Source organism: Rhodospirillales bacterium (assembly GCA_023898765.1).
In the GTDB taxonomy this organism is placed as follows: Bacteria; Pseudomonadota; Alphaproteobacteria; order Micavibrionales; family Micavibrionaceae.
The window spans coordinates 399,382-455,540 of record CP060238.1 but is presented as its reverse complement, the minus strand read 5'-3'; the positions used below and the strand labels follow the sequence as shown (position 1 = coordinate 455,540).

Genomic DNA, 56,159 nt, shown 5'->3' with positions numbered 1-56,159 from the left:
TTACCGGCATGCAGGGCACATGCAGCTCATTGCACACCCTCTCCAGTTTCTTACGCAAAGGCCGCTCCACCAGCGTATAAAGAACGGGACCGGGATTTTCACGGATATCTTCAATAGCGCGGTCAAGCTGCGCCATCGAGCGGATCATCGGCCAAAAGCGCTCTGTCGGATAAATGCCCTCAAATTGGGAAAGAGCCGCCCGCGCCAGGCCTTGCAGCGTCGTCCCCGTTGCATCCGAAATCAGGTAAATCGAAAAAGCGCGGATCGGGTCTTTTTTCTTATAAGAATTCATGGCCTTATCCTATCAGCGGATGCGGCTTTGCAAAGCAAAAAGGAGTAAAAACTTTAAGGAAAGATCTTTCTGGCCAAAGAGGAATCCCGAAACGGGACGCCGCCGCTCATGGTGACGTTCGTATCATAGACGATCTGGAATAAATGCGCCTGATTGATCGGGTCATCCAGCCCTGCAAAAGCGGGAGCCTTTAAAACAGAGCTTCCCATGCCGCGCAGGTATAAGGTTCCATCCGGCAACAAGGAAAGGTCTTCGATCGTGCGCGCTTTCAGTGGCTCTTTCCCTGCCGCGCCGCTACAGGATTCGAGGGCCATATCAAGCCGCTCCAGCGCAGCATGATCGCTGCTATTCACCCGCAAGTCATCTTCATACCATTGAATAAAAGCCTCTTTCAGCGCCTTTCCGTTATAAAGGGAAGAAGGGTTCCGCTCCAGGGCGCAACCAAAAACCAGCGCCATATCTCCGTCGTCCGAGCCTAAAATCTGCCGCCAGCATTCCGGAAAGCCGCCGCCACGCAACTCCCACCCCACAAGAACAGTCAGTGTATCCGCATCGGCAGCGCGGGTGCGCTCCAGCGCCAGAAAAGCATCCGGTGTATATTTATATTCAGGCTCTTCCAGCCGGTTTTCATGCCAGATGGTGCGCAAACCCTTGATAAAAGAAATAAGGAGAGCGTTGCGAAAATGAGCGCTGCGTCCGATCACGGCAGGTGAAAACCCGGCATGATCCAGTTCCAGTAAGCATGCCTGCGTGTCAAGATGAAACCCGCCCTCCGGTAAATCGGCCAACCGGACGCGCCATCCCGACTTCTGCGCTTCCTTTAAAAAGGAAAGCGCCGAAGGACTCTCATGCAAAAGGGCACAGGCCCAGTCTAAAACATCGCGGGTGGTTTCGAAGGCATAAGGCAGGGCGTCAATATTGCTGAACGCCTTGATATTTGCGCCGTCGATATTGGAGAGGAAGACGCCGTTTTCTTCTTCAACAAGATCAAAATCCTGCGTTACCGGCGCAGGCAAAATCGTAACGTCTCCTTCCGGAAACAATGATTTTCCACTTACGTTCCTGAGACCGGATTTGCGTGATAAGCGCTCTGATTTCACGTCGAAAAACTCCTCACCAGACGATTCATTCTGCTCTGAATCGGTGCAATTATAATACCTCGTCCCTTTTTGCAGGCAGGGCGCCGAAGGACACGTAGACGATATTTGAGTTTGAGCCTGCCGAAGAAGCGGGCGAAACGGAGTTGGAGTCATGATTGCGGTCCTCAAGAGTATTCATTATGTGCCCCTCAAGATCTTCAGGGGCGGTTTTGATATCGGAGGATTGCAAATGCCGTTCCGTTTCCCGAAAAGACTGCTCGAACTTGATAAACCACAGGAAATTAGCGTTGGACCGATCGCGTATCTCGGTAAAAACAGGGTCCGACAGGATCATTTGTGCATGGGTGGAAAGGTAATTTTTGCCGAAGGGCTGCTCTCCCAGGGAACATATAAGATCTATGGAAATATTGCGCGAAGCCTGCTGACTGCCAAAAACATGCCCCTGATAATCCGCCAGCATAATCTGAATCAGTTTTTTATCATGGTAGCGGCAGCGCTCGGACAAAAACCACGCTTCGAAAACAGCCGCACATGCTGCGCCGTTATTCAGGCTGCGAAAATCGACAAACGCTTCCCGGGCAAAGGCCCGGCCCAGATCTGCCAGCGAAGAATTTTCGATGCGTTTCCAGGTTTCTTTATATTCGGCCAGTTGCAGTTCCCAGGCAATACGGATCATCGAAATAGACAAATCCGCATGCTGCGCCCGGTTAATCAAAATAGCCTGATCCGGATGAAAACTGAGCGGGTGAAGCAAAACGCCCTGACGGTACTGCCAATGACGCCGCAGTTCCCTGGCCGCCAATAAAATCTGGTCTTCATGTATTAAATCCGGATTGATAAGAATTTTTCCGGATTTTCTGTCATAGGCGGCTTCTTTTGTATGGTTGCTGCAAATAATTTCAACGCCGTGATCTTCTGCGCATCCCATCAAAGCCTGCGCCATCCGGCTGTGCCTCAACGCAGCGGTGATTTCTTCCGCTTTGGCTTTTGGATCCACATGCGTATTAGACGCACCGCAAATTCGGTTCGAGTCAGCCAGAAAATCCTCAAAAGACTGGTCGGAGGGCTGTGTAAATTCTGAAGACAGGCGTTCGTAAGCTTCAATCTTATGTTTGAGATCCGCAATATCGCCTTCCAGCTCGTTAAAACATTCGCTCATAAAGCCGTCGTTAAAGAGGCTCTCATCATCGTCAAAAATATCTTCTTCTATATAAAAATAGGGCTGGTCGCTCACGAGCGTACAAAGCACGGGCTGCCGATTATTCAGCGTATACGCCATGCGAACCGGTGAAGATGGATTGAATCTTCGCATAGGTTTATCCGTTTCTTTTCCCATTTGTCCCTAATGCCCCCTGAAAGCCATATAAGAAAAATTTATAAGAAATTTCCTCATAAAGAGTCGCGCCGTGAACGCGCCTATTCCCTAATTATGGGCGGAAAAGATTAATGATTTCCTAGCGGGAAAAATAAAAAGATTCTTCTCTGCGATAAATTTTTCCAGGTTTAAGAAAGGCTTAACGGGTATTTACATTATGAAAAATGGAAAGGTTTTGGGACAATGTTGGTTAATTTCCACTCGAATTTTATTTATTGTCCCAACGTATCATCTATAACGGGCATATCTTCCACCAGTAATTCTTCATCCATCAGGCTCACGCTTCCGTCAGGTTTAACAACAATCGTGCTTTGAAAAAGCGAATTTTTGAACATCATGTGTGCATTTAAGTGAAAAGTTCCGTCTTCGTCACGGGCACTTATTCTAATGTCGTCCAGCATCTTTCCGATGGCTTTTCTGGCCGCCGGTGCCGGATCTTCTTTCCATTCGATATCGTCCACCGTTTCGGCGATTAAAAACCGTCCGTGGCGACCGCGCACATAGGTAAAGAAAAACTTCACATATTTGGCAACATTATCTTCATTCAAATGAATGGGCACTTTGGCATTTAGAGTATAAAAGGGCTCATTGCTCCAGTTCAGAATATGAATATCTTCATCCTTGTAAATTGCCATGGCCTGAACCGGTGGAGATATGCTGTGATCGGTCATTTCGACAAATTTATATCCGGGATAGAATGACAGGTCATAAGTCATGACCTGCGTTGTCTTTGGATCAAAAGGCGAAATGTCCAGCTTCGGATTGATCTTTTTTAAAAGATCTTCTGCCGCTTTTTCGTCCAGTTTTTTATAAGCATCCTGAAACATGGTTCTGAGTGTGACGCAGGTTGGGGGTCGTTCGCAAGCAAAGAATCGATTCGGGTCAAATTAGAATTATTCGAGAAAAAATGAAATCCGTTCCAGATGTTCTCTGTATGGTCCTGTGTGAATCTTTTCACTAAATCTGTTGAAAGGAACGGGAGAAACTTTATCCGGAATTTTGAATTTTTTTTTGATGTTTTATCCTTTGTGCATAAGAGACATCTATGAAAATTGTAGTGTGTGAATTCATGAAAGATGAAGAAAAGCGAATCGCGGGAATGTCTGCACGTTTTGTTTTTTTCTCTTGTGTATAAAATTTTGCAAAGATTCTAATCCCCGATCTTCACAGCCTCTACTTCTTCTAAAACCTCTTTTTATTTCTTTTTAAATATTAATAGATCTGCTTTGATGCCTGCCATGAAAGACAAACAGAAACAAATTTTAAAAGCGTTGAAAGGAGAAAAAACGCAAAGCATTCCTTTCTGGCTTATGCGGCAGGCAGGCCGTTATTTGCCTGAATACAGAAAGGTTCGCGAAGAAGCAGGCAGTTTTCTCGATCTGGTTTATGACAGTGAAAAAGCGGCGGAAGTGACCCTTCAGCCTTTGCGGCGATTTGGCATGGATGCTGCTATTTTGTTCTCGGATATTCTGGTTATTCCGGATGCGCTGGGACAACCGGTTCGTTTTGTGGAGGGCGAAGGTCCAAGACTGGAACCTGTTTCGAATGCGGAAGATCTTAAAAAGCTGGATGTTGGCCGGATAGATGAAACGCTTTTCCCTGTTTATGAAACGGTTTCGAAAACCAGAGAAAAATTGTCAAAAGAAGGATTTGATAATGCCGCTCTTATCGGTTTTTCGGGCTCTCCCTGGACGCTTGCCTGTTACATGGCGGAAGGAAAAGGCAGCCGCGATTTCCTGTTGGCAAAATCCTGGGCGGCGCGGGATCCGCAAGGTTTTATGAATTTGATCGACATCATTTCCAGCGCCAGCCTGCATTACCTGTCCCGCCAGATTGAAGCCGGCGCGGAAGCCGTCCAGCTTTTCGACAGCTGGGCAGGTGTTCTGGATGAGGAGATGTTCCGGGCCTATGTTATCGGTCCGACGAAATCTCTCGTAGCATCCCTGAAAGAACGCCATCCGGATATTCCCGTTATCGGGTTTCCGCGTGGCGGCGGCGTCCTTTGCAAAGACTATCTTCAACAAACGGGGGTGGATGCCATCGGGGTGGATTATGCCCTTCCAGCGCAATGGGCGCGGGATCATCTGCAACCCTATGGTTGTGTGCAGGGAAACATGGACCCGGTTTATCTGATGAGTGGCGGAAACGAAATGCGGCGCGCGGCGGAAAAAATTCTTGAAGATTTATCCGGCGGTCCTTTCGTTTTCAATCTGGGCCATGGCGTTATCAAAGAAACGCCGGCAGAACATATTACGCAGCTTGCCGACATTATCAGGAATTTTAGGCTCCGATGAAAACAGCCGTTATTTTATTTAATCTTGGCGGGCCGGATTCAACAGATTCGATCAGGCCTTTTTTGATGAATTTTTTTTTAGATAAAAATATCATCCGTCTTCCTTTTCCGTTCCGCTGGGTCATTGCAAAGTTAATCTCGGTCCGGCGCAGCAAGGGGGATGCTTTGAAAGCCTACGGATTTTTGGGCGGAAAATCCCCGCTTTTGGAAAACACAAAGGCGCAGGCCGCGGCGCTGGAAAAAAACCTGAATGAAAAAGGGGGAAACGGTTTTTTCAAAGTTTTTCCCTGTATGCGCTATTGGCACCCCATGGCGGAAGAAGTCACCCGGCAGGTTCAGGCATGGGAACCTGACGGGATAATTCTTTTGCCGCTTTATCCGCAATATTCGACGACGACGACGAAATCTTCTTTTGAAAGCTGGGAAAAAGCGTGTCTTGACGCCGGGTTAACCCTTCCGACGCGAAAAATTACCCATTACCATACGGAGGAGGGTTTTGTAGGCGCTGCGGCAGAAAATATTGCGGATGTTTATGTTCGCGCCAAAAAAGAAACGCGGCAAAATCCCCGCCTTCTGTTTTCGGCCCATGGTTTGCCGGAATCTATTATCAAAGGAGGGGACCCCTATCAAAGGCAATGCGAAGAAAGCGCCCTGGCAATCGCAAAAAAAACAGGTATTGAAAATCCGGACTGGCAGATTTGTTATCAAAGCCGTGTGGGCCCTAAAAAATGGATCGGGCCGTCTATAGAAGACGCCCTTCGAAAGGCTGCTGCTGACAGGGTTCCGGTTGTGGTTTACCCGCTTTCTTTCACGCAGGAACATGTGGAAACGCTGGTAGAGCTGGATATTGAATATAAGGAACTGGCCCGGAAAATCGGGTTGCCTGCTTTTTACCGCGTGCCGGCCGTTTCGGTTCATCCGGCCTTTATAAGCGGCCTTGCCGGAATGGTTTTGGGTTTAAACAAAACGTAAAAGAGATTAAAAACACTTTATGCAATCTTTTCTTCTCGAACATTATCTCTGGATCAAGGCGCTCCATATAATTTCCGTAATGGCGTGGATGGCGGGTATGCTCTATTTGCCGCGGCTTTTTGTCTATCATGCGCAGGCTGTGGCAGGCTCGGAACTGTCCGAAACGCTCAAAATTATGGAACGGCGCCTGCTGCGCTTTATTATCAATCCCGCAATGATTGCGGCGTTCCTCTTTGGCGGTTTGATGTTCTGGGGGAATCCGGACCTGTTGCAAGCTCCGTGGATGCATATCAAATTAACGGCCATTGTTTTGATGACGGGGGTTCACGGACTGTATGCGCGCTGGCGCAAAACGTTCGAGCGTGATGAAAATACAAGAAATCCGCGTTTTTACCGGATCTGGAATGAAATCCCGACAATTTTAATGATCGTGATTGTGTTAATGGCCGTTGCAAAGCCGTTTTAGGCTGTTTGTCCGGCGTTCCGGAACGGCAAAAGACCTTCAAAACGCTACGTGAGGGACGGAGGGCCTGTCTTTTAGTGCTTTTTGGCATTTACCCCCTTGACTCTATGGTAAGAGGTAGCTATAACGAGCCTGTCTTTACAAGGATTTCACGACATTTAGTATGATTTCAGCGCCGGAAAACCGCGCTATTCCAAAGAGGGTTTAGCCCTTTAAGAAAAATAAAGAAAGACACCACATTTAAAAAAACAGGCGGAAAAACGAAGGTAATTCGCCGATAACTTGAGAATAATTTTTATCCTATAATCTAAAAAATCTAAAAATCATGAATTTACAGGAACTTAAAAACAGATCCCCTGCCGAGCTTCTGGCCTTTGCCGAGGAACTGGATATTGAAAATTGTGCCTCCATGCGCAAGCAGGACATGATGTTTTCAATTCTCAAAAAGCTGGCGGATCAGGGGGTACCGATTGCGGGCGGCGGCGTTCTGGAAGTCCTGCAGGATGGTTTTGGATTTTTGCGTGCGCCGGAAGAAAACTACTTGCCCGGACCCGACGATATTTACGTTTCGCCCTCGCAGGTACGCCGTTTTGGCTTGCGTACGGGGGATATCGTGGAAGGGGGCATTCGTGCGCCCAAGGATTCGGAGCGTTATTTTGCGCTCCTGAGGGTAAATTCCATTAACGGGGATTCCCCGGACAAGGTGCGCCACCGCATCAATTTCGATAACCTGACGCCCCTGTATCCCGAGCGTAAAATCGATCTGGAAATAGACGATCCCAAAGCGATGACCCAGCGCGTTATCGAGCTGGTCTCTCCGATCGGGTTTGGCCAGCGTGCCTTGCTTGTGGCGCCGCCACGTACGGGTAAAACGGTGATGCTGCAAAATATTGCGCATTCCATTGCGGCCAACCATCCCGATGCCTATCTGCTTGTCCTTTTGATTGACGAGCGGCCTGAAGAGGTGACGGATATGGCGCGAAGCGTACGCGGGGAGGTTATTTCCTCTACATTTGACGAACCTGCCACACGTCACGTTCAGGTGGCGGAAATGGTGCTTGAAAAAGCCAAGCGCCTTGTCGAGCATAAGCGCGATGTTGTCATTTTGCTCGATTCCATTACCCGCCTGGCGCGGGCTTATAATACGGTTGTACCGTCTTCCGGTAAGGTTTTAACCGGCGGGGTGGATGCCAATGCCCTGCAGCGCCCGAAACGGTTCTTTGGCGCCGCCCGTAACATCGAACAGGGCGGTTCGCTGACCATTATCTCCACGGCCCTGATTGAAACGGGCAGCCGGATGGACGAGGTGATCTTTGAAGAATTCAAGGGGACGGGTAACTGCGAGATTGTCATGGACCGCAAAATTGCCGATAAGCGTATTTTCCCTGCCATTGACATTCAAAAATCCGGCACACGGAAAGAAGAGCTTCTGGTTGACAAGGTTACGTTGCAAAAAATGTGGATTTTGCGCCGCATCCTCAATCCGATGGGAACCGTCGATGCCGCCGAGTTTCTGCTTGGAAAGCTCAAAACGTCCAAGACAAACGATGAGTTCTTCACATCCATGAATCAGTAAAACCGCTTGCGGGTGGCGAATATCGCCACAGCCTGCTTCTTTTGTCTAAAATTTTCCTTTTATTTGAAATAGATACGCTGAAATTTCGAAACGATATTATTTGCCATAATGCATCTATTCGTGCTCTAATAACAAAAGGACGAAAGACAATCAAAAACGCCGGCAAGGAAATAAAAATATAAGGCGTTTGTCTAAACAGACGATTAAATGGTGAGAAAATGTCAGGGTTTCGTAGAAAACCGGATTTGTGTTGCAGCAAGTCCCTCCGCGGCTTTTGCAAAGAAAAAGGGCGCGCTTTTGTATGGAGCGCGGCCCTTTTTTCAGCTGCTCCTTTGAATTTTAATTCCGGTTTTAGATGTTTTTTCTCCCCGGTTCAGGCGGATTTTTACCTTCCCCTTCTCAAAAAAGAAGATCCTGCACTGAACCAAAACCAGCGCCCTGCTGGAATGCAAGGCGGCTTTTGAGCGTGGCTTGGGTCTTGTCTGGCTTTTCCGTTTTGCCCCCGGAGATCCGAAAAGACCTTTAAAAAGGCTGCAGATAAAAAGTCGCGTGCGTTATAGGCGCAATGTCCCTCGCGTCGCTTAAGACCGCTCCGGTTGGCTTGAACCCGCCGGAGCGGTTTTTTTATAGCCCCAGCATGTTGCGCAAGGCGCCGTACCAGACAGGCGGCGCGGCGCCCTCGACATGTGCGGCCACTTCGATGACGATAAAATAAAGCGCGACAGATCCTGCATATCCGATCCAGCGGCTGGAATGTGTTCTGGGGACGAGTTTTTTTCTTTGAGGGTCCGGAACAAGGTGCCCGATCGCATCGCGCAGGGCTTTGCGGGCGCTCATCTGGATCGAAAAGGTGGTCAAAACACAGCCGATAACAACAAGCATTCCGTCCATCGCCGCTGAGAGGTTTTTATTCGGAATATATGGCGCGAGAAGTCCTTGTACCGGGCCCAGGTAATAAAGCGCGTATAAAAGGCCCGTTAAAACAAGACCCGCCGCCAGCCCGTAATAACGGGGCTTGCGGGTGATGTGGGCGGTGGCGCGTGCGGCATCGTCCGTAATTTTTGTCAGGGTGCCCTTTTTCAGGCCGATGGGATATTTTTGACGCAGGATGTTTGTCGTTTTGCGTGTAGAGCTTTGGGCGGCATTGACAAGGGCCAGTCCCAGAAGGCGGTAACGGCTTGCTTTTTTTATTTTTCCAGCCACATTCCCCTGTCCGACGGCGGCGGCTTCGAGTTCCCTGAGACCCGGCGCGATAAGGCTGTTCAAGAAAGGCGGCAGGTCGAGAAGCCGTGCTTTGTATCCGAATAAATGGGCTTTAAGTCTTTTTTTGCGCAGGCTGAATATAATTTCACCGTAAGGAAAAAGCATTTCGTAACTTAGCCCCAGCGCTCCGTTTTTTGCATCGGCCGCTTCGCTTGAAACCTGGATATGGCCGTTTACGACAAGGGCGGGCGCTTCTTTATCTACGAGATTTGCCACGGCGGGCGGGAGCGGGGAACGGTCGAATTCAAAATAAGTCAATCCCTGCGCGGAAAGATGGGTAATATGGCTGAAAACCCCCGTGCCGTTGCAGGAAGGACAGTTCATATACCCGCTGGCGCGGCATTGCCGGCAGGGAATTTTTCCGGCCCGGCGGCAAAGCGGGCAGATCATCCGGCGCTGCCCCTGGCACTTTGTGCAGATTTTCTGCTGTCCGTCCGGTCCCTGCACATGTCCGGTATTGCGGCAGATGTTGCACGGGATCATCATGCGGCCCTGACACTGCGAACACTGTTCCATTTTTTGCCCGTGACATCGGGGACAGGCGGATTTTCCCTGCCCGTTGCAATGGTTACAGTTTTCGTGCCACGTAAAATCCTGGCTTAAAAAATCGAGATTGATTGTCGTGCCGTTTAATCCAAAACCCTTGTCCGGTCTTTGTTGTAATTGCGCAAGGATTTGTTGACGTGCACCGGCATCCCGGACGGCCCCGCCGATCATTCCGTCAATGGCTTTCATGGCGTCGGCTTTACTGTGGACGAGCGTGCCGCTTACCTGTTTTCCGGCACTTTTTCTTTCCTGAAGCTGCGGTTTTATTTCTAAAAACGTGCTGGCGGAATTGGTCAGCGTTTTTATATCCAGGGAAGAAAGGGTAATTGATTCGGCTTTGAGGCCGTTTCCGCTGCATAAGCTCCGTATGGTCTTGAGAGCACTGGCCGCAAGTTGCTGGTCTTCGGTGTTTAAATGACTCACGTCGTTTTTTCTTTCCTAAAGGCCCAGATTGCGTTTCAGGAAATCCAGCGTGCGTTTGTCCGCAAGCTGCGCTCCTGCTTCGTCATAGTTTTGTCCTTTATAACGCGTAAAGGCGTGCTTTAGTCCCGGATAGGAATGAATGGTTACAAAATCGTTTCCGGCCAGGGCGTTTTTAATTTTTTGCTGCGCGTCTTCGGGAACATATTCGTCTTCTTCGGGCATTTGGAGCATCATCGGGTGCTTTAAATTATCAGCCTGTGCCAGCAGGTTTTCGAGCCCGACGCCGTGATAGGCGACGCAGGCGTCGATATCGCTTTGACAGCCAAGAAGGTAAACCAGTTTGCCGCCAAGACAATAACCGATCGCGCCAACCCGTCCGGTGGAATCGGCATGACCGCGAAAGGCGTGCCTGGTTGCGCGCAAATCTTCAACGGCCATTTCCATATCCAGCCTGTTCATTAGATCGAGCGCCTTCTCCCATTCTTCCGGCGTTTGGTCCGTTAGCTGGATATCCGGTTCGATACGCCAGTAAATATCCGGCGCGACAGCAATAAATCCCTCGCTGGCAAGCCAGTCGCATTTTTTCCGGATACCTTCATTGACCCCGAAAATTTCCTGAATGACGATTACGGTCGGCGCGGGGGTTTTTGCGGGCATCGCGATATAGGCGTTAAAGGCGCCGCCGTCTCTTGCGGCCAAAGTGATATTTGACATGGTTAAAGCCTTTGTTTCTTGAGTCTCCCAGTGAAATCATTTACCACAGACTCCATAAAAGGCAAAACAGGAGACGGACTGTCATGAAGTTTAATTTTGATATTGATTGTACGCCGGAAGAGGCCCGTCGTTTTTTAGGGCTGCCGGATGTTCTGCCGATGCAGGAAAAAATGATGGAGACGCTGGAAGAGCGTATGGCAGAAAATATTCGTTCTCTCGACCCTGAAACATTGATGAAAACGTGGTTTCCATCCGGATTTCAAGGGATGCAGGATATGCAGAAAATGTTCTGGCAGCAGATGGGAATTGGCATGCCGCCGTCTTCGGAAGAGGCGCCGGCCTCTAAATCCAAGAAAAAGGCATGATTGATACGGTCTATGCGCTGTCTTCCGCACCGGGAAAAGGGGGCGTTGCCGTTATACGTGTGTCCGGTCCGGAAAGCTGGAACTCCCTTAAGTCTTTGATTTGTAATAATAAAGTGCCGTCCGTGCGTCAGGCGGATTTGCGCAGGCTTGTTGATCCTGTTTCACGTGAAACATTGGATGAAGCGGTTGTGATTGGCTTCAGGGCGCCGGCCAGTTTTACCGGTGAAGATATCGTGGAATATCACTGCCATGGTTCTCCGGCTGTTATAGAGGGCGTTTTATCGGCCTTGTCACAGATGAGCGGCCATCGCCCCGCCGAGCCGGGCGAATTTACGCGCCGGGCCTTCGAAAACGGTAAAATGGATTTAACGGAAGCCGAGGCCGTTGCCGATTTAATCGATGCGGAAACGCAGGCACAGCGCCGTCAGGCTTTGGCCCAGATGGGCGGCGCCCTTTCGAGGCTTTATGACGGGTGGCGGGCGGCGCTGGTGAAAACATTGGCCTATATAGAGGCTGTGATTGATTTTCCAGACGAAGATGTTCCGGACAGCGAGATCGAAAAAATGCGTCCGCAGATTGAAAAACTGAAATGCGAAATCAAAGACCATCTGAACGATAACCGGCGCGGGGAGCGTTTGCGGCACGGGATTCATGTGGCGGTGATCGGGGCGCCGAATGCCGGAAAATCGTCTCTTGTCAACGCGCTGGCCCGGCGCGATGTCGCAATAGTCTCGGATCTGGCGGGGACCACCCGTGATGTGATCGAGGTGCATCTGGATCTGGGCGGATATCCGGTGATTCTCTCGGATACCGCGGGCTTGCGGCCCGGTCAGGTGGGAGAGGATGCCCATGGAGCGATTGAATCGGAAGGCATCAGACGCGCGTTGCAGCGGGCGGAAGAAGCGGATATCCGGCTCCTTCTTTTTGACGGCAGCGCGGATCGGCTCGATCCCGGCACGGCCGCTCTGGTAAACGAGAAGGCAATTACCGTTTTGAACAAGCGTGATGTGTTCGAATCCTCGCCTCCCGGGGGCATGAAAGAGGGCATAAAATTATCCGTCAAAACCGGTGAGGGCCTGGACGACCTTATGGCGGCGTTGATAGAAAAAATCAAAATGTTGATCGGGCAGCGCGAGACTCCGGTTTTGACCCGCGCGCGTCACCGCGCAGCGCTGGAGGAATGTCTTGCCGCTCTTGAGAAATCGCTTTCGGCGCCGCTGCCGGAACTCATGGCCGAAGACTTGCGTCTTGCCGTGCGTGCGCTGGGCCGGATTACGGGCCGTGTGGACGTAGAAGACTTGCTGGATGTCATTTTCAAAGATTTCTGCATTGGAAAATAAATAGCTTTTTGGGATATTTTCGTATTATAAAGGCGGCCATGAGCGAGACGTTTGATATTGTTGTGATTGGCGGCGGGCATGCGGGTTGCGAGGCGGCAGCGGCAGCGGCCCGGATGGGCGCAAAGACGGCCCTGCTGACCCATAAGATCGACACGATTGGCGCCATGTCCTGCAATCCGGCTATTGGCGGGCTTGGCAAGGGGCATCTGGTGCGGGAAATCGATGCGCTGGACGGGCTGATGGGCCGGGTTATCGATCAGGCGGGGATTCAGTTTCGCATGTTGAATGCGTCCAAAGGCCCGGCGGTGCGCGGTCCGCGGGCGCAGGCCGACCGGAAGCTCTATAAAAAAGCGATGCAGACGGCCTTGAAGGAAACGCCCAACCTGACGCTGATCGAGGGCGGCGCCGAAGACCTTATTCTTGAAAACGGCGGAATTGCGGGTGTTCGAACGCTGGAAGGGCTCGAAATCCGCTGTAAAGCGGTCGTTTTAACCACCGGAACCTTTTTGCGCGGCCTTATTCATCGCGGAGAAGAAAAGACCCCCGCGGGCCGCGTGGGGGATGCGCCGGCGGTAGGGCTTGCCCGGACGCTGGAGCGGCTCGGCTTTCCTTTGGGCCGTCTTAAAACCGGGACCCCCGCCCGTCTGGATGGGCGCACGATTGAGTGGACGGCGCTGGAAATGCAAAAAGCCGATGCGGCGCCCGTGCCTTTTTCCTATATGAATGACAAAATTACCCTGCCGCAGATTGAATGCGGCATTACCTATACGAATGAAGAAACCCACAAAATCATTCGTGACAATCTTCATCGCGCCCCGATGTATTCCGGTCAGATTGAAGGCACCGGGCCGCGTTATTGCCCGTCTATCGAGGACAAAGTCGTTCGCTTTGCGGACAAAAACCGTCACCAGGTTTTTCTGGAACCGGAAGGGCTGGAGGATCCGACGGTTTATCCGAACGGGATGTCGAATGCCCTGCCGATCGAGGTTCAGGCCGCTTTTTTGAAAACGATTAAAGGGCTTGAGAATGTGGAGGTTCTGGAATGGGCCTATGCCATCGAATATGATTATTGTGACCCGCGCGAGCTTAAGCAAACCCTTGAATCAAAAAGACTTTCCGGACTTTTTATGGCGGGGCAGATCAATGGATCGACCGGTTATGAGGAAGCGGCGGCGCAGGGGCTTATGGCGGGGTTGAACGCGGCGCTACAGGTGGGGCGTGTTTCGCATGAAACGGTGAAGCCTTTCGTGCTTGATCGCGCGGAAGCCTATATAGGGGTATTGATTGACGACCTGACCACCCACGGGGCGCCGGAGCCCTACCGGATGTTTACGTCCCGCGCGGAATACCGTCTGAAGCTTCGCGCGGATAATGCGGACCAGCGTTTAACGGATAAAGGCATTGCGCTGGGCTGTGTCGGGGCTTTACGTCAGGCGGCGTGGCGGCAAAAGAAAGAAGCGCTGGGGGCCGCCCGGACATTATTGCAGGAAACGCTTTCCGGAACGCCGGACGAACTGGCTAAAAAAGGCCTGCCTGTCAATCAGGACGGCCGCCGGCGGAGTGCGTTTGACCTGCTGCGTTATCCCAGTGTGTACTGGGAGAGTTTGTCCCGTCTCTGGCCGGAAATGGAAGAGGTGCGCGGCGACATTCGGGAGCAAATTGAAATTGATGCCGCTTATGCCGGATATATGGACCGGCAGGAGGCGGATATCACGGCTTTTCGGAAGGATGAAGCCCTGAAGCTTCCCGCGGCGCTGGATTACAGGTCCGTGGGCAGCCTGTCCAATGAAGTGCGCCAAAAGCTCGAACTTGTGCGCCCCGAAACATTGGGGGCGGCGTCCCGTATCCCCGGGGTTACGCCGGCGGCATTGATGGCGCTCTTACGCCATGTGAAGCGTGATAACAGGAGTAAAAACCTTGCCTGATTTTACGGGAAACGTTTCACGTGAAACAAGGGACAGGTTAGAGGCTTATCAGGCGCTTTTGCAAAAATGGCAGCCCAAAATAAATCTGGTGAGCCCAAAAACCCTTGCAAAGGCATGGGAACGGCATTTTAAAGATTCGCTCCAGCTCATAAACTATATTCCGGATTCACCGCAAACTTTGTTTGATATAGGTTCCGGCGCGGGGTTCCCGGGACTGGTTCTCGCGATTGTGCGGCCCGATCTGGATGTTCATCTGGTCGAGTCGGATGAAAAAAAATGCGCTTTTCTGGGGGCGGTTTCACGTGAAACAAGGACAAAAGTTACCATCCATAATATGCGGATAGAAGACGCGGCGCAGGCGCTGGATGCGGCGCCCGATATTATTACGGCGCGGGCGCTTGCTCCTTTGGAGCGGCTTTTGGAATATTGCCGGGTTTGGGGAGAAAAAAATCCTGATCTGAAGCTGGTTTTTCCCAAAGGGGAAAAAGCGGAGGAAGAAGTGAGTCTGGCCCGTCAAAAATGGGCGTTTGATCTCGAAAAACATCCAAGCCGGACAGAAGGGAAAGCGCATATTCTGGTCCTGAAACAGGTGCGGCGCTTGCCGGCCCGATGTGCATAAACAAGGGCTAAAGCCGCTTATTTTCTTGACTTTCAGGCACCTGTCCTCCACTATATTTTCATCTTCAAAAACGAAACAAGTGGAGGGTGGTCCCCCGTATGACCCGTTACCCCTATTCCAGTAATTTGAGTAAAAACAAAAGATCCATGACATCGGCGCCGGCCGGCCGCATCCCCCGTATTCTGGCGGTTGCCAACCAGAAAGGCGGGGTCGGTAAAACCACGACATCCGTCAATCTGGCCACGGCGTTAAGCGCGATCGGCAAAAAGGTTTTGCTCGTTGATCTGGATCCGCAAGGGAACGCCAGCACGGGCCTTGGTCTGCGCCGCGCTGCGCTGCGGACCAGTACCTATGACGTTATTTTCGACGGGGAGCCCGTGACGAAAGCGGCGCAGGAAACAAAGGTGCCTGGCCTGCATGTTTTGCCGTCTTCCATTCACTTGTCCGGCGCGGAGATTGAGCTTGTCAATGCGCGCCGGCGCGAATACCGCCTGCAGGACGCTTTGCGGGTGCCGTTGCCTTATGATTACATCGTGATCGATTGTCCGCCTTCCTTAAGCCTTTTGACGCTGAATGCATTGGTGGCGGCAGATTCGATTGTGGTGCCGCTTCAATGCGAATTTTATGCGCTGGAGGGGCTGTCCCATCTGACGAAGACAATTGATCGCGTCCGGAAAAGTTTTAATGCGCGGCTGGATATTCACGGGGTGGTCCTGACGATGTTTGACGGGCGCAACAATCTTTCCAATATGGTGGCGGAGGATGTGCGCAAGTTTTTCGGCGACAAGGTTTATAAAACGGTTATTCCCCGTAATGTACGTTTATCCGAAGCGCCTTCCCACGGTTTGCCGGCTATTGTGTATGATATGAACTGCTCTGGTGCGCGGGCTTATATTTCTCTGGCGGCCGAAATTTTAAGGCGGGAGAAGAAGCTTTTGGCGACGGGGCTTCCACCGGTACGGGCTGATTCCGGTCAGGTTTCTTCCGCGCCGGCGATGTAAAACAAAAAGGCAAAAGAAAGATGACTCCGAAACAAAGAGGATTGGGCCGCGGGCTGGATGCTTTATTTGAGGATGAGGAAGAAAGTTTTTCCTCTCCGGATTCCGGTATGCATGTTTCCGGGGGGCAGAGGGGCGCAGCGGGAAAAATGATTGGTATAGGACAACTTGTTCCGAATCCGGATCAGCCGCGCCATTATTTCAATGATGATACTCTGGACGAACTGGCCTCTTCCATTCAGGAACACGGCATCCTCCAGCCGATTCTGGTGCGTCCGCACAAACACGATGCGGAGAAATATGAAATTATTGCCGGCGAGCGCAGGTGGCGCGCCGCGCAGCTTGCTCAAATACATGAATTGCCGGTGGTTGTCCGGGATCTGGATGATGCGGATACGCTGCAGATTGCCTTAATAGAAAATTTGCAGCGGCAGGATTTAACCCCGATTGAAGAAGCAAAAGGATATCAGCGTTTAATTGACGAATTCGGAAATTCAAAGGAATCTGTCGGCGAGGTCGTTGGGAAGAGCAGAAGCCATGTTTCGAATATGATCCGGCTGCTCCAGCTTCCGGAAAGTGTGCAGGGGATGGTTGGCAGGGGGGAACTGTCTGCCGGGCATGCGCGCGCCCTTGTCGGGTCTGCAAACCCAACTCTTCTGGCGCAGGAAATTATCAGCAAGGGGCTGTCCGTACGTCAGGCGGAGAAACTGGCGGCCGAGGTGGCGGGGCGTGAGGTTCGGCATCGCTCCACATCGGGGAAGTCTTCGAAACCGTCAAAAGACGCGGATACTCTGGCGCTGGAGAATGAAGTATCGGCGGTGCTGGGGATGCGGGTCAGCGTTGACATGAAAGACGGGCATGCGGGAAAGCTCTCCGTTGAATTCAAATCGCTGGATCAGCTGGATGAAGTTTTACAGCGCCTGTCTCATCGCAACGTCAGCGAATAGAGCTTACCGATAAAATAGCCTGTGCGCATAATGTTTCGACAGGGGTGCCGGTGCGTTTTGTCTGGGCTTCGAGCGTTGCCAGTTTTTCCATTACGATTTGAAGTTTTTTCATGTCCCAACGTTGAATCTGCGCTTTAAAGGGCGGCTCATATTTAAAAAAGATCGGCGGCTGGAGAGACTTTATGGCCTGATCCTGTGTCAGGCCGCTTTGCATCAGGCTGCGGGTATAATGCAAACGCCGGAAATGATTTTGCAGGGTTCGCAGGACGACCATAATCGGCACGCCTTCCTGTGTCAGGCGGGAAAAAGACGTAAGCGCGGCTTCCGGTTTGTTCCCGGCGACGGCATAAACCAGATCGTCCAGCGAGCCTGTGCCCGCTTCTCCGCAGGCGGCTTGCGCATCTTCAAGGGTAATGGTGCCGCCTTTTCCCCCCATATACAGGACCAGTTTTTCAATTTCCCCGCGGGCGCGCATCCGGTCCCCCGCGATATTTGCAGATAGCCAGCTATTGGCGTCTCCCTGGATGCTGTAGCCGGATTCGGATAAAATTTCCCGGACAAGATTCGAAATCCCGCGCTCATCTTCTACATAGCAGGGAATCACGGCGGCGTTTTTTGCGCTTTCGCAAAGTTTGCGCAAAGGAGATTTCGGGCCAAGCGCGCCCGCTTCGATCACTACCAGATTTACATCGCTGGGCGCCGCCAGATATTCCTTTAAAACAGGCGTTATTTTATCGCCTGCGCTTTCGATGCGGATCAGCCGCGCGCCGCCCATCATGGACATGGCGTGGGCCTCATCCGGCAGGAGGGCGGGATCTTGCGCCAGCTGGTCGCCGTTTATCACGGCCACGTTGAACGGATCGTTTAGATCCGGTACAACGCTTCCGGCGATCAGCCTGGCCCGTTCGCGCATCAGTCCGTCATCGGGGCCGTACACCAAAACTGCCCGCGCCCTGGGGTCGGGGTTTTTTACGAACGGGTCAATCTGTTTCCAGCCAAGTTTCATGAGTCGTTAGTCTAAAGAAAAAGCCGGGCTTTTGAAACCCGGCTTTTTATCTATAAAATACAAAAGGGGTATCAAACGCGAAGCTCTGCCGGTTTGGCTCCAAATTCGATAAGCGTGTTTCGGATGGTTTCTTTGACATCGCCCAATGTTTGGTATCCTTGTATCGTCCGGGTATCAATCACTTTATTTTCTCCTTCAGGGGACTGTATCCGCAAATTTGTTTGGTTTACGTCCGTGAAAGCGACAACAAGACCTTGGGGGACTGTATCTGCGTTTATGCCTATTTCTTCTAAAAAGTTCGGTTTAAATGACATTTATGTATCTCCATGTATTGGCACCTCTTAGCAAGAGGTGCGGGTTTCAAATATCTGTCGGGAGAAAGGTTTTGCCGCGCCCCTTAAAAAAGGCACAAAAAAAGCCAACTTCCCGCCAGGGTTCCTTGTTTTAAGGGACCACAGCGGTTCGTTCGCCGTAGCGCTCTTTAGCCTTTTTAACGTGGTGCAAGCTGCCCCTTCAAATGCCACGATTGAAGCGCCGGATGAAAGCGTTCAATGATTATGGTTATAGCCCGGAATGCCGGAATTTGTCAAAGCTTTTTATGATTTCAGGAAGAATTAGCGGTTAAAAAACAAGGTAAGCTGGAGCTCGATCTGGCGGGCGATATCGTTTAACGCGGCTTCGCGGGCGTCTTGCCGGGCCACGCGGGTGGTGAACTGGCTGCCTATCACGTCATAACTGCTGATAGCCTTGACGTTTCGCCGCAGCAGTTCTTTTCCTGACGCCGTATCAATTAAACGCATGACGGTCTTGAGGGTAAGCTGGCGGCGGGTAGCTTCCGAATCGACCGTGATGTCAAAATCTTTTTTGGTTTCCTGAAGGGGCTGGATCGAAAGGCGGTAGGCTTTTTCTGCCGGATAGCCGTTCCGGTAAAACCGGTCTATAAGTTCGTTACGCAAATAAACGCCTTCGGCATCGGGAATTATATCAATGCCGATCCGGTCCAGGCTCGCCTGGGAGGTCCGGGCGATGTCCGTTTGAACGGACCCGCCGCCCGAATGGGTCCCGTACATCGGTTGGAACCCGCAGGCGGAAAGAAGGAAAACGAACATCAGGCAGAATTTTTTCATCCCGCGACCACGTTGACGATTCGGCCCGGCACGACGATGATTTTGCGGATCGTTTTGCCTTCCAGCGCTTTTTGTACGGCATCTTCCGCCAGGGCGGTTTTTTCGGCTTCGTCTTTGCCGGCATCGCTGGGCAGGGTAATGGTCGACTTCACTTTGCCGTTGATTTGCACTGCGATGGTGATGCTGTCCGTTTTCAACAGGGCCGGATCGGCTTTCGGCCAGCTTTCATCGGCCAGCAGGGTTTCATGGCCCAGCGCGGCCCAAAGCTCTTCGGCCAGATGCGGAATCATCGGGTTCATCAGCCTGATGAGGGCTTCGTATCCTTCGCGCAGCGCCCAGTCGTCGCCGTTTTCTTTCGTCTGGAAGGAGGCCAGCGCGTTTGAAAATTCCCGGATGCGGGCGACGGCCTTGTTCATATGGAAGGCGTCAATGTCTTTGCCTACCCCGTCAATCGTTTTATGGGTGGCGGTGCGCAATTCTTTTGCGTTTTCGCTCAGGCTGGCCGGCATGGGGAGATTTTTTTCGCCAAGACGGTCCTTGCTTTCTATGACGACGCGGTAGAGCTTGTTGATATATTTCCACGCCCCTTCAATGCCGGCTTCGGACCATTCCAGATCCCGGTCCGGCGGGGAGTCCGAAAGAATAAAAAAGCGCGCGGCGTCCGCGCCGTAACAATCGATAATATCCTGCGGATCAACCACGTTCTTCTTGGATTTGGACATTTTTTCGATGCGTCCGATGGTAACGGGTGAACCGTCTGTAGTCTTCACAAGCTTTCCGTCTTTTTCTTCAATCTCTACCGGAAAAACCCAGTGTCCGTCTTTGTCCTTGTAAGTAGCATGCGTAACCATGCCTTGCGTGAAGAGTCCTGCAAAAGGCTCGTCCGGCACGTCATAGCCGCAGCTTTTCAAGGCACGGGTAAAAAAGCGCGAATAAAGGAGGTGCAAAACGGCGTGTTCGACGCCGCCGATATACTGGTCGACAGGCATCCAGTAATTCGATTTTTCATCCGCGAAACCGCGCGCCTTGTTTTTCGGGTCGAGATAACGCAGGAAATACCAGCTGCTTTCAAAAAAGGTATCGCAGGTATCCGTTTCACGGCGGGCGTCACGTCCGCATTGCGGGCAGGCCACATTTTTCCATGTCGGGTGCCGGTCCAGCGGATTGCCCGGCGCGTCGTAATTGATGTCGTACGGCAGTTCGACGGGAAGCTGGTCTTCCGGCACGGGGACAAGGCCGCAGCTTTCGCAATGCACAAAAGGCACGGGACATCCCCAGTAGCGCTGGCGGCTGACTCCCCAGTCGCGCAGGCGGAAATTGGTCACGCCGCTGCCGCGTCCCAGCGCTTCAAGTTTTTGAATGGCAGCGGCTTTGGCGTCTTCAACAGGCAGGCCGTTCATAAAATCCGAATTCATCAAAGTGCCTTCGCCGATATAGGGAAGCGTTTCGTCTTCGGGGGCGGAGATGACCGGCAGAATATCGAGGCCGTATTTTGTCGCAAAATCAAAGTCGCGCTGGTCGTGGGCGGGGCAGCCGAAAATGGCGCCCGTCCCGTAATCCATGAGGATAAAGTTGGCCAGGTAAACGGGCAGTTCCTTGCTTTCAATGAAAGGATGGGCGACTTTATGGCCTGTATCGAAGCCGATTTTTTCGGCCTTTTCGATGGCTTCTTCGGAGGTGCCGACAGCCTGGCAGGCCTTCACAAACTCTTTAAAACCGTTTTTTTCTCCGGCCAGTTTTTCGGCCAGCGGATGGTCGGCGGCAAGGGCGACGAAAGAGGCTCCATACAGGGTATCGGGGCGCGTGGTGTAGACTTCCACCGTTCCATCGGCTGTGGTCAGGTCGAACCTGAACTGCGCGCCGGTGGATTTCCCGATCCAGTTTTCCTGCATCAGGCGGACCTTGTCCGGCCAGCGCTCCAGCGTTTGAATCCCTTCAAGAAGCTCATCGGCATATGCGGTGATCTTGAAAAACCATTGATAGAGCTTGCGGCGCTCGACAGGGGCGCCGGACCGCCATCCGCAGCCGTCTACTACTTGTTCGTTGGCGAGGACCGTGTTTTCCACCGGGTCCCAGTTCACAACCGATTCCTTGCGGTAGGCCAACCCCTTCTTATAGAAGTCGAGAAACATTTTTTGTTCATGGCGGTAATAGTCGGGATCGCAGGTCGCAATTTCCCGTGACCAGTCAATGGCCAGCCCCATGGACAAAAGCTGCTCTTTCATCTGGGCGATGTTTTTGTAGGTCCAGTCTTTCGGATGGGTGCCCCGCTCCATGGCCGCGTTTTCCGCCGGAAGTCCCAGCGCGTCCCACCCCATAGGGTTCAGGACGTTGAAGCCTTTGGCTTTTTTATAACGGGCCACCACATCGGACAGGGTATAGTTGCGCACATGCCCCACATGGATGCGCCCGGAAGGGTAAGGCAGCATGGCCAGCACATAACACTTCTCTTTGGCCGGATCTTCCGTGACTTCAAAACTTTTGCGGTCTTGCCAGACCTGCTGCCATTTGGCCTCGGAGTCTTTGATGTTATAGCGTGTCATGTTCAGGCTTAATCTTCTTCGGAAAGCTGGGCCACGCGGAGCTGGCGTGCACGGGTCAGGATTGCCTCTTCCATCTGGGAGGCCGTATTGTCCGCGACCCTTGAATCGACCCAGCGCCCGTTACTGGCGACCTGGCGGAAAACTTTGACCTTAACCCCGTCGGAGCGTAGCTGCCGATCGAGTATGAAGACATTGACCTTAAAGCGCTCGCCCTGTTTTTCTTCCGGGGAATACCAGTCCGTAATAATGACCCCGCCAAAAGGATCCGCGCTGGACAGGGGCATGAAAGAAACCGTATCCAGAGAAGCGCGCCACAGGAAGCTGTTGACGCCGATGCCGGTTGAGCCGTCCGTGGGTTTGTCATCTTTTCCGCCGAGAAGTTTCAGCCCGTCTTTGCCGAAAATGCTTTCTTTTTTCCCGTAAATGTCATCACCTGTTGTGGTCCGGTCCGCGCCGCTGGGATATTTCGCTTCGCCGCCAATATCGGGCATGCCGCCGCAGCCTCCCATGAGAAAGGGGATCATTAGAAAAAGGGCAAAAAGGCTAAGGTTTTTCATAACTTTTCTCTCGGTTTTATGCATTCCTGCCTGATTAGCATGAGACGGGCTCTCTCTCAAGATATAGTTGATCGCTATGCCGGGGGGAGGTGAGGCTTGATATGGCAATGATTAAGGGCAGGATGTTGCAAAATTACAACATCCTTCAAAAAAATGTTGCATCTTTGCATCGCGTGCGTTGACCCTCTGCCTAAACGCTGGCTTATATAGGGGCACATTCGATGTCTCGGATGGGTTTTCTTGATGTGATTTTGTTTTTTTGTAAGTCGCGCTCAAGTAAACATTTAAACCGAAGTCTTCAATTGGAGGAATACAATGAAAAAACTTCTACTTTGCAGCGCTGCTGTCGTTGGTATGACAATGGCTTCTGCTCCGGCAATGGCGCAGGTTGACCTGACCGTTGGCGGTCACACGAAAAACTATGTTGGCTGGCTGGATCAAGATACATCCTCAGCTGCCAACACAGATGAGCGTAACTTCGACATTCTGCGTGAATCCGAGTTGCACATCAATGCTGAAGCTACAGCAGACAACGGCCTGACATACGGTTTCCATCTGGAACTGGAAGTTGACGGTGGTGACGCTGCGAACATTCCTGAAGAATCATACCTTTACCTGGCATCCGATCTGGGCCGCGTGAACATTGGTTCCGAAGATGGCGCTGCTTACCTGTTGCAGGTTGCTGCACCTTCCGCAGACTCCAACATTGACGGTATCCGTCAATACATTCAGCCTGTCAACTACGCGATCGCTTCAACCGTAGCTGCTGTTAACACGTACCTTGGTACGACAGTTAACACCCCCGACGGTTTTGACTACGATAACGACCTGACAGGTCAAGCCGGCGGTGCCGACGAAAAACTGACCTACTTGTCTCCTATCTGGAACGGCTTCCAGTTTGGTGTGTCTTACACGCCTGACGCCGGTGATGCTGCTTCCGCAAGCGGACGTGAAGGTTTCAACCGTGATGACGTCAACAACGCATACGGCGAAGCTTATGAAGGTGCCGTTCGTTACGAAGGTCAATTCAACAATGTTGGCTTTGCTGTTGGCGGTGGTTACACCCACGTTGAACTCGAAAATGAAGTTGCAGGCGGTGCCCTGGACGACATGAAAGAGTGGAACGTAGGTCTGGACCTTGATATCGGCGCCTTCGGCGTTGGTGCGGTTTACACCGAAAACAACAATGGTACGGATGTTGGTGACGAAGACGACACGATCGTTGTCGGCGTCGACTACACGACCGGCCCGTTCAAACTCGGTGCATCCTACTACAACAAAGATGACGAAAACGGATTGGCCGCTGGTCAGTACGACACCAAGCGTTACACAGGTGGTGTGATCTACACCGCTGCGCCTGGCCTGTCTTTCCGCGGATCCATCAGCTTCATCGACCACGATGTGCCGGCTGCTATCGGCTCTGACGTTGAAGCAACATCCGTTTTGGGTGGTATTCAGTTCAACTTCTAATTTAGGTTGGAAGATAAGTTTTGGAGGGGGGCGCTTCTGGCGCCCCTTTCTTTTTGCCGGAATAGAATTTATCTTAAGCTTTATGAATCAGGTCGCAGAAAATATCGCGCAGGTTCGCGAGAAAATCGGAAAAGCCGCGCGGGCGGCAAACCGGAAACCGGAAGACGTCCATCTTGTGGCGGTCAGCAAACGCCAGCCGCCGGAAAAAATAAGCGCGGCGCTGGAGGCGGGCCAGCGTCTTTTCGGGGAAAACCGCGTGCAGGAAGCGCAAGATCACTGGGCACAGATGAAGCCGGAATATCCCGATTTAAAGTTGCATTTGATTGGCCCGCTGCAGACAAACAAAGTAAAAGAGGCTCTTCGGTTATTCGATGCGATTGAAACGGTGGACCGTCCGAAACTTGTGATGGCGCTGGCAAGGGAAATGAAAAAACAGGGACGTTTTCCGCCCTGTTTCGTTCAGGTGAATACAGGCGAAGAACCTCAAAAGGCGGGCGTCGCGCCGGATGACCTGCCTGCGCTTTTGGCGCTTTGCCGGGATGAAGGGGTAAGCATCCGGGGACTCATGTGCATTCCGCCTTTTGACGAACCGGCCGCGCTTCATTTTGCGCTGCTGGCAAAACTGGCGAAGGAAAACGGGCTAAAAGATTTGAGTATGGGGATGAGTGCGGATTTTGAAAAAGCCGTTCCTTTCGGGGCAACGCATGTCCGGGTTGGCACGTTCATTTTTGGCGCGCGGGAAGGATAAGAATCAGAAACCGGTTTCCGGCGGCAACGGAGAAAGTTCCATCCGCGTAACGGGGTCGCGATGCGGCAGGGTTTCAGGCGTGATGGGGGCAGGTGTGTAGGAAACGGGCGCAGGATTCGACGGCCTGCGCACATTCATGTATCCGGCGGTGCGGCCTCCTGCTGCGGCACGTTTATCATAGGATATGGCTGTTTTCTTTAAATTGACAAAGGCCATGGCCGTACCCGGCAGCTCTCGTTTCGCGGCGATTTCCCGGGCGCTGTCTTCAAAATATCCGGCGGCGATTTCAAGCTGTTTTTCAGGGTTGTCTTTGGCGCGTGCGAATTCAATGCTTTCATTTTCCGATCCGTTTTCGCCGCGCACCAGCGCCAGAACATTGCCGGCAATGTCGTGACCTGTTTCATGCTCGATGACGGCGTTGACGGTGCCGCTGATGGCGCCGACCGGTCCGCCGTAAAGCCCGCCGCCGATGATTTGCGCCATGGGTTTGATTGTATCGCCCGTCAGGCCGCGATACACCAGATTGACGACAGGAAGGTGTTGAAGCGGGTTGATAACGTCAAGGACATCTTCAAAGCCGAACACGGAGGAAGACAGATTTTCCTCGGCCGGTTTTTCCTCTGCCATGGTCAGGGCGGTTTCAAAACTTTCTCTTTTCTTTTCGGGGTTTGACGTTTTCGAGGCCGTTTTGAAAAAAGATTCCTTGTCCATGACAATGGCGCGGGCGGCGGTGCGGCTTGCCTGTTCTTCCGTTTGAACGGCGTCAAAGCTTTTTGTTTTTTTCCAGCTTTGCACCGTGCCCGAAGATTTTGCGTATCCACCGCTTCCGGCTGTCCGGTTGTTGATATTTGATATGGTGGTATGATCGCTCATAAGGGCTCCTGTTCCTTTCCGGAAGATTTGCAATCTTTATGCCAAAGGTTGAATCTTTTAAATCAATGGGTTAGATGAGAATAAGGAGGGTGGTTTTTATGCAGGATAAGGAGTTTTCTGCCTCTATGATTGTTATTTATGCAAAAAATGACCTGTTTTCCGGCTTTTTGCAGGAGGCGTTGTCTGCGGCTCAAATGCCGGTCAGGCGGTACGAGGATGTTGAGGGGGTGGCGGGTGAGGCTTGTCCCGACGCCAATTTGGCCGTGCTTTTTTTGGAAACCCCCCAAATCCCGGCCATTTTGGCCCGTTTGGAAGGAATCCCTCTTATCGGCGTTTTGTTGGAAGGCGCGGGCGGCGGAAAAGAGGATTGGGCGGCCGAATCCTTTGATGCGGTTTTCCATACGCCTGTCCGCGCCGGCGCATTGATTGACAGAATTCGTACGCTTCTTAGGAAAGAGCATCTTTCCCATGTCCCCGAAACCCTTCAGATTGGACCTTATCTGTTGAAAGTGAAGGAAAATTTGTTAGAAGACGGACAGGCAAAAGACAAGCCGCTTTATTTAACCGAAAAAGAACGCGATATCCTTCTGACGCTCTTTGAAAACAAAGGAAAGGCCGTGGATCGACAAACCCTTTTGGAGCGCGTGTGGGCATATGCGGACGGGGTTGAGACCCATACGCTTGAAACCCATATTTACCGCTTGCGGCAAAAAATCGAAAAAGATCCGTCCAATCCTGAAATTCTGGGGACGGACGGGGAGGGGTACTGCCTCCTAACGTCTTGATTTTTCAAGGTTTACAGCGGTTACCAGACTGTCGAGAAAACTGTCCGCCTTCTGAATGGTCAGGGTTTCAAGGCCTCCTTCGGACAGGGTTTTGAGATCGTCAATCAGCGTGTGAATAATGCGTACATCCGAGCCGGGAAGCAGGGAAACGCCGTCTGCGCTTTGTGCTGTGTCAGGCATGTTTTCAGGCTCCGGCCGTGGCGGCGGGGATCCCGTATGTGTTTTTTCATTCATGGATTGATAGGCGTGCAGGGCGCGGGCGGTTACGCTTGTTTTTGGGGCCCTGTATTCTTGTATCTTTTCTTCCGGGGCCTCCGGGGCGCTTTCGGAAAGCCGTCCGTCCGCTTCTTCCGGAATTGTTTTGAGGAAATTCACAAGGAAGGTGCGCAGCGCTTCGGTAGAGACGGATGTCGTGTCTTCCCAAAATTCGCTTGTTTCTTGCCTGTCTTCCTGTTCACGCTTTTTGCGCCCGTCGTCCTTTTCGTAATGCTTGATGTCCTGGCGCGTATCTGTCGATTCGGCCTGGCGGAACGTTGTTTTAAATAAAGGACCAAGTTGTGAAAACATGGCAAATCCCGTTTCCTCTTTTTACATCTGGAGCCATAAAGCCCATTCCATTCTACCTTAGAGCAAGATTCTTGCCAAATACCGGTATTTTCGGTCCGTTTATGTTTAAGCGGGTTTATAAGGGGTTTGCGCGCAAGGGGGCCATATACCAGGGCGCCGTGTATTCCCATAGAAATCTGCCTGCGCGATCCCAGACAGAGATGGCGGCAATCCGCGTTAAAAAAGCCCATTGTTCATATCCGTCAACCTGATAAGGCGCTTTCATATCCGCCTTAAGGGGCCGGAGCTGCAATATCATGGTAACCGCCGCTCCTTCGTTTCCAAGTTGCTGCGCCAAATGGGTGAATTGCCCTTCCGGAATTTCGAGCCTGAGATAATCCCGCAGGTTGTCGGGAACAACGGCAAAGCGTTTATCCAGAAAGCGGTAAGGGAAATAGCCTGCCTCTCCGGCCTTAAAGCTCATCTCCAGAAAATGGGCCGTTTTCTCGGGATTTTTTTTGTCTGTTTCCTGAAGGAGCCTGGCGAAAATATTTGCCTTCAAGATTAAAAAATCCTCCTGGGGGTCAAAAGACGCATAGGCTTTTTTAAGGCGCACCATTTCCTTTTCCATCGTTTCGGGCCGCAGGAAGGGCGCGGTCGTTCTATAAGGGTCCCTTTCTTTGATCCAGCGCTCGAAATCGGGTTGATGTCCGCCGGTTTTATAAAAGGCGATGACAACGTCTTCCGTCGAAGAAATTTTGAGGTCGCCCGTCTCACTCAAACCGTTCGCAGGATTCCATAACAGGCTCCCTGAAAAAAGGAGGAAAAAAAGGAAAAAATAAAAAATCCGGTTCATGGTCTTGCATGTTTGTTAAAGAAGCCTGCTTCGCCTATTATGCCCGAAGAAGGGACAGAAAGAAAAGAATGAGCGGATCCGGAAAAGGGAAAGGCGGGGGAATGGACGATTTTCAGCTTTGGAAATCCTTTGCCCGCGACATTGATCCTTTGGAAGACGTGGACTGGGATGCGCAGGAAGAAGCGCTTCGCCGCCGTCATGGAAAAAGGGAAGAGGTGCAGGAAGAAGGGGGTCGGACAACCCCCGTTTTTAATCCGCAGCAATCTTCGCCGCGACAGGCCGAAAAGGGTGATTCTCAACTGGACCGCCGGACGGAAGAGCGTTTGCGTCAGGGAAAGCTCTCTATTGAAGGGCGGCTGGATTTGCACGGATACCGGCAGGATGACGCAAAATCCGCGCTGGTGGCATTTATTCAAAACGCGCAGGCGGAAGGAAGACGCTGTGTTTTGGTTATCACGGGAAAAGGGGCGCCGGAAGAACCGGCAGCCGACTGGACAACATCCCCGCGGGGTATTTTACGCCGGCGTGTGCCGGAATGGCTGTCGGAACGCCCGCTTTCAAACATTGTTTTAAAAACGGTTCCGGCGCAGAAAAAAGACGGTGGGGAGGGCGCGCTATATGTCTATCTCCGGCGGGAGAGAGACTATTCTTCCTGAATGTGAATGCGCCGTTCAATCGTCCAGCTTTTCGTTTCCCCGTCTTTCATCGTGCGGGTCAGGGTCGACCGGCCGGTATAGGGTCCGGCCTTTAATACATCTTGCGAGAGTTTGCGGCCCGTGTAGTAAAGCTGCCGTGCGCGCGTTGCGGGTTGTTTAATGGTTCGCCGGGAAAAAATCTTTCCGTCAGGGCCGCGGACCTCCATCACAATCGAATCGCCTTCCCGCACGCCAAGGAAAGTTGTCCAGAAAGCCAGGACAGGCACGGTTGTTTTAAAAGAATCCGGCTGTTGTTGGCCGCGGTCGATTTTATCCAGATCGGGAATTTCGCTTTGAAAGCCTGCGGCATATAGGGAAACGGGACGATAGGAAATATTGGCGGAAGGTTTCCACAGGGATTGTTTGACGCTGCCGCATTTTTCCGTGTTGCTCAGGCCGGTGAAGGGGTCCATGACATCGCCTTCCCAGAGAATGCCGAAATGAAGATGGGGGAATTCCGTATAGCCGGACAGGCCGATTTCCCCTATTTTTTGACCGGCTTTTATCTCGTCGTTTGCCTTTACCAAAATTGAATTTTCTTTGAGATGGCAATAGAGCGTCTGGAGGGCATTGCCATGGTCGATTAAAACCGCGTTGCCGCATTCTTTCTGATCTTTTTTGATTTCCCGCAGCTCTTCTTCCGAAGGAAACCGATCCGGCTGTCCGTCCCGCACCCGTATCACTTTTCCAGCTTCGGCGGCCAGAACGGAAACGCCTTTGTCCATTTCGGCTTTGCTGCGAATCGCAATATCCGTGCCTTTATGCCCGTCATAGGTCCGCGTGCCGCAGGCCGGATCTGTGTTTTTTCCATCCGCCACCGGCCCCATATCGACATAATTCATGACCCAGCAATTTTCGCCATAATTGCAGTCAGCGGGCAGACGAAAAGCCGGCGAATCCTGCGCCAGAGCCGGAAAATTTTCGAATATTGAAAATATGAAAAATATAAGTATAGTACGGGCTTTAAGCATATTGGCATCCTGCACAAAGACAGGCTGTAAAAACAATAAAAAATTATTTTTTAATACTTGGATTGAGAAATGCATACGTCCTCCAGCCGCTATATTTTGACCGCGATCCCTTTTGATACCGAGCGGGAGAATTTGTTGATGCCCATCTCGGCAAATCGGGCAAATCCGGATGATTATCCGCCCGGCCAATATCAGTTTTATTGTCCGGATTGTTATGAAGATCACAACCACTTTACCCGACTGGTTCGCGTGGCGCCTTACCGCTCCTCCCCGGCAAAATTTCATTTATACGCCCGCATGAACTCGACGCATCAATGCGACCACCCTGTTCGGACCAGAGATCTGGATCTTTTGGCGGCGCGTTATAATGCGGCAACGCGGGCCCGGCACTCTTACAGTTTTTCTATGAATATGGCAGGGGCCAATTTTATAGAAAAATCTGTTTTCGCTGTTCACAGGGCCACCCGCCTCGCAAAAATTACGTACCAGCTTTTATATGATGAAGGACTCAGGAAAAATCAGGCTTTGAGAATCCAGGGAGAGGACATTTCCTTTGAGGATGCTTTCTACGACGACGATGGAAAAGGAAAACTTTATCAGGCTGCCCTGGCTGCCGCCCGAAAGAAAAATCCGCTTTATGTGGCCGGCATTTTTCGTCCTATTGGGCTCAGGGCGGAATGGAAGCGCTTTGCAGACGAAAACAATGCCCCGCGCTGTATACCCGGGATAGCCGGAAAGGCCGTCACTTATAAGGGAGAAAAGCTGCGTCCCAGCTCTGTCCTGATGTGCGCTTCTTCCTGTGTTTATGATGAGGTCAGGAAAATAACGGACCGGAATGGAAAAAGGACGAGTTCTCCCTTGATCGTTTTTGCCCGGGCCGCTTTGAATCTGGAACGTTTGGACCGGCGCGTCGAGCGTTTAAAGGCCGGCTCTCCGGAGGCGCATGCGGCCTATACAGGGCTTGTTATTGAGAGCGCAGATCAGGTGGCGGCATGGGACCATCCGGTTTCTTTTAAAAAAGCCGTGGAGCAGCAGGACGCGGGACCGCGTGTTGCGCCTCCCCTGTTACGCATGCGCGGCTAAAGAATAAATTTGCTCAAATCCGCGTCTCCGGCCAGTTCAGAGACATTTTCACGGACGTAATCGGCGGTGATTTCAAATGTCTCCCCACTGCGGTCGGATGCCGTAAAGGAAATGTCATCGAGCAATTTTTCCATGACGGTGAGCAGGCGCCGCGCGCCGATATTTTCGACGGTTTCGTTGACCTGAAAGGCGATTTTTGCGATCGCGTCAATGGCTTCCTCAGAGAAATTCAGGGTCATGTTCTCGGTGCCGATCAATGCCTTATATTGCGTAATCAGGCACGCGTCGGTTTCAGTCAGGATGCGTTTGAAGTCTTCTTCGGTCAGGGCCCGCAGTTCCACCCGAATGGGCAGCCGTCCCTGAAGTTCGGGTAACAGGTCGGAAGGCTTGGCATAATGAAACGCGCCGCTGGCAATAAACAAAATATGGTCCGTTTTGATTGCGCCGTATTTTGTGGAGACGGTCGTGCCTTCAATAAGCGGCAGCAGGTCGCGTTGCACGCCTTCGCGGGAGACATCTCCGCCGCGGGCATCCTGACGGGCTGCGATCTTGTCCACTTCGTCCAGAAAAACGATGCCGTTTTGCTGCACAAGATCCAGTGCTTCCGAGATCACTTTGTCTTCATCCAGAAGCTTGTCCGCTTCTTCGGCCATCAAAATATCGTAGGATGCGGCCACGGTCATTTTTTTCCGTTTTGTTCTTCCGCCAAATCCTTTGCCGAACATATCGCCCAGATTGACCATGCTCATGGACGCGCCCGGCATGCCCGGGATATCCAGCATGTTGGAAAGCGGGTTGCTGTTATCCTGCAGTTCCAGTTCGATTTCCTTGTCGTTGAAATCGCCCGCCCGGAGCTTGGTGCGGAAAGAGCTTCGCGTGGCTTCCCCGGCCTCGGCGCCGACAAGGGCGTCCAGCACCCGGTCCTCGGCATAGACTTCGGCCTGCGCCTTTACGCTTTTACGCATTTTTTCGCGGACCATATGGATGGCGATTTCAACCAGATCGCGAATGATGGATTCGACATCCTTGCCGACATAGCCGACCTCGGTAAATTTTGTCGCTTCAACTTTGACGAAGGGGGCCTGGGCCAGTTTGGCCAGCCTTCGCGCGATTTCCGTTTTTCCGACGCCGGTCGGCCCGATCATCAAAATATTTTTTGGATACACCTCTTCTTGTAAATCGGGAGAAAGCTGCATGCGCCGCCACCTGTTCCGCAAGGCGATGGCAACGGCCCGCTTGGCGTCATGCTGGCCGATAATATAGCGGTCCAGCTCCGAAACAATTTCACGGGGAGAAAAAGTGGAAACACCCGTATTTTTCTCAGGAGGCTTCTGGTCGGGTTCTTTTGTCATGCGTGCTTTCTAAAGCTTTTCGACGATAATGTTTTTGTTGGTGTAGACACAGATATCCGCTGCAATTTCAAGGGATTTGCGGGCAATGTCTTCCGCGCTGAGGTCTGTTTGATCTATCAGCGCGCGCGCGGCAGAGAGGGCGAAGTTTCCGCCGGAGCCAATGCCGATAATCCCGTCTTCCGGTTCCACGACATCTCCCGTGCCGGAGAGAATAAGAGAGGTGTCCTTGTCGCACACAGCCATCAGGGCTTCCAGTTTTCGCAGATATTTATCGGTGCGCCAGTCCTTGGCCAGTTCGACGCAGGCGCGGGTGAGCTGTCCCGGATGAGCTTCCAGTTTAGCTTCCAGCCGTTCGAACAACGTGAAGGCATCGGCGGTGGAACCGGCAAATCCTGCAATGATTTTCCCGTCTTTTCCCAGCCGCCGGACTTTTTTGGCGTTGGATTTCATCACGGTAGGTCCCATGGAAACCTGTCCGTCTCCGGCCACGACGATGGAATCGTCTTTTCGCACTGCAAGTATCGTTGTCATGGGCTATCACATGCACCATTTATGCACAGTTCGTCAAGTATTCCGCTTCGGATTTTCAGGGGACGGTTTTTAAAGTTTTTACTCAACAAAGCCTGAAAGCTCCCGTATGATTGCCCGTATGGCTGAGGTAAAGGCGTTATTGGAGGGGTTTAAAAGGTTTCACGCGAAGCATTTTTGCGGCGAAGAAAGGCTCTACGAGCACCTCGCAGTGAAACAGGAGCCAAGGACGCTCATTATCAGCTGTAGCGACGCGCGGGTCGATCCTTCCATCCTGACGGATGCGCGCCCCGGCGATATTTTTGTGGTGCGCAATGTTGCCAATCTTGTGCCTCCCTACCAGCCTGTTGCGGACAGTTATCACGGCACGTCCGCCGCGCTGGAATTTGCGGTGAAAAATTTGCAGGTCAGGCATATTGTGGTGCTGGGGCATAGCGGCTGCGCCGGTATCCGCGCGCTTCTCGACCGTGGAGATACCTGTGAGGAATGTGAAGAAGAAAAAGAGTTTAGCTTTATTTCAAGCTGGGTCGATATTGCCAAAGAGGCGAAAGCGCGCGCCCTTCATACATGCGGGCATAGCGGCGAAGATCCGCATACCGCTTGTGAAAAGGAAGGGATTATAACGTCTCTCGAAAACCTGAAGACCTTTCCGTGGATCAGGGAAAGGATCGATAACGGAACGATCAAGTTACACGGGTGGTATTTTTCTTTGGATGACGGGACTCTTCAATTTTTGTCTGATGACGGGACTTACAGGGATGCAGCCCTGAAATAGGCCTGCCGGATTTCCCCGGTTTTTCTGCCGCGGTTTAATCCAGCGTAATGCCCAGTTTTTCAAGTGCCTGGCCGATCGGGATGAAGTTGTTCAGGCCGGAGAGGTCTTTGCCCTCACGGTCTATGTACCCTGAAACGCTTATGCCGATAATATTGCCGTTTGCGTCCAGAAGTGGTCCGCCGGAATTTCCGCCGTGAATGGTCACATCTCCCTGAATGTAAGGCTGGTGTTCGCGCCGGTCGTAACGTAAAGAGCTGACAATACCTTTGGTCACGGTGTCCTGCAGCTGGCGGTACTGGGGGGAGCCGATGGCATAAATATCTTCACCCACTTTAGGGTTTTCCATGCGGATCGGCAGCGTTGTAATATTTAAATGCTCCGGCACTTTTTCCAGGCGCAGCAGGGCCACGTCGCGTAACCGGTCCGTGCGCAACACCTCTGCAATCATCTTTTCTTTTTTGCCGGAAGACACAATGCGCACGCGAAAGGCATTTCCCACCACATGGGCATTGGTCAGGATATGCCCTTTATCGGTGATAAAGAAACCGGAGCCCATCGTTCCGCCGGCTTCAATCTGAACGGCTGTTTTCAGCAGGTTTTCAAGGCGTCCTGCGGCAGGTTTTTTGAAAAGCGGCGGATTGCGAAGGGTAACGGTTTCCTGCGGATCGAAAAGTCCGGTGGGCTCTTCGCCGGGGTCTTTATCCGCATTTGGCTCTTTGTCCGGCAGGTCGCCGTAAAGGACAAGCGCCCGGAATTCCGGATCGGCACCCAGGTTATGAACGGCCGCTGCAAAGGCATCGTCAATAATAAGCTGCATGCCCTCATGGTTGGCAACGGATAATTGTGCGTAGCCGTGCGTTGTGTTTTTATAGACGCTTCGGCGGTGAAGAAGGTCGAAAACGCTCCATTCGATTTCAAGCTCCCCTTCTCCGGTATAGCCGCGGTCGGCGCCCGTCAGGAAGGATTTTCGGTCACACAAATCCATCCGCATATCCGTCACGCGCGCGCCGATGGAATAAACGGTGCGCTGCCTGTCTGCGTCTTCATCGAACAAAAGCCCTGGATCGCCCGTCACGTCATATCCCTGGGCTTCAAGCGTATCGCCAAAAATCTCCTTCAGGTTGTCATCGACAAAATAGCGACCGATGATTCCCTTCTGCATGGTGTCATAAGGCGTGCCGCAGAGGAAAATCCCAAGGGGACCCTTCGGGCCGGTGGAAGCGATATGGCTGCCGGTCGGAATGTGAAAGCGCAACTTGTTAAAACCGATGGGGGCCGGCTGTACATTTTCCGGGATATCCGGATACGGCTGTAGCGGATGTTTTGCAACGCTTACACGTTGGCAGGCGGCGGCAGACAAGGCAGAGACAAAAGCAAGGAAAAGGAAAAATCGCATGGGAACCATGCTCCGGGTTAGGATAAAATCTGTTTAAAAATACACCAAAATATGTTTTTTGTTAAGCGTGTCGCCAATAAGAGGAAAAAAAGATGAGTGATCGCACGGCTGTCAAGGCGCGGAAGACAAAGGAAACGGATCTGTCCGTTTCCATCAATCTGGACGGAACCGGGCAGGCCGATATTTCCACGGGGCTTCCTTTTTTTGACCATATGCTCGAACAAATTGCCCGGCACGGGCTTTTTGACCTGAAGCTGCATTGCAAGGGTGATCTGGAAGTTGACGCCCATCATACGGTGGAAGACAGCGCTCTGGCGCTGGGCGAAGCCATTCACGAGGCGCTGGGCGATAAAAGCGGCATTTTCCGTTTCGGGCACGCCTATGTGCCGATGGACGAGGCGCTCAGCCGTGTGGCGCTGGATTTATCGGGCCGGCCTTTTTCCGTCTGGCAGGTTGAGTTTACGCTGGACCGGCTCGGGGAGACGATGGAAACGGAGCTTTTCGGCCATTTCTTCCATTCTCTGGCGCAGGCGGCTGGCATGACCCTGCATTGTGAGAATTTATATGGCGAGAATAACCACCATATGATTGAAAGCGTCTTTAAAGCCTTCGCCAAGGCGCTGCGTATGGCTGTGGCGCATGATCCGCGCGCCAAAGGTCTTTTGCCCAGCACCAAGGGCGTTTTATAATTTTTTCCGGCTTCTAACGGCTTCCCCATGTGCGGGGAAGCCTTCATAATCCGTGAGGGCGGTGACGGGGCCTGCAAGCGTTTCAAGCCCTTCCTTGCTGACGCGCGCCAGAGATGTACGTTTCAGGAAGTCCCAGACAGACGTACAGCTGTAACTGTGCGCTTTTCCGTTCGTGGGCAGGACGTGATTCACGCCGATTCCATAATTTCCGAGAGACGAGGGGGTATTTTCCCCGATCAGAATTTCCCCGGCATTTTTAAGCTGCGGGAGAACGGTTTCCGGTGCCTTGACTTTAAGCAAAAGATGTTCGGTGGCATAGATATTGGCAAAATTAATCGATTCTTCGAGGCTTTTGGTCAGGATAATGCCGCTATAAGCTTCCATATTGGTCTTAATCCACCCTTTTTGGGGCTCCGGAAGGCATAAAATGGCCTCCGGCAGGTGATTTAACGCATAATTTGCGAGTTTTTCGTCATGTGTGACCAAAAGAGCGGCAGAATCGGGTCCATGTTCCGCTTCATTCAGAATATCCAGCACCGTATTGTGTGGATCTGCGCTCTCATCGCACAGGATAATGGATTCGGAAGGTCCTGCCGGCATGCCGGGGTCGATTTCGCCGGAAAGAAGCTGTTTGGCGGCGGCCACGTACGGGCTGCCCGGCCCCAGCACTTTTTTAACGGCCGGAATGTTTTCCGTGCCGTAGGCCAGCGCGGCAATAGCCTGTGCGCCGCCGACCTTATACACGTCCCGAATGCCCGAAATTTGGGCGGCGTAAAGGAGCGCGTTCCCAACGGTTCCGTCGGGGCGCGGCGGGGTGGTCATGACGATGTGTTCCACCCCTGCCAGAACGGCTGGAATGCCCAGCATGTAAACGGCGGAAGGGTACTGGTTCTTTCCTCCGGGCACGTACAGCCCGACAGAAGAAATGGGGGTCACTTTTTCCCCCGCCAGAACGCCCGGTTCGACTTCAAAGAACCATTCACGCTCTACGCGGCGCATTTGCTCTTCATGAAAGCGCCGGACGTTGCCCGCGCAGTGGTCGATCGCGGCCTTGAGGTCGGGATCAAGCGTTGCCCGCGCCGTTTTAAGTTCGTCTTCGCTTACTTTCAGGCAAGACAGATCCGCGTGATCGAATTGTTTTGCATACTGGATGAGCGCCGATTCTCCGTTTTGACGCACGTTTTCAATGATCGGGCGGATTTGGTCTGTGAGGGCGTCAATATTGGCGCCGGAGCGCTGCAGAATGCGCGCTTTTGTTGCGTTGTCTGTCTCGCTCCATTTGTAAAAGCCGATTTTCATGTCTGGAAATCCTCCAAAAACTGCGCTAGATAAAGCATGTCTTAAAAGGAAGCGCAAGACAGATGACAGATCAGACAATCGCGGTTTTAGATTATGGCAGCGGCAATTTACGCTCTGCGGCCAAGGCTTTTGAATGGGTGGTCGCCGATGAGAAATTGCCGGCCAGGGTTATGGTGACCCGTGAGGCCGAAGACGTCGCCCGGGCCGACCGGATTGTTTTGCCCGGGCAAGGCGCCTTTGCCGATTGCATGAACGGTCTTGCCGCGCTGGATGGCATGCTTGAGGCGCTGGAGGAGCGTGTTTTGCAGCGCGGCGTGCCTTTTCTGGGTATCTGCGTGGGGATGCAGCTTATGGCGACGAGGGGACTGGAACATGGAATGCATGCGGGGCTTGGCTGGATTCCGGGTGAGGTTGTCCCGATCCGCTCTTCGGATCCTTCTTTAAAAATTCCGCATATGGGATGGAATGACGTGCACTGCACAAAAGAAGGGGCCGCCCATCCCGTGCTGCAGGGCGTCACAAAAAGTTCCGGTAAAACGCCGATCCATTTTTACTTTGTTCATTCTTTCATGTTTGAATGTAAAGAGGTCCGGCACATGCTTGCATACGCACAATATGGTGAAAAAGTAAGCGCCGTGGTGGGGCGCGATAATATGATAGGTGTGCAGTTTCATCCTGAAAAAAGTCAGGAGGCCGGCTTAAAATTAATTTCGGATTTTTTAAGCTGGGCGCCGTAACTTAAAATTTAGAAAATCCGAACACATACGGGGAGGTGTCATGAGCGATTCAACACAGGTCAAGCAGGAACCGAAGATTACAGTGCAGCGGGTTCTTGAGCCTCTTTCACAAAACGATCTTAACGATCTTTGCGACGCGACGGATGCTGCCATTGAAGGCGGCGGCGGGTTTGGATGGGTAGAGCTTCCGGCCAGGGATATTCTGGAGCGGTATTGGCAGGGCGTCATCGCGGCGCCGACGCGCTGGCTTTTTGTCGCGCGGCTGGACAATACAATATGTGGTACGGCGCAATTAATCCTGCCGCCGAAAAACAACGAGGCGCAGAGTCACGTCGTTCATATGACCACAAATTTCATAGCGCCCTGGGCGCGGGGATACGGTCTGGCCAAAATGCTTTTGGAAACGGTTGAACACAGCGCCTGTGAGGCGGGGTATGCCGTTGTCAATCTGGATGTGCGCGAGACGATGGACGCGGCAATCAGGCTGTATGAAAGCATGGGCTATAAAGAGTTCGGTTTGCACCCTTATTCCGTGCGCGTGAATGGAGAAACCGTTAAAAGCCGGTACTATTACAAACTCATCAATCCGGATTATTTTTCCTGAAAAAAGCCGCCGCTCCCTTTGAAACGGGGCGCGGCAGCTTGCTTTCATATTTTTTCTTTTAGGCGACTTTTCGCAGTTCGGTCATGAACAGGTCCATTTCGTCAATCAGCCCGCTGATTTTCTGGGCGGATTGCGTTGTGAGCGTTTCGGTAACGAGCTGAACCTGATCGGAAGATTCGTCGATGCTTCCGACACTGTCCTTGATGCCCCGAATACGTTCCACGACATTCATGGTTCCGCTGGAGGCCTGTTCTGCGCCGCGGGCGACTTCCTGCGCGGCGGCCGTTTGCTCTTCCACGGCGGCGGCGACACCGGTGGCAGCCTGTCCGATGGCTTCCATTTTGTCCCGCACCTGCGTGAAGGCGCTTGCGGCCTCTTCGCTGATGACCTGCATGGTTTTGACCTGTTCGGTAATATCCAGCGTCGCTTTGGCCGTTTGTTCGGCCAGGCCTTTCACTTCATTGGCAACGACAGCGAAACCTTTTCCGGCTTCCCCGGCGCGTGCGGATTCGATGGTAGCGTTCAAGGCCAGAAGATTGGTCTGGTCGGCAATGTCCTGAATAAGCGAGACGACAGCGTCAATCTTTTCTGCGGCTGTGACAAGCTGCTGGATTTTTTCTTCAGCCTGCGATGATTCGGTAATAGCCGTTTTTGCCATATCCGATGTTTGCGTCATCTGGTGGCTGATTTCTTTAATCGCGCTGGACATTTCTTCAGCCGCTGCAGAAATGGTTTGAACGCTGGCAGAGTTGTCGTCCGAAACGGCGACAACAGAGTCGGCTTCCGTATTGGTCGTTCCCACGGCCGCTTCCATGCTTTTGGAGGCGGTTTCGAGCATGGAAACAGTCTGCTGAATCTCGGTTGTCACATCGGACAGGGATTTTTCAAAAGATTCGGCAACGCGGGTGAACCCGCCCATTTTTTCGGCGACGGCCTCTGTGGCCTTGTTCATCGTGATGGCGCCATGCAGGAGAGTCCCGTGCATCCCGTTTTCCAGGATACGGCGGAAATACTGGTTCCGGCTGACATAGTCCATGGAGGCTGTGGCTTCCCGGACAAAAGCGTCCGTCCGGTCTGTCATCTCATTGATAGACCAGAGCAGCTCACCCAGATCACCCTGTTCGGAAATATTTATCAGCCGCGCTTCAAAATCCCCGTTTTCGAGTCTCCTGCAGATATCCGTTGCATCCTTGACGGCTTTGTTTGCTTTCCCGACGAAATACATGGAAAGAATTCCTGTTGCCGCGCACAGGGCGCTGGACATTTCCTCGGCGGCCTCAAAAGGCGAAAACCAGATCATAAAAACAGTCAGGATTGCGAAGGAAATCGTCGCGGCACTGCAAATTTTAACCAAGCTGAGAGAAGATAAATTCATCATAAGCCAGTCCTTTCTCTTTTAAAATGGTGCCGAGCATTTCGCCAGCGGCGTTCATGCCGTCTTTACGGCTGGAATGTTTGTTTTCTTCCGCAAGCAGCGAGTCATAGAGCGGGATAATCGTATCGTTCAGAACTCTTCTATCCGGAACCCGGCGGTTGGAGTGGTATCCGCTGACACTGCCGTTCGCGTCAAAGCTGGGAGTGACGTGTGCCAAAACCCAGTAATTGTCGCCGTTCGCGCTGCGGTTGTTTACGTAGGCAAAAATTTCTTTGCCTTCTCCCAACGTGTCCCAAAGAAGCTTGAAAATGCAGCGGGGCATTTCCGGATGTCTAATCAGGCTGTGCGGTGCGCCGATAACGGTTTTTTCGTCATAACCTGCCAGCCGTAAAAAGACCCGGTTGGCGTAGGTAATATGACCTTTCAGATTTGTTTTGCTGACGATGATTTCATTTTTGTCGAATGTTCGTTCAACGCCCGTTAAGGAGGTATCCATATCTGTTTTTTTTCCTTTTTTGTTTCCTTCGCTTGGATTTTTCTATCAACAACACGCTATCACAAATATGTGGGATGAGCTTTCCTCTAAAGAAAAAGAATACATACGCAGGATACGCGAGAAACAAAGAAGGACACAGGTTTCCGAGTATGGAAGAAGTTTGGATAAAGATCAAGCGGCTGTTTTATTTAATTTCGGTTCGGGCGGCTTTTTCATCCAGGCCGCTTGTCCCGAAGCGCTTTTCAAGAATGCTGAGTATCTCTTCGGGTTTGAGTCCGGCATCGGCCCATAAAACCATGAGGTGAAACAAGAGATCCGCCGATTCTTCCTTCAATCTGTCCCGATTATTTTGCAGGGCTTCGATAATTGTTTCAACCGCCTCTTCTCCGACTTTTTGAGCGATTTTACCCGTGCCCTTTTGATAGAGGGAGGCCACATAAGATGTATCCGGATCGGCGGTTTTGCGCTCTTCCAGAACATTATAAAGTCTTTTAAGGATATCATCACCCATTTTTAAGCCGTCTCCCGCACCTGAATATTATGTTCGTCCATATAGCGCTTGGCCTCGGCAATAGTGTATTCGCCGAAGTGAAAAATGGAAGCGGCAAGGACAGCGCTGGCATGACCTTCCTGAATGCCTTCCGCCATATGTTCCAACGTTCCAACCCCGCCGGAGGCAATCACGGGAATAGAAACGGCGTCGGAAATCGTGCGCGTCAGCGCGATATCGAATCCTGCTTTTGTCCCGTCCCGGTCCATGGAGGTGAGGAGGATTTCGCCGGCGCCGTAGTCGGCCATACGCTTTGCCCACGCCACGGCGTCAATGCCGGTAGGCTGGCGGCCCCCATGGGTAAAGATTTCCCATTTGTTTTGACCGGTGGATTTGGCGTCAATCGCGACCACAATGCATTGATTGCCACATTTGGTGGAAGCTTCCCGAATAAACTCCGGGTTTTTGATGGCGGCAGAATTAACGGCAATTTTGTCCGCGCCGGCTTCCAGAAGGTTCCGGATATCGTCCAGATTGCGCACGCCGCCGCCAACGGTGAGGGGCATGAATATCTGCTCGGCCGTGCGGGAGACGATTTCCAGTATGGTGTCTCTTTTTTCATGGGTGGCGGTGATGTCCAGGAAACAGAGCTCGTCCGCGCCCTGGTCGTTGTAGATTTTGGCCTGTTCCACCGGATCGCCTGCATCGATCAGGTCCACAAAGTTCACGCCTTTGACAACGCGGCCTTCATTGACGTCCAGACAGGGGATGATGCGGGCTTTGAGCATTATCCGGCGGGGCGCAGGGCAGGAGGGAGTGATTTAAGTGTTTTTAGGATATCTTCCCGCGTTTGTGCCGCAGAGGGGGGTTTGGGGAAGGGGTTGAGCTCAAAACTTCCTGTTCTGGCCTGTTCGAAGCCTGTTAAAACAGCTCTTGCAATTTGAAGATTTTCATCCCGGGGGGTCTCTTGCCGGATGTTTTTCGGAAGGATTTTTTCCACGATTTGAAGCGCTCGATCAGATTTTATATCAAACCCGGTGTCTGCCCGTGCGGCTTGTGTCAGTTGGTTGTAGGCACTACATATTTTATTGGAGAGGCGGCTTATAATTTGTCCTTGCGGCCTTTGTCCGGTTGCAGTGGCAAAGGCGTCGTTTGCGGCCGCCATCCACGCATCGAAGAGACTCGTGTGTTTTCTAAACATATTTTTTATTTCCTACTCTGTTTTTGCCGTTTGGGGCTTTGAAATTTTGCTTCTTTCTATGACGGAAACTGTCCGGGAAAGCAAGAAAAAAGAATATGTAAACACTAGAGTTTCAACGCTTCCGCCGCGTCAATTCGTCCGTCATACAGCGCTTTTCCAATAATGACGCCTTCGATCCCGGTGGATTCCGCGGCACGTACGGCACGTACGTCTTCCAAAGATCCCACGCCGCCGGACGCAATGACCGGAATTTTCGTATTTTGCGCGAGTTGCCGGGTGGAGTCCATATTGAGGCCCTCTCCTGTGCCGTCCCGATCGATATCCGTATAAATAATCGTCTCCACGCCGCAATCTTCAAATTTTTGCGCCAGATCAATGGCGGTTATATCGGAGGCTTCCGCCCAGCCTTCCACGGCGACCAGCCCTTTGCGGGCGTCAATCCCGACGGCAATCTGGCCGGGAAACAGAGCGCAGGCCTGTTGCACCAGTCCGGGGTCGCGGACGGCCGTCGTGCCGAGAATGACGCGGCTGACGCCCTGGGCCAGCCAGTGCTCGATTTGCTTGAGAGACCGAATGCCGCCGCCAAGCTGAACGGGCAGGTCTGTCGAAGCCAGAATGCCGGTCACGGCATCCGCATTGACGGATTTTCCTTCAAAGGCGCCGTTGAGGTCCACAACATGCAGCCATGAAAACCCTGCCCGGGCCCATGTCAGGGCCTGCGCCGCCGGGTCGTCATTATAGACCGTATCCTGATCCATCTCTCCCTTGTAGAGGCGAACGCATTTTCCGTCTTTCAAATCAATGGCGGGGTAAATAATCATAGCGTCTTTGTTCTCACTTGTGTTTTTATCGGTTCTAAGCAACGAGGAGGAAAATGTCCATGGCCTATGACGAAAGCAATATTTTTGCAAAAATCCTGCGGGGGGAAATTCCCTGCGACAAGGTTTACGAAGATGATTATGTGCTGGCGTTCAACGATATTATGCCCAAGGCGCCCGTTCACGTTCTGGTTATTCCAAAAGGGCCTTATCGTTCCATCGATGATTTCGGCGCACGGGCGTCCTCCGAAGAAATTACCGGACTGGCCCGCGCCATTGGAAAACTTTCAAAAGATCTGAATTTGGAGGAAAGGGGCTTTCGCGTCATTGCCAATACGGGCGGGCATGGCGGGCAGGAGGTGCCGCATTACCATGTCCATCTTTTAGGAGGCCGGCCGCTGGGGCCGATGCTGGCAGGGGACTAATGAAAGCAAAAGACTTGGTGTCTCATTCGCCGCGGCTGTAAATCGGGGCGCAGCCGCCCGATCGTAAAGTTCTGTTTATTGTCGTACAAAGCGCGATATATCCCCGGACCCTGCGCCCTGACCTGCGCGGCAAAAGACTCGAGAATTTGGGTTCGGAGATCAGGATTTGTGACAGTTTTTTGTCCTATGCAGGTATCGACGGTGTACGGAACGCGCAGGATCGGCAGGTCCGGTCTTTGTCTGTGTATCAAACGGGACTGGAAGATGGTCGATCCGTTATAACGCGGATTGTCCGGGTCCTGATGTGTTGGGTCTGCCAGAAAATGCATGGGACCGTCTCTTTCAACCAAAAGGGTCTGCTCGTTTTTTCGGGCTGGGAAATCAACGGCATCTTCGAAATACGGCAGGAGGTTCGAAGGCCGTTCTGTGTTAAAACCGGCTTTGTCGAACCAGCGTTTCAACTGCTGTTCGCTGTAGGATGTTATCCCTTCCGATCCCGGATATTCGCATGGCGACGTCCAGCCAAAATGCAGGAAAGAATCGAAAACCTGCCTTCGTGCTCTTTTTCCGTCTATGTTTTTGAGAGCATATTTTTTTAGAAACAGCGCCAGGTCCTGATAGTCCGAATCGGGATAAAGATTGTCCAGAATAGCGCAGGCATATAAACTGTTGCGGATGTTTTGTGCATCGGCTTCTTTGCCCTGGATTCTTTTTTCAAACTCTTTTTTTAAGGCATTCCACAAAAAAACCGGCATGTTTCGTCCAAAATGTGCATAGGCGTTTAAAGTCAGGGCGATGCTTTGGCTATCGAAATCGTTTTTGCGGATGTTTTGCAGTATCTGTCTTTCAAGTTTTTCCCATAAATCTGTCGAGGGTTCCCGTTGAAAATAGGAAAATCCGTTCAAAGCTAGGCTGGCGGTTTGGCCCCTGAAGTCTGAAATTTGTGATATGGCTGCTTGTTCCCAAATATTCAGATTGTTTTGAACATAATTATAGAGCGCTCTTTTATCGCTCTCGGGCCCCTGGAATCTTTGTACAAAGCGAAGGGTTTTGTTTAGAATCAGCGCATAACCTTTGGCGTTAAAGGGATCGTTCGGAATATCGCCCCATTTGTCTTTAAAATCGCCGACGCCCGCAAATCTTTCGTCCAGATGGAAAAAATAATGAAAAAGGGGCGGATTGTTATCAGGACTTTGGCGGGGCAGGATTTTTGCGCCTCGCGGGCTTTCGATAATCGTTTCTCTTTGATGGTTGGGCGCGGGCCTGTTCATTCCAGATCAACATAATCCAGTTGGAAGAAACAGAAGTCTATCTATGTAAAATTCTTTTGTCCAGCGTTTTTTAACGGCGCAGATGGACGGGAAAGAGAATGATGTTATCGTTATGCGGCCGTTTTTCCGGCAATCCGGCCATGGAATAAAGTCCGCTTTCTCCTTCTCCCTGCGCGCTTTCGCCTGAAAAACGTTTTTCAAGCTCGTCCAGAATATAGCCTGCGATCTCCATATGGGCGCGGGCCTGTATCGAGAGGATATCGCAGAGCATGGCGATTGATTTTTTGGCCCGGTCCATGTTACAGCGCAAGGATTCAAGCAAGTCTGCCAGGGATTCCAGGTCTTCGGGAATGTGCCGCAGCGTATCATAAAGCTTGTCTTCGTTCACCGGCCCGCCCTGATAATTGGCGATCCATTCGGGGGCGTAATCGTCGATGAGTTTGCTGGCCTCGATGCTCAGGGCCGTGGCCAGAGAGGATTCCTTTGTGAACTTCAGGGCGATGTGTTTTGCGGATAAGGCAATGGCCAATAAGGCGGAATCCGGGTCCAGGTCGCTCAAGGTTTCATGCAGGGCGTACTGCACGTCTTCTTCCATTTGAAGGTCGTCATAAATGATATCGCCTGCGACCATAGGGACGGTCAGCTGCGTGTGTAAAAGGGCCAGTTCGTTTTCGCTTAAGATAGACATGGGTTTGAAATCCTGCGCTTCGTGTCTTGCGTTTCTTTTATACAGCGGCAGGTATGAACAATCCCTTAAACAAAAATGAAGGAGGCGTTAACGCTCTTCTTTTTTGGGTTTTTCTGTGCGATACAGGAGGAATGGTAGCGCGCATTAATACAGTGGCCTTTTGCGGCGTCGATGTTCAGCGGGTGGATGTGCAGGTGCAGATTTCCAGCGGCCTGCCTGCATTTACAATCGTGGGGCTGCCGGATAAGGCGGTGGCGGAAAGCAAAGAGCGTGTGCGTTCGGCGCTTCATGCGCTTGGCATTTCTTTGCCGGCAAAACGCCTGACGGTGAATCTTGCGCCCGCGGACCTGAACAAGGAAGGCTCCCATTTCGATTTGCCGATCGCGTTGGGGCTGCTGGCGGCGATGGGTGTTTTGCCGAAAGAGGAAATGGAAGAATATGTGGTGCTTGGGGAGTTGTCTCTGGACGCGGGCATTCGCTCTGTGGCGGGTGTCCTGCCTGCGGCCATTCATGCCAGCGCCAATGACAATTCCCTGATCTGTCCGGAAAGCTGCGGCGGTGAAGCGGCGTGGGCTGGCGATTTGAATATATTGGCCCCTGCCAATCTTTTACAGGTGATTAATCATATCAAAGGCACGCAGGTCCTGACTGCGCCCGAAGCAAAAATTGTGGATTCGGCTGCGGCTGTCGTGCCCGATCTTGCGCAGGTAAAGGGGCAGGAAACGGCCCGCCGCGCTCTGGAGGTGGCTGCGGCGGGCGGGCATAATCTTTTGATGAGCGGCCCGCCGGGATCGGGAAAGTCGATGCTGGCATCCTGCCTGCCGGGTATTTTACCGCCGCTTTCGCCGCACGAAGCTCTCGAAGTTTCAATGATTCATTCGCTGGCGGGAACGCTTCCGGAAGGGGGATTGATGAAAGTGCGGCCCTTCAGGGATCCTCATCACTCCGCTTCGTTGCCGGCTCTGGTGGGCGGAGGGCATAAAGTCAGGCCCGGTGAAATTTCGCTTGCGCATCACGGCGTTTTGTTTCTGGACGAACTGCCGGAATTTGCCCGCGGCACGCTAGAGGCTTTGCGCCAGCCGCTCGAAAGCGGAAAGGCCCTGGTTGCGCGGGCCAATGCGCATGTCACATATCCCGCCCGGTTCCAGCTTGTTGCGGCGATGAATCCCTGCCGCTGCGGTTATCTGGGATCGCCGGAAACCGAATGTACCAAGGCGCCGCGCTGCGGTATGGATTATCTGGCAAAACTTTCCGGCCCGCTTTTGGACCGGATTGATATCCAGGCCGATGTTCCGGCTGTGAAGATCAGCGATTTAAGCGGGCTGTCCGGCGAGTCGTCCGCAAAAGTGGCCGGCCGCGTCGCAAAAGCGCGGGAAAGGCAGGAAAAAAGGCACAGCGCGCAGATAAATGCTTATTTGCCTGCAGATGTTTTGGAGGAAGTTGCGCCGCTCGAAAAAGGGGCAAAAACCCTTTTGGATCAAGCGGCTGAACGTATGGGGCTCTCGGCGCGGGCCTATCACCGGGTTTTGCGCGTGGCCCGGACCATCGCCGATTTGGAGGGGGACTTCGAAACGCTTGGGGAAGCCCATATCGCGGAATCCCTGTCTTACCGCCGTTAATACCTTATTAACATTTTGTAAAATAACAATAATTTCCGGCCAAATTTGTTTTTTCCTCTCCGTTTGCGGTATCCTTAATACGTTAAGGGAATGTTAGACAAATGCCATTAATGTTGATGGAAACAGATATTATAAAAGGACGGATTTAGATGCCTTACGATGTGACGGATGGATCTTCTTTGGCGGAAGTCAGCGATGCCAGGCGCGCTTTGGGTGGCAGCGGCGAGCAGGAAATCAGAACGGCAAGGGCGCAGATCGAAACGGCGGCGCGGGAAGCGGCTGTTCTGGATGATCCTTCGGCCAAAGGCAAAGGCGGCGATTCTCCTGACGCGGAATCGAAGACGCCTGCTGCGGCGGACAGTCCCGAGTTTGAAGTTTATTCCGGTATGGCGATGCAGGCTGCGGGCGTTGGCGGCGCGGCTGATTTAATGAAAATGGCGTCCGAGCGCATTGATGCGGCGAAGGGGGTCGATCTTGCGGGCATATCGAAAAAGATGGGCGGGATGATTTCGTCCCGCGCCCAAACGGCGGATCAGTGGGCCATGACAGGAAGAACATCGCAAACGTTAATCGATAGCGAAAGCAGCAAATACGGTCTTGGTGAGGCCTATCGGACAGGGGGAAACATGTTCCCCAAAGAAGACGATTTTAAAGCGACAAAAAAGATGGCGCTGGCCGCCAGAAAAAATGTGGCGCTGGAGCAAACGCAGACGCTTACGAAACAAAAGGACCTCGCTGCCGGTAATGTTTATGCGGCCGAGCGCGGGGTGCAGGGTTATGCAGGCCATATCATGCGCACGGCTCCGGAAATCGGGGCGACAATGACGGCAGGATCCCGTCCCAAAAATATGGTTGCGATGATGCAGCAGCGTAATTTTGATCTTTCAAGCGGGCCGAAGGGGCCGACGACCAACGTGATCGAAGAAGAGACAATGGTATAGGAAAAATAAAATGGTTACAGAACACGGAATTACAGGACCGGAAGATGCTTCCACAAGATCGTGGACGGCAACAGCGGATTTTAAAGCCGCGACCACCGGACCAAACTTGGCGCAGCAGAGTCCGGCTGTGAATATGCGCAGCGCTTTTGACAGCGTGCGCGTTAATCCGAATACATCTGTTGCTGAAATGGGGCAGAAAATGCAGACGCAGATGGCCCCTGTCATGGACAATAACCAAAAAATTGAACTGGCGGCGGATGCCGAGCAGACAGGCTCCAGTCTGACCTGTATGCAGCCGGGGGCAGGCAGTCTCCTCGGGGAGCTATGCGGCGCTCTGAACAAAGAAGTGACGGAACTTCGCGAAGCGCTTGGCGGCGGACCGAAAGCGGAAGCATCTGCACCTGTGCCGTCACCGTCTCTGGATACGGCCGGACCCCGGACGCTGGCTTTTTCCTGATCGTTTTAAAGAAAATGTGATCCGCGCCGTTGTGCACGGCGCGGGTTTTTTATGTTTCTTTTTTCTCCGTCCGGGCTTTCTCCCGCGCTTTTCGATCGGAAAGCTCTTCAAGGGAAAGGGTGCCAAGGGCCAGATCGGCCAGGTCTTCGGCATCTTCATAGCGGGCCTGCAGGCGCAGGAAGTGACGAATGGCAAAAGGGATGCTTGCCATGTAGATCAGCGCGGAAAGGCTGAGCGTTTGCCACGGCGCCTGAATGAGGGCGGCAATCACCAGCGCGCCGAAAGCCAGCGCAGGCATTCCCATTTTGGCCGGAATTTTGATTTGTTTGGAAGACCATGTCGGAATGCGGCTGACCATAAGCGCGGCGACAAGAATAACCCAAAGCCCTGCAAAAGGCGTGGCAAAGGCAAACTGTTCGAAAAATTGCGGGAATTGCAGCCATATGATGAGGGGCAAAAGGGCCAGCCCGGCGCCGGCAGGAGCAGGAATACCGGAGAAAAAGCCGCGTTTCCAGTCCGGTCTGGCCGTATCCCGCATGACATTAAAACGCGCCAGCCGCAGGGCTGTTGCGGCGGCATAGACCAGCATGGCGATCCAGCCGATCTTTCCGGCGTCCTCAAGGATCCATGTATAGAGAATAACGGCCGGCGCAATGCCGAATGCCAGAAAGTCCGAGAGGCTGTCCAGCTCTGCCCCGAAATCGCTTGTGGCGTTTAAAAGGCGCGCAACGGCACCGTCCAGCGCGTCCAGAATAGCGGCGATTAAAACGGCAATCACGGCGCGTTCCCAATTTCCTTCCAGCGCCACCTGAATGGCCGTTAACCCTGCGGCAAGCGCCATGAGCGTCAGAAGATTCGGAATGAGACGATGCAGGCCCAGCTGTCCGTGTTTTCCTTTGGACGTTTCCGGAAGGTCTTTTGAAGGGGGCTTCTTGATCTCAGTGACAGACATGTTTGTTTGTCCTCCTGTTATTCGGTCTTGCCGCGTTGTTTTTACTGCGCTTTGCCTTCGCGCGGCGGCTCTGTTCCGTCCATATCGGCCAGCACGGTTTCTCCGCCAATCGCATATTGCCCGACGCAGACAAGCGGCGCGACATCTTCAGGAAGGTAAATATCGGCGCGGCTGCCAAAACGGATCAGGCCGTATCTTTCGCCGGCTTCAACTTCGTCGCCTTCGGTCAGTGAGGTGACAATCCTGCGCGCCACAAGTCCTGCAATTTGTACAAAGCCCACCTGACGGCCGTCTTCCAGTTCCAGCAAGGCGCTGGCGCGCTCGTTATACTGGCTCGCCTTATCGAGTTCGGCATTTAAAAACTTTCCGGGGTTGTAGGCCGTTTTGATAATTTTTCCGTCAATGGGAACCCGGTTCACATGAACATCGAAAACGGACAGGAAGATGCTGATACGTGTGTAATCCGTATCTTCCTTTTTCCCGCCAAGCTCGGGCGGGAGCGGCAGGCCTTCAGTGATCGCGCAAACGCGCCCGTCGGCCGGGGAAATGACCAGCCCCTTTCGCTGCGGCGTTATGCGGACGGGATCGCGGAAAAAATAGACGCAAAAAAAGGTAAGGATCAGGGCCAGGACCCCAAGCAGTTCCCAGATAAGGAAGCAAACGAAGGTAATCACGGCCCCCCCGAGGATAAAGGGATATCCGGCGGGATGGATCGGAACCAAAACCGTTTCCTTGATGGTTGAGAGAAGGGTTTTGTTATTTTCTGTTGTGTTTGTGCTCATAAGGACAGGATTATAGCTGTTCTAGAAAACTTTCATAGGGTATAAATAAAGCTGGATATATACCTCCCCCAGGGATCTTTAGAACATGTTGGCAAAAATTCTTTTGAGCGCGACCCTTTTTTTTATCGTTACGGCCTCTACGGCGGTTATAGCGGCGGATCACAGCGCCTTTTGTACGGGAAGCGACAGTACGGCGGCGACGGTAAGATGTCTAAACCGTCATTTGGGCTGGGCCCAAAACCGACTCAATAAATCATATGAAAAACTTTCGGCGGCGCTGGAAGGGGAGAATTTGGAAAGTCTTCGGGTTTTGCAAAAAGACTGGTTGGCTTACCGCGACGGCCAGTGCGAATGGGAGTCCAGACAAACGGAAGTCAGCTCTCTGGAACGGGTGAATAAGCTTTCCTGCCTCGCCCGTATGAGTGAGGACAGGGCGGATCTTCTGGCGGCGATGATCGTCGATGAAGAGATGGAAGGATATGCGCAAAAATTTGGAGGTTTCCCACGCTGGATGAATGTTCTGGCGAAAGACAAGCCGGAGGTTTTCTGGAGTTACGGCAAAAGATTGCGGGCTGACCTGGATTGTGACAGCGAAAACGAAATGGTGATGACGGGTTTGCTTGCCGGCGAACTGGACGATGTTTCGACCGGAGAAGGCGAAAAAGGACCCAAAGCCCACGGTTTGACGCTCATGCTTGCCATTGCTGAAAATCCGCCGACAGGCCGGCCTCAAACGTATATTTTGCCTTTTGTTGTGGGAACGGATATTTGCAGCGCCTCTGCCTCTTTGAGCGTACAGGAGGAAATTTCCGAAGAGGGGGATTCTTCTTCGCAAGAGGCGAAAGAAGAGCCGGAAGAAAACAAAAAATGCGGTGCCCGGCTGACGCTTGCGCCAAAGGGGTGTGATCCTGTCTCCGTGATATGGTCTGGAAAAACATATGAGATTGAGCCGGAGGAAATCCCGGAAGAAAAAACAACTGAAGAAAAAACAAGGAAAGAAAAGTAGGAATTTCAATGAAGGACATCAAATCTGTTTGTGTGTATTGCGGGTCTTCTTCGCGGGTGGACGATGTTTATAAAAAAGTGGCGACAGGTCTTGGCGCGATTTTGGCGCGGGAAAAGTGGGATGTCGTTTATGGCGGCGGGCGTGTCGGTCTGATGGGGCTGGTGGCGGATGCGGCGCTGGAAAAGGGGGCCAGGGTTATCGGGATTATTCCGGAACATATTCAGGACCGCGAAGTGCAGCATAAGGGGTTGAGCGAACTTCATGTTGTGGGTTCCATGCACGTGCGAAAACAGCAGATGGTTGACAGCTCGGACGCCTTTGTCGTTTTGGCAGGCGGTTTGGGGACGCTGGATGAGCTTTTTGAACTTTTGACATGGAAACAGCTTGGGCTGCATGACAAGCCGATTGTGATTGTGAATATTGAAGGATACTGGACAAAGCTTCTGGAAGCGATTGACAATATTTCCGCCACCGGTTTTATGCGGCCCGAGGATAAAGAATTATTTGTTGTTGTTGATGATGTCGAAGATGTGCCGAAAGCGCTGAAAACGGCGCCGAACGCAAAGTTTGATCCTCAGACCAAATGGATATAAACGTGCTTGTTTTTCATAACGTATTAATTGGGGGTTAATCATATAAGGTGTAGGATAGAAAAGGATGAAAGAGAGGCACTTTTCCCTTTCATCCATGTGACCGCAGGTGTTTAATTAACCTCATGTTTTGTCTGGAATTTTCTAAGGGATTTAATTTTTAAACGTGCTTTACGATCATGACATAGACCTTGCAAGCGGTGTGGCCGAAAAAGCCTTTGCCCGCTTGAAGCAGGACGGAATTCCGCCGGCGCCGAGTAATTTCGAAGTTTGGTATGCTTATTATGCCAAAATCAATACGGAGCTTAAAGCCGAAATTGACCAATTGAAAAAGACGGCGGGAAAAGTGACGCACGACGATTGCCGCCTTCTGTACGAGAAATATCTAAGCGATAAACGCAATCAGGAACTTGTTGAAAAAGCCGGCGACCAAATCCAGTCAACCCTGCAGGACGTTTCCGGACTGATGGATAACATGAGGTCTGCGACGTCTGAATATAGCGGCACGCTGGAAGGGGTCAGCCGGAAAATCGCCAGCGTGGAAACACCGGAAGACTTCAAAGAGATAATGGACAGTGTCGTTCAGGATACGGCCAAGATGGCGCAGCAGAATAAGAAACTGGAAGCGCAGCTTGACAAATCTTCTGTAGCGATGGAAGCGCTCAAACAGGATCTGGAGCGTGTGCGTAAGGAAGCGATGACAGATGGACTGACAGGGCTTGCCAACCGGAAATGCTTCGATGAAGAAGTCCGGCGTATGGTGGCGCGCTGTGTTCAGGAAGGCGAAACGCTGACATTGCTGATGCTGGATATAGACCACTTCAAAAGTTTTAATGACAATTACGGTCACCAGGTCGGGGATCAGGTTATACGTCTTGTCGCCCATACGCTTACGGACGGCGTTAAAGGGAAAGATCTGGCCGCCCGTTACGGCGGTGAGGAATTCGTTATTGTTTTGCCGAACACCAATATGAATGCCGGTATAACGGTGGGGGACAGTTTGCGCAAATCTCTGGCAAACAAGGAAGTGATTAACCGGGCGAGCGGGGAAAATCTCGGCCGGATTACCATGTCCGTCGGTGTCGCCCAGTATTATGGCGGTGAATCGGTTGAAAACCTGATTGAGCGCGCCGATGCGGCGCTTTATACGGCAAAACATAATGGCCGGAATCAGGTCGCTGCTGCGCCAACGCCGCATGAAGCCGCACGGGAAAAAGAAGCCGGTTAATTTCTTTTCTTTTTCGTCCTTGATCCGCACGGACGCTGCATTTACTTATAAATCATGGAAGATCATCGGCATATCAACGCGCCGGACGGGTTTGACGTTCGGAATGTTGCGGCTGACGCATCAAACAGGGATGCGGGGCCGGCATCCCCTTCTTTTGAAAATCTGAACGCCCCGCAGGTTGAGGCGGTAGAGGCGACCGAAGGGCCTGTGCTTGTGCTGGCCGGTGCGGGAACGGGAAAGACGCGGGTTTTGACGACGCGGCTGGCATATCTTCTTCAGACGGGGCGCGCCTTCCCCGGACAGATACTCGCTGTGACCTTTACGAACAAGGCGGCGCAGGAAATGAAAACACGCGTGTCTTCCCTTCTGGGCGGCCAGCCCGTGGAAGGATGGTGGCTGGGCACGTTTCATGCGCTGGCGGCGCGGATGCTCCGGCGGCATGCCGCCCTTGTGGGGCTCAGGTCCGATTACACCATTCTGGACGAGGATGACCAGATCCGGTTGCTGAAGCAGCTTATGGAGGCGGAGAATATAGATACCAAAAAATGCCCGCCCAAGCTGGTCGCGGTCCGCGTGAACGATTTTAAGGACAAGGGAAAAAATCCTTCCGATTTGTCGGCAAATGAAGGCGGGGATATCGCGGAGGGAAAGCTGGTTTTGTTATATGGCCGATACCAACAGAGAATGAAGGCTTTAAATGCCTGCGATTTCGGTGATTTGCTGCTTCATGTAATTACGATTTTAAAAGACCCGGAGAATGCGGGCATTTTGGCGGATTATCACCGGCGCTTCCGTTATATTCTGGTGGATGAGTATCAGGATACGAACGTCGCCCAGTATCTCTGGCTTCGTTTGCTCGCAAAGGGGTCGAATAATATTTGCTGCGTGGGGGACGATGACCAGTCCATCTATGGCTGGCGGGGCGCGGAGGTGGAAAATATTTTGCGCTTCGAACGCGATTTTCCGGGGGCCAGAATTGTCAGGCTGGAAGAAAATTACCGCTCGACAGGGCATATTCTTTCGGCGGCAAACGCGGTTATCGCGCATAACGAAGGCCGTCTGGGAAAGGATTTGTTCACAAGCGCAGGGGACGGTGAAAAAGTTGTAGTGCGCGGCCTTTGGGATGGCGAGTCCGAAGCCAGGTGGGTCGGGGAAGAAATCGAAAACCTGCAAAACAAGGGCTGGTCCCTCGATCAAATGGCGGTTTTGGTTCGCACCGGGTTTCAAATGCGGGAGTTTGAAGAACGTTTTATCCAGCTTGGGCTGGCCTATCGCGTTATCGGGGGCCCCCGTTTCTATGAACGTAAAGAGGTGCGCGATGCGCTGGCTTATTTGCGCGTGGTGCGGCAGCCCGATGACGATCTGGCGCTGGAGCGGATTATCAATACTCCCAAGCGGGGAATCGGGGATGCCACCGTGCAAACGCTTTACGCGCACGCGCGCGCCAAGGGGATCAGCCTTTATGTTGCGCTGGCGGATTTGACGCAAACCGAAGAACTGCGTCCGAAGGTCCGTTCTACCTTGATGAAATTGCTGGATGATTTCGAACGCTGGCGGGGGCTTGTGTCGACAATGCCTCATGCGGCGCTGGCAGAACTTGTTCTGGATGAATCCGGTTACGTGCAGATGTGGAAAGGCGACAAATCTCCCGATGCGCCGGGGAGGCTGGAAAACTTAAAAGAACTTGTCTCCGGCATGGAGGATTATGAAAGTCTGGATGAATTTTTAGAACATGTCGCGCTGGTTTTGGAAAATCAGGATAAGGCGCAAGGCGCGTGCGTCACGCTGATGACTTTGCACGGGGCCAAAGGATTGGAGTTTGATGCCGTTTTTCTGCCGGGCTGGGAGGAAGGCTTGTTTCCTTCGCAAAGGACGATGGACGAGGGCGGCATCAAGGGGCTGGAGGAAGAACGGCGGCTGGCCTATGTCGGGATAACGCGGGCGCGTAAAAAAGCTTATATTTCCTTTGCGGCGAACCGGCGCATGTACGGGCAATGGGTGAATGCCATTCCTTCCCGGTTTGTGGACGAACTGCCGGAAGGTCATATTGCGGCGCATGCAGAAACCGGGCTTTATACGCCGGGCCGTTCACAGCACTGGGATTCAAGCGGCGTGTCTCCCGTTCCGCACGCCTCTTCCCGCCGGGACGAAGAAAGAGAAGGGCGTCCAAAACCTTTTGCGTCGGGAGACCGCGTTTTTCACGACAAGTTTGGCATGGGCACGGTTATTCATGTCGAGGGAAGCAAGCTTGATATTGCTTTTGACAAAAGCGGGCATAAACGCGTGATGGACAGTTTTATTCAGGCAGCATCGGCGTAGAAACCGGCGCCGCATCTTCTTTATTTTCCGGCAGGGTATCGGGGTTCTTTTTCTTTTTTCTGAGTTTGTAGTCCCGCACTTTTCCTGCGGCCAGAACTTTCGCGCCGTGCGTTTCATGGATAACGGCGACATATCCCCCGCGGTCTTTCCCGCCGGGCGGCATCGGAACATCCACCTCGATGGTGCGTTTATCCCCATGCCATTTGGCGATGTGTTTTATATCCTGGACCACATTTGTGAAACGCAGGACCCGTCCGGCGACCTCTCCTTTTGTCATTTTCTGTATGATGTAATCCTGATACCGGATGAGCCAGACGCTGGAAGAGCCTTTTTTATGAATTTCATCCATTGCCTGAGGCATTTCAATCAGAAGCGTATCCTTATCCTTCCATTTCATATGGATAAAAGAAGGTTTTGGGAGAGAGGATTCTTTTTCCCCCTTCAGGATGCTGTAAAGGCTTCGAATATCCGAACCGCGAAGACTATAGCGTCCATTCACCATGAAATGGGGGATGCTGACTTCGGTTTCATCCATTCTGCCGGAACTGCGGTATGACCACTGGCGGTATGTACAGGCCTCGAGGTTTTTAGGGTCTTTCGGGGTGCTTTTATCCCAGTAGTCGATGTGGCAGCCCAAGGCGATGACATTTTTCTCTTGGGAAACGTCATAAAGCATCCGGTCGGCCAGCATACAGGCGCTGCAGTTTGAAGATGTGAAAAGTTCGACCACGACCGGGTGCTCTTCATCAATCCACGTACTGTTTGTGTCGTCGGCGATCTGGGCCCGGGCGTTTTTTTCGGGCCATAAGAAGGCGGTTATGCATAAGGCCGCAATCACAACAGGCCAGAACCGTAAAAGGGGACGTTTTTTAGAAAAAAATATCATGGGTTCATTGTGCCAGAAAACGTGTGAAAAATCATACTTTAAGAGGAGGCCAAAGGCGTTTTGCCGTTTTGCCGCCTGAAAATGCCCTAAAATTAGACGTATTTCCAGTTTGAAATTCAGGTGATTTGAAACTACAGTGGGTTTCGAGGGCAATGAGGGGTTCTTATGGGAACGTATAAAAGTCTTATTTTTTCTGTTTTTTTTGCGGCATTGTCGGGGTATTTTGCACCGCCTTTTGCATTTGCCGAACAAAAGACAATGATCGTGGCTGTTGTCAATGAAGGGGCGATTTCTCAAGTAGACGTACAGGATCGAATGCGCCTGCTTCTGGTTTCCTCTGGTCTTCCCAATACGCAGGAAATGCAGGCAAAAGTATTGCCTCAGGTTCTGGATAGCCTGATCGAGGAGTATATAAAAATTCAGGAGGCAACCAGAAACGACATTGAAGTGACGGCGGAGGAGGTTCAGGCGGGGCTTAGGGAGATTGCCGATCAGAACAAGTTTACGCCGGAAGAGTTCGAACAGATTATGCGCCAGCAAGGCGTTCCAAAGCAGACATTGCTTCATCAGATTGAAGCGCAAATTGCCTGGAGCAAGGTTATCCAGCTTGTCCTGCGTCCCAAGGTCGATGTAAGCCGGAATGACGTGGAAGCGCAAATGGAGCGTCTCAAAAAGAATGTCGGAAAAACGGAATTTTTTGTATCGGAAATATATCTGCCTACGGAGGACCCCAAAAACGAATCCGAGGTCCGGCAATTGGCTAA

At 52.2% G+C, this 56,159-nt stretch carries 57 protein-coding genes (2 of these 57 only partly in view); 28 read left to right on the top strand and 29 right to left on the bottom strand.

What is annotated here, in order from left to right:
- The 4 genes from H6853_02265 to H6853_02250 form a co-directional block, all read right to left on the bottom strand.
- Nucleotides 1-292: the 5' end (the start) of a kinase/pyrophosphorylase gene (locus H6853_02265; protein USO04121.1), read on the bottom strand. It extends 578 nt beyond the left edge of the window; 292 of the gene's 870 nt are visible here — the first part of the coding sequence; the start codon lies at nt 290-292; the stop codon falls past the left edge of the window.
- Between the two features lie 53 nt (nt 293-345).
- Nucleotides 346-1,392 (bottom strand): hypothetical protein, encoded by a 1,047-nt coding sequence (locus H6853_02260; protein ID USO04120.1) that lies wholly within the window; start codon nt 1,390-1,392, stop codon nt 346-348.
- Nucleotides 1,393-1,441: 49 nt separating this feature from the next.
- Entirely contained in the window at nt 1,442-2,704 is a 1,263-nt protein-coding gene (locus H6853_02255) for a hypothetical protein (protein ID USO04119.1), read from the bottom strand.
- A gap of 275 nt (nt 2,705-2,979) precedes the next feature.
- The gene (locus tag H6853_02250; GenBank protein USO04118.1) at nt 2,980-3,594 is read right to left on the bottom strand and encodes a hypothetical protein; all 615 of its coding nucleotides are present in this window, start codon (nt 3,592-3,594) and stop codon (nt 2,980-2,982) included.
- A gap of 411 nt (nt 3,595-4,005) precedes the next feature.
- On the opposite strand from H6853_02250, the gene H6853_02245 reads away from it, so the two are divergent.
- The 4 genes from H6853_02245 to rho all read left to right on the top strand — a co-directional run bounded on the left by H6853_02245 (nt 4,006) and on the right by rho (nt 8,071).
- The gene (locus H6853_02245; GenBank protein ID USO04572.1) at nt 4,006-5,061 is read left to right on the top strand and encodes a uroporphyrinogen decarboxylase; all 1,056 of its coding nucleotides are present in this window, start codon (nt 4,006-4,008) and stop codon (nt 5,059-5,061) included.
- Nucleotides 5,058-6,032, top strand: coding sequence for a ferrochelatase (gene hemH / locus H6853_02240; GenBank protein ID USO04117.1), 975 nt, complete (start codon nt 5,058-5,060; stop codon nt 6,030-6,032). Before H6853_02245 ends, hemH begins: the two co-directional genes overlap by 4 nt.
- Before the next feature lie 19 nt (nt 6,033-6,051).
- A complete protein-coding gene (gene hemJ / locus H6853_02235; GenBank protein ID USO04116.1) occupies nt 6,052-6,498 on the top strand; it encodes a protoporphyrinogen oxidase HemJ in 447 nt (148 codons plus the stop codon).
- A gap of 322 nt (nt 6,499-6,820) precedes the next feature.
- Nucleotides 6,821-8,071 carry a transcription termination factor Rho gene (rho, locus tag H6853_02230; GenBank protein ID USO04115.1) on the top strand — a complete coding sequence of 417 codons (1,251 nt, stop codon included), beginning with the start codon at nt 6,821-6,823 and terminating at the stop codon, nt 8,069-8,071.
- A gap of 624 nt (nt 8,072-8,695) precedes the next feature.
- Here the strand turns inward: rho and H6853_02225 are convergent.
- Together H6853_02225 and H6853_02220 are read right to left on the bottom strand one after the other, a co-directional pair.
- Nucleotides 8,696-10,303 carry a hypothetical protein gene (locus H6853_02225; protein USO04114.1) on the bottom strand — a complete coding sequence of 536 codons (1,608 nt, stop codon included), beginning with the start codon at nt 10,301-10,303 and terminating at the stop codon, nt 8,696-8,698.
- A gap of 15 nt (nt 10,304-10,318) precedes the next feature.
- A complete protein-coding gene (locus H6853_02220) occupies nt 10,319-11,017 on the bottom strand; it encodes a dienelactone hydrolase family protein (GenBank protein USO04113.1) in 699 nt (232 codons plus the stop codon).
- Nucleotides 11,018-11,100: 83 nt separating this feature from the next.
- On the opposite strand from H6853_02220, the gene H6853_02215 reads away from it, so the two are divergent.
- The 6 genes from H6853_02215 to H6853_02190 all read left to right on the top strand — a co-directional run bounded on the left by H6853_02215 (nt 11,101) and on the right by H6853_02190 (nt 17,211).
- A complete protein-coding gene (locus H6853_02215) occupies nt 11,101-11,382 on the top strand; it encodes a hypothetical protein (GenBank protein ID USO04112.1) in 282 nt (93 codons plus the stop codon).
- Nucleotides 11,379-12,722: a tRNA uridine-5-carboxymethylaminomethyl(34) synthesis GTPase MnmE gene (gene mnmE, locus H6853_02210; GenBank protein USO04111.1), complete on the top strand. Its 1,344-nt coding sequence runs from the start codon at nt 11,379-11,381 to the stop codon at nt 12,720-12,722. Before H6853_02215 ends, mnmE begins: the two co-directional genes overlap by 4 nt.
- A 38-nt stretch (nt 12,723-12,760) precedes the next feature.
- Nucleotides 12,761-14,647 (top strand): tRNA uridine-5-carboxymethylaminomethyl(34) synthesis enzyme MnmG, encoded by a 1,887-nt coding sequence (gene mnmG / locus H6853_02205; protein ID USO04110.1) that lies wholly within the window; start codon nt 12,761-12,763, stop codon nt 14,645-14,647.
- A complete protein-coding gene (rsmG, locus tag H6853_02200; protein USO04109.1) occupies nt 14,640-15,266 on the top strand; it encodes a 16S rRNA (guanine(527)-N(7))-methyltransferase RsmG in 627 nt (208 codons plus the stop codon). Before mnmG ends, rsmG begins: the two co-directional genes overlap by 8 nt.
- A gap of 170 nt (nt 15,267-15,436) precedes the next feature.
- Nucleotides 15,437-16,267 (top strand): ParA family protein, encoded by an 831-nt coding sequence (locus H6853_02195; protein ID USO04571.1) that lies wholly within the window; start codon nt 15,437-15,439, stop codon nt 16,265-16,267.
- A gap of 20 nt (nt 16,268-16,287) precedes the next feature.
- On the top strand, nt 16,288-17,211 hold the full coding sequence (locus H6853_02190; protein USO04108.1) for a ParB/RepB/Spo0J family partition protein: 924 nt from the start codon (nt 16,288-16,290) through the stop codon (nt 17,209-17,211).
- Here H6853_02190 and H6853_02185 read toward each other — a convergent pair.
- From H6853_02185 to H6853_02170, 4 genes are all read right to left on the bottom strand, one after another.
- On the bottom strand, nt 17,201-18,217 hold the full coding sequence (locus H6853_02185) for a DNA polymerase III subunit delta (protein USO04107.1): 1,017 nt from the start codon (nt 18,215-18,217) through the stop codon (nt 17,201-17,203). The two genes, H6853_02190 and H6853_02185, sit on opposite strands and share 11 nt — an antisense overlap.
- 614 nt (nt 18,218-18,831) lie before the next feature.
- Nucleotides 18,832-19,326, bottom strand: coding sequence for a hypothetical protein (locus H6853_02180; GenBank protein USO04106.1), 495 nt, complete (start codon nt 19,324-19,326; stop codon nt 18,832-18,834).
- 14 nt (nt 19,327-19,340) lie between these two features.
- On the bottom strand, nt 19,341-21,887 hold the full coding sequence (locus H6853_02175; GenBank protein ID USO04105.1) for a leucine--tRNA ligase: 2,547 nt from the start codon (nt 21,885-21,887) through the stop codon (nt 19,341-19,343).
- 8 nt (nt 21,888-21,895) lie between these two features.
- A complete protein-coding gene (locus H6853_02170) occupies nt 21,896-22,411 on the bottom strand; it encodes a DUF3576 domain-containing protein (protein USO04570.1) in 516 nt (171 codons plus the stop codon).
- 348 nt (nt 22,412-22,759) lie between these two features.
- On the opposite strand from H6853_02170, the gene H6853_02165 reads away from it, so the two are divergent.
- Complete coding sequence (locus H6853_02165) at nt 22,760-23,914, top strand: porin (GenBank protein ID USO04104.1); 1,155 nt, start codon at nt 22,760-22,762, stop codon at nt 23,912-23,914.
- Between the two features lie 82 nt (nt 23,915-23,996).
- Nucleotides 23,997-24,662 (top strand): YggS family pyridoxal phosphate-dependent enzyme, encoded by a 666-nt coding sequence (locus H6853_02160; protein USO04103.1) that lies wholly within the window; start codon nt 23,997-23,999, stop codon nt 24,660-24,662.
- 3 nt (nt 24,663-24,665) lie between these two features.
- Here H6853_02160 and H6853_02155 read toward each other — a convergent pair whose 3' ends face one another.
- Nucleotides 24,666-25,535, bottom strand: coding sequence for a hypothetical protein (locus H6853_02155; protein USO04102.1), 870 nt, complete (start codon nt 25,533-25,535; stop codon nt 24,666-24,668).
- Nucleotides 25,536-25,633: 98 nt separating this feature from the next.
- Between H6853_02155 and H6853_02150 the strand changes: the two genes are divergently transcribed.
- On the top strand, nt 25,634-26,320 hold the full coding sequence (locus H6853_02150) for a response regulator transcription factor (GenBank protein ID USO04101.1): 687 nt from the start codon (nt 25,634-25,636) through the stop codon (nt 26,318-26,320).
- Here the strand turns inward: H6853_02150 and H6853_02145 are convergent.
- The gene (locus H6853_02145; GenBank protein ID USO04100.1) at nt 26,309-26,887 is read right to left on the bottom strand and encodes a hypothetical protein; all 579 of its coding nucleotides are present in this window, start codon (nt 26,885-26,887) and stop codon (nt 26,309-26,311) included. The genes H6853_02150 and H6853_02145 overlap by 12 nt on opposite strands.
- A gap of 115 nt (nt 26,888-27,002) precedes the next feature.
- Nucleotides 27,003-27,647: a hypothetical protein gene (locus tag H6853_02140; GenBank protein USO04099.1), complete on the bottom strand. Its 645-nt coding sequence runs from the start codon at nt 27,645-27,647 to the stop codon at nt 27,003-27,005.
- Between the two features lie 143 nt (nt 27,648-27,790).
- Between H6853_02140 and H6853_02135 the strand changes: the two genes are divergently transcribed.
- The gene (locus H6853_02135; protein USO04098.1) at nt 27,791-28,378 is read left to right on the top strand and encodes a Smr/MutS family protein; all 588 of its coding nucleotides are present in this window, start codon (nt 27,791-27,793) and stop codon (nt 28,376-28,378) included.
- On the opposite strand, the gene H6853_02130 is transcribed toward H6853_02135, so the two are convergent.
- Nucleotides 28,366-29,259: a M23 family metallopeptidase gene (locus H6853_02130; GenBank protein USO04097.1), complete on the bottom strand. Its 894-nt coding sequence runs from the start codon at nt 29,257-29,259 to the stop codon at nt 28,366-28,368. The genes H6853_02135 and H6853_02130 overlap by 13 nt on opposite strands.
- Nucleotides 29,260-29,526: 267 nt before the next feature.
- Here H6853_02130 and H6853_02125 point away from each other — a divergent pair, with 267 nt between their 5' ends.
- The gene (locus H6853_02125; GenBank protein USO04096.1) at nt 29,527-30,471 is read left to right on the top strand and encodes a hypothetical protein; all 945 of its coding nucleotides are present in this window, start codon (nt 29,527-29,529) and stop codon (nt 30,469-30,471) included.
- On the opposite strand, the gene hslU is transcribed toward H6853_02125, so the two are convergent.
- Together hslU and hslV are read right to left on the bottom strand one after the other, a co-directional pair.
- On the bottom strand, nt 30,468-31,823 hold the full coding sequence (gene hslU / locus H6853_02120; protein USO04095.1) for an ATP-dependent protease ATPase subunit HslU: 1,356 nt from the start codon (nt 31,821-31,823) through the stop codon (nt 30,468-30,470). The genes H6853_02125 and hslU overlap by 4 nt on opposite strands.
- A 9-nt stretch (nt 31,824-31,832) precedes the next feature.
- Nucleotides 31,833-32,354 (bottom strand): ATP-dependent protease subunit HslV, encoded by a 522-nt coding sequence (gene hslV / locus H6853_02115; protein USO04094.1) that lies wholly within the window; start codon nt 32,352-32,354, stop codon nt 31,833-31,835.
- A gap of 118 nt (nt 32,355-32,472) precedes the next feature.
- On the opposite strand from hslV, the gene H6853_02110 reads away from it, so the two are divergent.
- Nucleotides 32,473-33,126, top strand: a complete 654-nt coding sequence (locus tag H6853_02110; protein USO04569.1) for a carbonic anhydrase — start codon at nt 32,473-32,475, stop codon at nt 33,124-33,126.
- Between the two features lie 34 nt (nt 33,127-33,160).
- Here H6853_02110 and H6853_02105 read toward each other — a convergent pair whose 3' ends face one another.
- Nucleotides 33,161-34,522, bottom strand: coding sequence for a trypsin-like peptidase domain-containing protein (locus tag H6853_02105; protein ID USO04093.1), 1,362 nt, complete (start codon nt 34,520-34,522; stop codon nt 33,161-33,163).
- A gap of 92 nt (nt 34,523-34,614) precedes the next feature.
- Here H6853_02105 and hisB point away from each other — a divergent pair, with 92 nt between their 5' ends.
- Entirely contained in the window at nt 34,615-35,211 is a 597-nt protein-coding gene (hisB, locus tag H6853_02100; protein USO04092.1) for an imidazoleglycerol-phosphate dehydratase HisB, read from the top strand.
- Here the strand turns inward: hisB and hisD are convergent.
- Entirely contained in the window at nt 35,206-36,510 is a 1,305-nt protein-coding gene (gene hisD / locus H6853_02095) for a histidinol dehydrogenase (protein USO04091.1), read from the bottom strand. The genes hisB and hisD overlap by 6 nt on opposite strands.
- Nucleotides 36,511-36,572: 62 nt before the next feature.
- On the opposite strand from hisD, the gene hisH reads away from it, so the two are divergent.
- Nucleotides 36,573-37,247: an imidazole glycerol phosphate synthase subunit HisH gene (hisH, locus tag H6853_02090; GenBank protein ID USO04090.1), complete on the top strand. Its 675-nt coding sequence runs from the start codon at nt 36,573-36,575 to the stop codon at nt 37,245-37,247.
- A gap of 40 nt (nt 37,248-37,287) precedes the next feature.
- Nucleotides 37,288-37,851, top strand: coding sequence for a GNAT family N-acetyltransferase (locus H6853_02085; protein ID USO04089.1), 564 nt, complete (start codon nt 37,288-37,290; stop codon nt 37,849-37,851).
- Nucleotides 37,852-37,909: 58 nt separating this feature from the next.
- Here the strand turns inward: H6853_02085 and H6853_02080 are convergent, their stop codons facing one another.
- The 6 genes from H6853_02080 to hisA form a co-directional block, all read right to left on the bottom strand.
- Complete coding sequence (locus H6853_02080; GenBank protein USO04088.1) at nt 37,910-39,229, bottom strand: hypothetical protein; 1,320 nt, start codon at nt 39,227-39,229, stop codon at nt 37,910-37,912.
- Nucleotides 39,198-39,722: a PAS domain S-box protein gene (locus H6853_02075; GenBank protein ID USO04087.1), complete on the bottom strand. Its 525-nt coding sequence runs from the start codon at nt 39,720-39,722 to the stop codon at nt 39,198-39,200. Before H6853_02075 ends, H6853_02080 begins: the two co-directional genes overlap by 32 nt.
- Before the next feature lie 184 nt (nt 39,723-39,906).
- Complete coding sequence (locus H6853_02070) at nt 39,907-40,233, bottom strand: phosphoribosyl-ATP diphosphatase (GenBank protein ID USO04086.1); 327 nt, start codon at nt 40,231-40,233, stop codon at nt 39,907-39,909.
- Nucleotides 40,234-40,235: 2 nt separating this feature from the next.
- Nucleotides 40,236-41,000 (bottom strand): imidazole glycerol phosphate synthase subunit HisF, encoded by a 765-nt coding sequence (gene hisF / locus H6853_02065; protein USO04085.1) that lies wholly within the window; start codon nt 40,998-41,000, stop codon nt 40,236-40,238.
- Complete coding sequence (locus H6853_02060; GenBank protein USO04084.1) at nt 41,000-41,413, bottom strand: hypothetical protein; 414 nt, start codon at nt 41,411-41,413, stop codon at nt 41,000-41,002. Before H6853_02060 ends, hisF begins: the two co-directional genes overlap by 1 nt.
- A gap of 104 nt (nt 41,414-41,517) precedes the next feature.
- The gene (gene hisA / locus H6853_02055) at nt 41,518-42,234 is read right to left on the bottom strand and encodes a 1-(5-phosphoribosyl)-5-[(5-phosphoribosylamino)methylideneamino]imidazole-4-carboxamide isomerase (GenBank protein ID USO04083.1); all 717 of its coding nucleotides are present in this window, start codon (nt 42,232-42,234) and stop codon (nt 41,518-41,520) included.
- 59 nt (nt 42,235-42,293) lie between these two features.
- Here hisA and H6853_02050 point away from each other — a divergent pair, with 59 nt between their 5' ends.
- Nucleotides 42,294-42,656 carry a histidine triad nucleotide-binding protein gene (locus H6853_02050; protein USO04082.1) on the top strand — a complete coding sequence of 121 codons (363 nt, stop codon included), beginning with the start codon at nt 42,294-42,296 and terminating at the stop codon, nt 42,654-42,656.
- On the opposite strand, the gene H6853_02045 is transcribed toward H6853_02050, so the two are convergent.
- Entirely contained in the window at nt 42,653-43,927 is a 1,275-nt protein-coding gene (locus tag H6853_02045) for a hypothetical protein (GenBank protein ID USO04081.1), read from the bottom strand. The two genes, H6853_02050 and H6853_02045, sit on opposite strands and share 4 nt — an antisense overlap.
- 70 nt (nt 43,928-43,997) lie before the next feature.
- Complete coding sequence (locus tag H6853_02040; protein ID USO04080.1) at nt 43,998-44,615, bottom strand: hypothetical protein; 618 nt, start codon at nt 44,613-44,615, stop codon at nt 43,998-44,000.
- Between the two features lie 131 nt (nt 44,616-44,746).
- Here H6853_02040 and H6853_02035 point away from each other — a divergent pair, with 131 nt between their 5' ends.
- The 3 genes from H6853_02035 (at nt 44,747) to H6853_02025 (ending at nt 47,632) form a co-directional block, all read left to right on the top strand.
- On the top strand, nt 44,747-46,234 hold the full coding sequence (locus H6853_02035) for a YifB family Mg chelatase-like AAA ATPase (protein ID USO04079.1): 1,488 nt from the start codon (nt 44,747-44,749) through the stop codon (nt 46,232-46,234).
- A 149-nt stretch (nt 46,235-46,383) separates the two neighbouring features.
- A complete protein-coding gene (locus H6853_02030; GenBank protein USO04078.1) occupies nt 46,384-47,175 on the top strand; it encodes a hypothetical protein in 792 nt (263 codons plus the stop codon).
- 10 nt (nt 47,176-47,185) lie between these two features.
- Entirely contained in the window at nt 47,186-47,632 is a 447-nt protein-coding gene (locus H6853_02025) for a hypothetical protein (protein ID USO04077.1), read from the top strand.
- 49 nt (nt 47,633-47,681) lie between these two features.
- Here H6853_02025 and pssA read toward each other — a convergent pair whose 3' ends face one another.
- Both pssA and H6853_02015 read right to left on the bottom strand, forming a co-directional pair.
- The gene (gene pssA, locus H6853_02020) at nt 47,682-48,584 is read right to left on the bottom strand and encodes a CDP-diacylglycerol--serine O-phosphatidyltransferase (GenBank protein ID USO04076.1); all 903 of its coding nucleotides are present in this window, start codon (nt 48,582-48,584) and stop codon (nt 47,682-47,684) included.
- Nucleotides 48,585-48,625: 41 nt separating this feature from the next.
- Nucleotides 48,626-49,366, bottom strand: coding sequence for a phosphatidylserine decarboxylase (locus tag H6853_02015; protein ID USO04075.1), 741 nt, complete (start codon nt 49,364-49,366; stop codon nt 48,626-48,628).
- Nucleotides 49,367-49,451: 85 nt separating this feature from the next.
- Here H6853_02015 and H6853_02010 point away from each other — a divergent pair, with 85 nt between their 5' ends.
- The 4 genes from H6853_02010 to H6853_01995 all read left to right on the top strand — a co-directional run bounded on the left by H6853_02010 (nt 49,452) and on the right by H6853_01995 (nt 54,509).
- On the top strand, nt 49,452-50,372 hold the full coding sequence (locus H6853_02010; GenBank protein ID USO04074.1) for a DUF1311 domain-containing protein: 921 nt from the start codon (nt 49,452-49,454) through the stop codon (nt 50,370-50,372).
- 8 nt (nt 50,373-50,380) lie between these two features.
- Entirely contained in the window at nt 50,381-50,965 is a 585-nt protein-coding gene (locus H6853_02005; protein USO04073.1) for a TIGR00730 family Rossman fold protein, read from the top strand.
- 163 nt (nt 50,966-51,128) lie between these two features.
- A complete protein-coding gene (locus H6853_02000) occupies nt 51,129-52,190 on the top strand; it encodes a GGDEF domain-containing protein (GenBank protein USO04072.1) in 1,062 nt (353 codons plus the stop codon).
- A gap of 54 nt (nt 52,191-52,244) precedes the next feature.
- On the top strand, nt 52,245-54,509 hold the full coding sequence (locus tag H6853_01995) for a UvrD-helicase domain-containing protein (protein ID USO04071.1): 2,265 nt from the start codon (nt 52,245-52,247) through the stop codon (nt 54,507-54,509).
- Here H6853_01995 and H6853_01990 read toward each other — a convergent pair.
- Nucleotides 54,487-55,395 carry a DUF1223 domain-containing protein gene (locus H6853_01990; GenBank protein USO04070.1) on the bottom strand — a complete coding sequence of 303 codons (909 nt, stop codon included), beginning with the start codon at nt 55,393-55,395 and terminating at the stop codon, nt 54,487-54,489. The two genes, H6853_01995 and H6853_01990, sit on opposite strands and share 23 nt — an antisense overlap.
- 165 nt (nt 55,396-55,560) lie before the next feature.
- On the opposite strand from H6853_01990, the gene H6853_01985 reads away from it, so the two are divergent.
- Nucleotides 55,561-56,159 carry the 5' portion of a peptidylprolyl isomerase gene (locus H6853_01985; GenBank protein ID USO04069.1) on the top strand. The gene runs 358 nt beyond the window's last position, so the window shows 599 of its 957 coding nt (coding positions 1-599); it begins with the start codon at nt 55,561-55,563; the stop codon falls past the right edge of the window.

What these genes read in the sequence shown, in the direction of transcription:
- H6853_02255 (USO04119.1), bottom strand. Translation starts at nt 2,704, where the DNA reads ATGCGAAGATTCAATCCATCTTCACCGGTTCGCATGGCGTATACGCTG.
- H6853_02250 (USO04118.1), bottom strand. Translation starts at nt 3,594, where the DNA reads ATGTTTCAGGATGCTTATAAAAAACTGGACGAAAAAGCGGCAGAAGAT.
- H6853_02245 (USO04572.1), top strand. Translation starts at nt 4,006, where the DNA reads ATGAAAGACAAACAGAAACAAATTTTAAAAGCGTTGAAAGGAGAAAAA.
- hemH (USO04117.1), top strand. Translation starts at nt 5,058, where the DNA reads ATGAAAACAGCCGTTATTTTATTTAATCTTGGCGGGCCGGATTCAACA.
- hemJ (USO04116.1), top strand. Translation starts at nt 6,052, where the DNA reads ATGCAATCTTTTCTTCTCGAACATTATCTCTGGATCAAGGCGCTCCAT.
- rho (USO04115.1), top strand. Translation starts at nt 6,821, where the DNA reads ATGAATTTACAGGAACTTAAAAACAGATCCCCTGCCGAGCTTCTGGCC.
- H6853_02220 (USO04113.1), bottom strand. Translation starts at nt 11,017, where the DNA reads ATGTCAAATATCACTTTGGCCGCAAGAGACGGCGGCGCCTTTAACGCC.
- H6853_02215 (USO04112.1), top strand. Translation starts at nt 11,101, where the DNA reads ATGAAGTTTAATTTTGATATTGATTGTACGCCGGAAGAGGCCCGTCGT.
- mnmE (USO04111.1), top strand. Translation starts at nt 11,379, where the DNA reads ATGATTGATACGGTCTATGCGCTGTCTTCCGCACCGGGAAAAGGGGGC.
- mnmG (USO04110.1), top strand. Translation starts at nt 12,761, where the DNA reads ATGAGCGAGACGTTTGATATTGTTGTGATTGGCGGCGGGCATGCGGGT.
- H6853_02190 (USO04108.1), top strand. Translation starts at nt 16,288, where the DNA reads ATGACTCCGAAACAAAGAGGATTGGGCCGCGGGCTGGATGCTTTATTT.
- H6853_02185 (USO04107.1), bottom strand. Translation starts at nt 18,217, where the DNA reads ATGAAACTTGGCTGGAAACAGATTGACCCGTTCGTAAAAAACCCCGAC.
- H6853_02180 (USO04106.1), bottom strand. Translation starts at nt 19,326, where the DNA reads ATGTTCGTTTTCCTTCTTTCCGCCTGCGGGTTCCAACCGATGTACGGG.
- H6853_02175 (USO04105.1), bottom strand. Translation starts at nt 21,887, where the DNA reads ATGACACGCTATAACATCAAAGACTCCGAGGCCAAATGGCAGCAGGTC.
- H6853_02170 (USO04570.1), bottom strand. Translation starts at nt 22,411, where the DNA reads ATGATCCCCTTTCTCATGGGAGGCTGCGGCGGCATGCCCGATATTGGC.
- H6853_02165 (USO04104.1), top strand. Translation starts at nt 22,760, where the DNA reads ATGAAAAAACTTCTACTTTGCAGCGCTGCTGTCGTTGGTATGACAATG.
- H6853_02160 (USO04103.1), top strand. Translation starts at nt 23,997, where the DNA reads ATGAATCAGGTCGCAGAAAATATCGCGCAGGTTCGCGAGAAAATCGGA.
- H6853_02155 (USO04102.1), bottom strand. Translation starts at nt 25,535, where the DNA reads ATGAGCGATCATACCACCATATCAAATATCAACAACCGGACAGCCGGA.
- H6853_02150 (USO04101.1), top strand. Translation starts at nt 25,634, where the DNA reads ATGCAGGATAAGGAGTTTTCTGCCTCTATGATTGTTATTTATGCAAAA.
- H6853_02145 (USO04100.1), bottom strand. Translation starts at nt 26,887, where the DNA reads ATGTTTTCACAACTTGGTCCTTTATTTAAAACAACGTTCCGCCAGGCC.
- H6853_02135 (USO04098.1), top strand. Translation starts at nt 27,791, where the DNA reads ATGAGCGGATCCGGAAAAGGGAAAGGCGGGGGAATGGACGATTTTCAG.
- H6853_02130 (USO04097.1), bottom strand. Translation starts at nt 29,259, where the DNA reads ATGAATTATGTCGATATGGGGCCGGTGGCGGATGGAAAAAACACAGAT.
- H6853_02125 (USO04096.1), top strand. Translation starts at nt 29,527, where the DNA reads ATGCCCATCTCGGCAAATCGGGCAAATCCGGATGATTATCCGCCCGGC.
- hslU (USO04095.1), bottom strand. Translation starts at nt 31,823, where the DNA reads ATGACAAAAGAACCCGACCAGAAGCCTCCTGAGAAAAATACGGGTGTT.
- hslV (USO04094.1), bottom strand. Translation starts at nt 32,354, where the DNA reads ATGACAACGATACTTGCAGTGCGAAAAGACGATTCCATCGTCGTGGCC.
- H6853_02110 (USO04569.1), top strand. Translation starts at nt 32,473, where the DNA reads ATGGCTGAGGTAAAGGCGTTATTGGAGGGGTTTAAAAGGTTTCACGCG.
- H6853_02105 (USO04093.1), bottom strand. Translation starts at nt 34,522, where the DNA reads ATGCGATTTTTCCTTTTCCTTGCTTTTGTCTCTGCCTTGTCTGCCGCC.
- hisB (USO04092.1), top strand. Translation starts at nt 34,615, where the DNA reads ATGAGTGATCGCACGGCTGTCAAGGCGCGGAAGACAAAGGAAACGGAT.
- hisD (USO04091.1), bottom strand. Translation starts at nt 36,510, where the DNA reads ATGAAAATCGGCTTTTACAAATGGAGCGAGACAGACAACGCAACAAAA.
- hisH (USO04090.1), top strand. Translation starts at nt 36,573, where the DNA reads ATGACAGATCAGACAATCGCGGTTTTAGATTATGGCAGCGGCAATTTA.
- H6853_02085 (USO04089.1), top strand. Translation starts at nt 37,288, where the DNA reads ATGAGCGATTCAACACAGGTCAAGCAGGAACCGAAGATTACAGTGCAG.
- H6853_02080 (USO04088.1), bottom strand. Translation starts at nt 39,229, where the DNA reads ATGATGAATTTATCTTCTCTCAGCTTGGTTAAAATTTGCAGTGCCGCG.
- H6853_02075 (USO04087.1), bottom strand. Translation starts at nt 39,722, where the DNA reads ATGGATACCTCCTTAACGGGCGTTGAACGAACATTCGACAAAAATGAA.
- H6853_02070 (USO04086.1), bottom strand. Translation starts at nt 40,233, where the DNA reads ATGGGTGATGATATCCTTAAAAGACTTTATAATGTTCTGGAAGAGCGC.
- hisF (USO04085.1), bottom strand. Translation starts at nt 41,000, where the DNA reads ATGCTCAAAGCCCGCATCATCCCCTGTCTGGACGTCAATGAAGGCCGC.
- H6853_02060 (USO04084.1), bottom strand. Translation starts at nt 41,413, where the DNA reads ATGTTTAGAAAACACACGAGTCTCTTCGATGCGTGGATGGCGGCCGCA.
- hisA (USO04083.1), bottom strand. Translation starts at nt 42,234, where the DNA reads ATGATTATTTACCCCGCCATTGATTTGAAAGACGGAAAATGCGTTCGC.
- H6853_02050 (USO04082.1), top strand. Translation starts at nt 42,294, where the DNA reads ATGGCCTATGACGAAAGCAATATTTTTGCAAAAATCCTGCGGGGGGAA.
- H6853_02045 (USO04081.1), bottom strand. Translation starts at nt 43,927, where the DNA reads ATGAACAGGCCCGCGCCCAACCATCAAAGAGAAACGATTATCGAAAGC.
- H6853_02040 (USO04080.1), bottom strand. Translation starts at nt 44,615, where the DNA reads ATGTCTATCTTAAGCGAAAACGAACTGGCCCTTTTACACACGCAGCTG.
- H6853_02035 (USO04079.1), top strand. Translation starts at nt 44,747, where the DNA reads ATGGTAGCGCGCATTAATACAGTGGCCTTTTGCGGCGTCGATGTTCAG.
- H6853_02030 (USO04078.1), top strand. Translation starts at nt 46,384, where the DNA reads ATGCCTTACGATGTGACGGATGGATCTTCTTTGGCGGAAGTCAGCGAT.
- H6853_02025 (USO04077.1), top strand. Translation starts at nt 47,186, where the DNA reads ATGGTTACAGAACACGGAATTACAGGACCGGAAGATGCTTCCACAAGA.
- pssA (USO04076.1), bottom strand. Translation starts at nt 48,584, where the DNA reads ATGTCTGTCACTGAGATCAAGAAGCCCCCTTCAAAAGACCTTCCGGAA.
- H6853_02015 (USO04075.1), bottom strand. Translation starts at nt 49,366, where the DNA reads ATGAGCACAAACACAACAGAAAATAACAAAACCCTTCTCTCAACCATC.
- H6853_02010 (USO04074.1), top strand. Translation starts at nt 49,452, where the DNA reads ATGTTGGCAAAAATTCTTTTGAGCGCGACCCTTTTTTTTATCGTTACG.
- H6853_02005 (USO04073.1), top strand. Translation starts at nt 50,381, where the DNA reads ATGAAGGACATCAAATCTGTTTGTGTGTATTGCGGGTCTTCTTCGCGG.
- H6853_01995 (USO04071.1), top strand. Translation starts at nt 52,245, where the DNA reads ATGGAAGATCATCGGCATATCAACGCGCCGGACGGGTTTGACGTTCGG.
- H6853_01990 (USO04070.1), bottom strand. Translation starts at nt 55,395, where the DNA reads ATGATATTTTTTTCTAAAAAACGTCCCCTTTTACGGTTCTGGCCTGTT.